Genomic DNA, 53,758 nt, shown 5'->3' with positions numbered 1-53,758 from the left:
GGCGCTGCTCAGCCATTGGTGGCGCCATCGTTTGCAGTTTTTTAGCCTGTTTACCGGGTTGTGGCTGGCCACGGCGCTGTGGACCGGGGTTCAGGCCTTGAACAGCCAGGCGCGCAATGACTATGCCCGTGCCAGTGCACTATTGACCGGCCCTGTGCAAGCGCAGCTGGTGGCGCGCGGCGCAGAGCGCTTCGAACAGTCGCTGTACCTGCAACTGCGCCAGCTTGGCTGGCCGGTATCCCCGGTAGTGGAAGGCCGTTTGCGCTTTGCCGGTGAGCGGCCGCTGACGGTGCGCCTGATCGGCATCGAACCGCTGAGCCTGCCAGCGGCAGCGAGCGTCGCCGGCACCCGTATGCAAGACTTCGATCTGCAGGCGTTCATCGGCACCCCTGGGCAAGCCTGGGTTGGCCCGGACACCCTGCAGCAACTGGGCAAGCAAGCGGCGGATCAAGCTGTCAGCAGTGACGGCCAGGTGTTGCCACCTTTCGTCCTCAAGCCACAGTTGGCGCCAGGCGTGATCATCGTGGATATCGGTCATGCCCAGACCTTGCTGCAAGTACCGGGGCAGCTGTCGCGGCTGCTGCTGGCAGATGATAAGGCGCCATTGCCCGCCACTCTTGCTGCCCGCCTCAAGCTGCAACCACCCGATGATGATGGCGGCCTGCAACGCCTGACCGACAGCTTTCACCTCAATCTCACCGCGCTCGGTCTGTTGGCCTTTGTCGTCGGGCTGTTTATCGCCCACGCCGCCATTGGCCTGGCACTGGAACAGCGCCGTGGCCTGATTCGTACCCTGCGTGCCTGCGGTATCAGCTTGAGCATGGTGTTGATCGGCCTGACGCTGGAGCTGGGCGTGTTCGCGGTGCTGGGTGGTTTGGCCGGGGTCGCCAGCGGCTATGTGTTGGCCGCCTTGTTGCTGCCCGATTTCGCCACCAGCTTGCGTGGCTTGTATGGCGCCCAGGTTGCCGGACAACTGAGTCTGCCGGCCTGGTGGTGGTTGGCCGGGGTGCTGGTGAGTGTGTGCGGTGCCCTGATCGCTGGTCTGAGCAGTGTGTTGCGCGCGGCCCGTCTGCCACTGCTGGTGTTAGCGCAACCACAGGCCTGGCGGTTGGCCCAGGGGCCGTGGTTGCGACGGCAAGCAATTGCAGCGGGGCTTTTGCTGCTGGTGGCGCTCGCCTGTTGGCGGTTCGGGGCCAGCCTGTCCAGTGCATTCATCTTGCTCGCGGTGCTGCTGCTGGCCGCAGCGCTGCTGTTGCCGACGTTGCTTGAGGGTGCGTTGGCCTGGCTGGCACGCTTTTGCCGACGGCCATTGACGCAGTGGTTCATCGCCGACAGTCGCCAGCAACTGCCGGCGTTGAGTCTGGCGCTGATGGCCTTGCTGCTGGCGCTGGCCGCCAGTGTCGGCGTGGGCAGCATGACCGAGGGCTTTCGCAAGACATTTACCGGCTGGCTCGATCAGCGTCTGGCAGCCGATCTCTATGTCACGCCTCGGGATAACGCGCAGGCTGAGCAGATCAGAGAATGGCTCGGCGAGCAGCCGGGCATCAGCGCGGTGCTGCCAAGCTGGCGTGTTGAACTACACCTGCAGGAGTGGCCAGTACAGGTCCAGGGCATCATCGATCACCCCGGCTATCGCACACGCTGGCCGTTGCTGGAACACAGCGCGCAGGCCTGGGAGCAACTGGCGCGCGGTCGTGCGCTCATGCTCAGTGAACAGTTGGCGCGGCGCCTGAACGTGCAGTTGGGCGACAGTCTTCAACTGCCGGTCGAGCCCGCGCAAACCATGACCGTGGTCGGCATCTACGCGGACTATGGCAATCCCCAAGGCCATCTGCTGGTCAACGCCGACTGGCTGCGTCGGCATCGGTCTGAGGCGAACCTGAGCAACATCAGCCTGAACCTGGGTAGCGAGCGTGTCCCGTTGCTCAAAGCCGAACTGCAACAGCGCTTTGCCCTGGACGACAGTCGTGTGGTCGAGCAAGCCACCTTGAAGCGTTGGTCGACTGAAGTCTTCAGCCGCACCTTTGCTGCAACGTCTGCGCTCAACAGCCTGACGCTCGGTGTTGCTGGCGTGGCGCTGTTCATCAGTCTGCTGAGCTTGAGCCAGAGCCGCCTAGGCCAACTGGCGCCGCTTTGGGCGCTGGGTGTGCGGCGCAGGCAACTGGTCTGGCTGTCGCTCGCTCAGACCCTGATGTTGAGCAGCCTCACCGTGCTGCTGGCGGTCCCCTTGGGTTTGCTGCTCGCCTGGTGTCTGGTGGCGGTGGTCAACGTCCAGGCGTTTGGTTGGCGTTTGCCGCTGCATGTCTTTCCCGGGCAACTGCTGCAACTGGCCTTGCTGGGGCTGTTGACCAGCCTGCTGGCCAGCGTCTGGCCGTTGTGGCAATTGGCGCGGCGACAGCCGAGTGAGTTATTGAGGCAATTTTCCGATGAAGCCTGAAGCCTGGGGATTGATGGCCTTGTTGCTGCTGAGCGGTTGTGACCAGCCTGAGCCGGCTGACAAAAGCTTTGCCGGATTAGGTCAGGACGCGAACGCCTTCAAGCAGGTGACGCGCAATCATGCACTGGCGTTTCCTCGCGACCACGGTGCGCACAATGGCTTTCGTATCGAGTGGTGGTACGTCACCGCCAATCTCAAGGACAGCCAGGGACGTGAGTGGGGCGCACAGTGGACCTTGTTCCGTTCAGCCTTGCGCACCGGCGCGGAAACCGCCGACTGGAGCAGCCCGAACCTGTGGATGGGCCATGCGGCGCTGACCGGTCCTGGCGGCCATCAGTCCAGTGAGACCCTGGCGCGCGGCGGTATCGGCCAGGCGGGTGTCGAAACCCAGCCGTTTCGAGCCTGGATCAATGACTGGTCGCTGCAGGGCAGTGATGACATCGGGCAATTGCGCATGACCGCCAGCGGCGAGGGTTTTGCTTACCGCTTGACCCTGCTGAGCACTGGCCCGCTGGTGCTGCATGGCGCACAGGGCTACAGCGAAAAATCCGGCAAGGGCCAGGCGTCCTACTATTACAGCCAGCCGTTCTACCAGGTCAGTGGCGAGGTCGAACGCGAAGATCAGCGGGTGGCGGTCACCGGCAACGCCTGGCTTGACCGCGAATGGAGCAGCCAGCCGTTGGCTGCCGGGCAATCAGGGTGGGACTGGTTTTCCCTGCACCTGGACAGCGGCGCGAAACTGATGCTGTTTCGCGTGCGCGAGAGCGCTGGTACACCCTACCGTGCCGGCACCTGGATCAGCGCACAAGGGCAGGCCCAGGCCCTGCAAGGCGAACAAATCCAGCTTCAGGCCCTGGCCTGGACAAAGCAGGACAACGGCGTTGAGATGCCCACTCGCTGGCGCGTGCAGGTGCCGAGTCAGGGTGTCGATGTGCAGCTTGATGCGCTGGAACCGAAAGCGTGGATGCACACCAGCTTCCCGTATTGGGAGGGCCCGGTGCGCATCAGCGGTAGCGTGGGCGGGAGGGGCTACCTCGAAATGACCGGGTACTAGCGCGAAACCTGTAGGCGCTGGCTTGCCTGCGATGGGCCGTGCAACGGCCCCAGAATCTCATTGCAACAGCGAAACTGCCTTGAGCAGATCGTGAAGCCCCTCAGGAACCAGCGGTGATGTATCTGTAAAGCTTGAACTGTCACACCACATGGCCTTGAACGGCGCGCCATCGCTTTCGTGGCCAATCAACCAGGGTTGTTGGTAAAGGTTCATGTCGCTGAACCTTGCGTCATAGACCTGGACAATCTCGTGCCCGGGTTTACCGGCGTAGGTGAAGATGCTCTCCAGGGTGCCGAGCAGACGAACGTCGGTGATCGACTGGTTCAGTTCTTCCTGCACTTCTCTGGCAATGGCATCAACGCTTCGTTCACCGAAATCGATGCCGCCGCCGATGGGGCGAAACAGGGTCTGATTGGATTCGGCGTCGTAAAACCGGTTAACCAGAATCTTTCCTTGATGATGAAAGACACACAGGGCGAGGGCGCGAATGCGGTGCGCTGGCACGAGTCAAATTCCTTTTGTGAGTGAATGGCGCGCGACGATACGTTCGTGGGGGCACTTAGGCAAATGCTTGTGCTGGCTCATGCGGCTTGTCGGTGGTGGGCCGCATCTGCGGCCCCGGTACGAAGGATCAGGTTTGCTTTGTCTGTGCTCGACGTTCCACCATTTCATCCTCGATACCATCGAGCAACGCATCGACCAACCCTTTGGCCATCTCGATGGAGTGCAACGTCGACCAGATCAACCCGCGGGTGTCCGGGTCGACCTTGTCGCAGGCCTGCATCCGCTTGCACACCAATGGGTGGCAGCTGTGCGCAGGTGTGCAAGACCGAGGATACAGGACCCGGCAGACCCGAAGGTCTCCCACGCACAGCCATCATAAAACGATTCCTCAGGCGTAAAGTCGCGCTGGGAAGGTCTCAAGGTACTGATTGCTCCATATCTGCCGGGCCTGCACACCCGGTCGCCGAATTGGCAGCGACCGGGGGGAGTAGCGTGCTGGGTAGGGCAAGAGGCTGTGGGCTCGCAGCGAGGTAGCCTGCATACTTGGAGGCTGAACGATTTGAAGGCATCTGTTTTGCCGATTCAGCTTTGAGGCGAAAGGAGCCACTCGCGAGAGTCTGCTTCCGACCCATAGCTGCCCGTCGTGGAGGGCCGCTATCGTTGTTTTATATGGTGCCCGGAGCCAGAGTCGAACCGGCACGGTCAAAGAACGAGGGATTTTACATCCCACGTATACTGCCATCTGGGAAAAGATACATGCCGTCCATCAAGTATGCAGGTTCACCTTCGCTAGGGCTAAGGTCTGAATATAAAGATTTCATTTCATTATCAGCCATTTCATTTGTATGGTTCTTGTACTTGTTATATGCACCTACGTCGTAGTTAAGACTCTCCAGTTCTTCGCTAGAAGTCGAACCCAAAGACGCCTTCAGCGCTTCAATGTCATGAATCCATATCAATCCATTTTTACTGTAATAGATACCTTTGTAGGCGCTCTCGTCAGGTATCCCCTCATACCCAAGAGCTACGGCCAACTCGACGCTTTTTTGGTAGTTCATTTTCAATTATTCAACCCATCGGTAGATGATTTTTTGAACACATAACTGCTATGTCACATCTCTTGCCGCGATGGACGCTATCTATTTGCCACTAGTTTGTCCACCGGTGGCTCTTAGCTAGACGAGGATGTCCAGCACTGACGAAATGTGTGCCTTGACAGGTGGTGGGCGTCGAACCGTGATTAGAAAGCGTGGAATGGCCGATTTACTGACTGCCGCGACGGGCCGTGAGCAGTCGCCGTGCGGGGGGGCGCTTCTGGCCGATTTCTGACTATGAAAGTTGCTCGCGCCGGAACAAATCCAGGCGATAACTACGTGGTAGCAGTAGCTTTAACAGTTAAAGCGTCCCACGCTTAGTCAGCTGACCTACGCCAGTGCAGCTTCGTCGACCGCAGCCATCGATTCCATCCGCTTCGCAATTAGCTTGAGCCTGTCCGAACCCGAAAGATGTTTTCCTGGTGTGGGCAAGGCGGAAGCTGTGGCCTCGCACCAACGTGAATACAGAACGCTGGTACTAGCGAAACCTGCTACTTGCGCCTTGCGCGCCAGTGCCCGCTCGATCTGTTCAGCGATAATGGGATTGACTGTGGAGTAAGCAAACTGCGAAGACGGGTGATTAACCACTGCCACAGGCACACCACCCGCTAGCGCGGTAACTCGATCTCCGTTTCGTTTGCTGAAGCAGACGATCAACTCTGGTGCCAACACCTCCAAGACTTCAGTAAACGATCGCTTACTTTTCTCCCAAACTGCGCCCGACGGCGCTTTGCGGATACTGGGTAAAAACTCTTGGATGAAATTATAGTAGGCAATGCTATGCCAAAATTCACTCCTATCTGCTTTGGAAAAGTGCTTTCTAGCATTCAGGATAGAAGCCATTATTTTGGTGAAATGTGCATGTTGCCGAAGCTTAGCTGTGGCTTGAGGGTGTTTCTGACCTAAGGCTAGGGCCTTCAATACCTCGGGTGTGACTGTCGGGCGCTCATGTTCTTTGGCCCCATAGTGAGATTCGCAGACCACGAGAATGCGTAGACCGTGAATGCCGCGCTCATAGTGGGGGCCGATCCATGGTGCAAAACGGACTGTACTTTTGTTCATTGCCATCCTTAGTTTGTTTGCTCAGGTCAACACTTTTGGCCCAACCGTAATCACACCATTATTTTTCAACACCAGCGACCGGATTTTGAAACGGGGTTGGAGTTACTGAATCGACCCTGCTTTTGTAGGCGCACCGAATGGCTGCTTCTGGCCGGTTACTGCCCTTCACGAAGGGCAGTAACCGGCCCAAAGGAATCAGTCAGCGGTGCCTTCGGAACTTGGGGCGATTCGCTGTGCCGCGATGCCTTGATTCTGGGCGCCGACAAAGCGTTGCAAGCCGTAGGGTCTTGCATGCTATTTACCGCGATTGTTGGGAGATTCCGAAATCGGCATCGAGGATTCACCCGCGACTCGCTTGACCAGCGCAGCATGACCGCTGGCGTCGTCGCTGCGGGAAATGACCTGGATGACTGCCATGCGATCGCCGGAGCCTGCGATAAAGGTGCTGTTCAAAGTTTTGCCGCCGCCCAAGGTCGCCGTACTGTCGACTTGTCGCACACCCAGGCCGTTGCGGTTAAGGCGCGACTCGCCGGTTTGTCGAAAGTCCGGCAGCCCGGCGCTTTGGCGGTCGACGAAACCACTGACGGCGCCGTCGAGGAAGGCATCGTCGTTGTCGCCGGGGCGAGAAGCTTCGGGGAGGGGTTTCTCGATCACCATGACCACGCGCTTTTCCTGCGCATTGGCATACAGGGTACCCACGGTGCCGGTGCCTTCGCTGCTCTGTTCATCGGCGCTCAGAGGGCTGGCGTTGAAGCCTGCCGGCAGGTTGAAGCTGAACTTGCCGCCAAGCACCGCGACGTTTACTTCAGGTTTCGGTTTGGTGGTGGGTTTGCTGGCGGCATGCAGACTCGACAGACCCAACAGGCCGACGACGGCCAGGGTCAGCGCCAGGGTTCTTTTGTTGAAAATCGACATACAGCCTCTCATGGGGCACGGGGCATGGCAGGGTGAATATGCTCACATAAACCTGCCTGCTCGGTAAGCCCCGGGTTTCCCGTCGGCTAGACGGTCATGGCGGATCGCTTTGAGGGGGCTATCGTTGCTTGTCTGGGCAACAACTACCGACCGAGGGCGGTGCCATGAACACCAGTGATCTACTCGAACAGTTACTTCGGGCCGGGCAGGGTTCGCAAGCGCAACAAGGGAGCGGCGGCATGTCATCGCAAGACGGCCTGGGCGGTTTGGGCGGCTTGCTGGGTGGGCTGCTTGGCGGCGGCAGTGCAACTGGTGGCGGTGATGGCCTTGGTGGTTTACTGGGCGGCCTGTTGGGTGGCGGTAGTGGCAGCAGCGCTGGCGGCTTTACCCAGGGGCGCTCCGCTGGTGGCACCAATTACGCGGCCCTGGCGTCGTTGGGCATGATGGCGTTCCAGGCCTATCAAAGCTGGCAGCGCAGCCAGGCGGCAGCCCCGCAACAGGCGGTGCGTACTGTCGATCAATTGTCCGGCCCCGAGGCCGAGGATCACAGCCATGCGATCTTGCGCGCGCTGATTGCGGCAGCCAAGGCTGACGGTCGCATCGATAAACAAGAAGAACTGTTGATCTGCGCTGAAATCAAACGTCAAACCAGCGACCCGCAACTGCAGCAATGGCTGGATGAGGAAGTCAGCAAGCCACTCGATGCTGCTGAGGTGGCTCAGTCGGCCCAGGACCCGGCCATGGCCGCGGAAATGTACCTGGCCAGCGTGATGCTAGTGGATGACCAGCAGCACGCAGAGCGGGCCTACCTTGATGAACTGGCCGGCGCACTGCAAATCGATCCGACATTGCAGGTGCACCTGGAACAGCAGGCCAAGGGAGTCGCCTGACCGGGCTGAGATCCCTGCGCTCTTCATCAATCTGAAATCAGCGCAGGCACGGCCAGGAGATTACATGCACTTTCATCTCTGACAGGTTGCACGCCAGTCGATGCCACAACCGGAAAGGGCTGCCATTTGGCAGCCCTTTCCGGTGTATCCGTTTTACGTTCGAGGACGCTAATTCAGCGTCCTCGACACTACCCAAAGCCTACAGCGACACCAGCACATCACACTGGGATTCGTTCAGCACATGCTTGGTGACGCTGCCGATCAACAGCTCTTCCAGAGCGCTTTCACCCTGCTTGCCGATTACGATCAGATCGCAGTCCAACTCCTGCTCCTTCTCAACGATCCGCCAGGCGGGGTCACCGTGCACCACAATTTGCCGAGCATTGACCAGCCCGGCGGCTTCGCTCAATGCAGCGAGTTGTTCTACTGCATCTTTCCTGATGACATTGCGGTAGTGATTGAGGGTTCCCTGGTCAGTGTGGGCGAAGCGCATGCTCCCCTCGAAGGGGGCTTCGTACGCGTGCAGGAGTATGATTTCGGCCTGCGGGGCAACAGATTTTGCCAGTTCGATGGCGCGCAGCGATGAAGGCGAAAAATCAACCGGAACCAGCAAGGTACGGTACGCGTCGCGGGGGGCGTGCTTGACCACCAGCAAAGGGCAGAGCATACGGCTCAGCATTTTTTGCACGGTAGAGCCCAGCAGCAGACGCCGGGCCAGGCTCTGTCCCTTCGCCCCACACACCAACAGGTTGCTGCGTTTGTCCTGCGCCAAACGGGTGATTTCTGTGGCAACCGAGCCGGACGCGACCTGTACGCCAGGGCTGATGTCATAGCGCTGGAACAACATGTTTGCCAGTTCGTGAGTTTTTTCTCTTGCAGTCTCCAGCGCGCGCTTCAACAAGTCTTCATCAGGTACCACTAGTTGCTTGAGGCGCTCGAAGGGGGCCGGATTTGCGACGTAGAGCAGATCCAGCGATGCATGCTGCGCCTTGCTCAATAGTGCAGCCCGCTCTGCCGCGTTGCGGGCAGCGGTGGACAGGTCGGTAGCAACCAGTACGTGGTTCAACGAGGTCATAGGGGGTTCCTTATGCAATGCTGCGCACATGAATCTTCGGCGTTGGCCTGTTATCGATCCGTTCCTTGCTGTCAGTCATCCTCTCGCGAACCACGCCCGGCGTTTTGATTTGCGTCAAATGCCGTGGCCGTACTGCCGGGTTACTTGATAAAGCGGACCTGCGCGAGTGCTTCCGGCGCAATGCTGATAAACCGGGTGACAGCCTGGCAGGAGGGCGTGTTGTTTCAGCCTAAAGCGAACAGCCGTTCGGCAGCGAGCACCAGGGCGATCACGATCATTGCGGCTCCTGAGAGTCGACTGACAAACAAGGCGGCAACCGGTCGCGTACTCAACACTGCTCGGGCACCGAACCCCACCGCGAGATAGACCAGCGCGCAACTGAACGCGTGAAGCATCCCGAGTGCGAGGATCTGCAACGGTACAGGCCAGACGGCCAGTGGGTTGGTGAACTGCGGCAGCAAGGCGAGGAACAGCAGGATGACTTTCGGGTTCAGGCCACTGACGCAGAGCCCTTTCGCGGCCCAGCCCGACCAGGTACCGGTGGCGGCGGCTGCGCCTTGTACCGGCGTCGCGGGTGACAGCAGCAGGTTCAGACCAAGCCAGAGCAGATAGCCGGCGCCGGCAAGCGTGAGCGCTGTCAGCGCGAAAGGCACTTGCATCACCAGGCCACCCACCCCGGCGGCAACGATCAATGTAGCCACAATGTGGCCTGACAGCAGGCCGGCAACTGCCGGCACCACGAATCGCCCTCTCATACCTGCCGAAATGGCGTAAGCCCAGTCAACACCGGGAGTGATGACAAACAGAAATGACACGGCCCAGAACGCCGCGAGCGCGCTTAACGTCACGAGAAACCTTCCTTCATTAATGATGCCGAGCGCCGTCGCGGCACCTCGGCTTGGCAGATAGAAGGATAAAGAAAGGGAGGTGGTAGTATCTTTCGGATGTTCCAGGGTTTGTCTGGTTTGCTAGAAGGTTTTTCAAAATGGATCGAATAGATCGAAAGATTCTTGCGCAGCTGCAGGCTGACGGCCGTCAGTCACTGACAGACCTGGCTGAGCGGGTAGGGCTGAGCTTGTCCCCCTGTCATCGCCGCGTCAGGGCGCTGGAGGACGCGGGCGTCATTGTCGGGTACCGGGCGCAGTTGTCCGCACCTGAACTTGGTTTCACCTTCTCGGCGATCGTATTTGTGACGTTGCGGGAAGGGCATCAGCAAGCCGTTGCCGACTTTGAGGCGGCGCTGCCTGGCATTGCCTATGTGACCCAGGCGCAACGGCTGTTTGGCGATCCGGACTATATGCTGATGGTCGTCACTCAAGACCTTCCAGCCTTCCAGAGGCTGTATGACGAGCAGCTGTCGAAACTGCCGAATGTTCAGCGGTTGACTTCTACCTTGGTGATGAAGCAAGTCATTGCAGACCGGCCTCTGCCCCTATAATTGCGAGCAAGTCTGAAGTGGCTGGTTTGCGTTATTAAAGGGGTAACTACTTGATCTGGGTAAAAATCGCAAACAACTAAAATATAACTAAGTTATTCGCCAAGTCAGCCCTGCCAATCGCAATCGCTCGCCAATGCGGGTATCAGCTGGCAGCTGTTGCGTTTACGCCCGGCGTACGGCTTGGGTGCGCAGGGCATTGAGCGCCCGCCGCCTGAAACCTGCAAAAAACACTGGGTTTGGTGTGCGTCTGCCGCCAGCAGCGCCGCTGGCTGCAGCGCTGCCACTTGGTACCGGCCAGCGGCCATTGCTGAAAAGCACAAGACTTTCGCCTGAAAAACCGGATAATGGCGGCCAAATCGTTTTGCACGTTATTATGGTGTTCCCGCATGGAAATCAAGGTCAACTTTCTCGACAACCTTCGGCTTGAAGCCAAGTTTGATGACTTCACCGTGGTCGCCGATCAGCCTATCCGCTATAAAGGCGATGGTTCAGCGCCGGGGCCGTTCGATTATTTTCTGGCGTCGTCGGCGCTGTGTGCGGCTTACTTTGTAAAGTTGTACTGCCAAACGCGTGATATTCCCACCGATAATATTCGCCTGTCGCAAAACAATATTGTTGATCCGGAAAACCGCTACAACCAGATCTTCAAGATTCAGGTCGAGTTGCCAGCCGATATCTCCGCCAAAGATCGCCAGGGTATTCTGCGTTCCATTGACCGTTGTACGGTAAAAAAGGTGGTGCAAACCGGGCCTGAGTTTGTGATCGAGGAAGTCGACAACCTGGATGCCAATGCCCAGGCATTGCTGATGCTGGATCCGGCTTGCGATGCCAGCACCTATATTGTCGGCAAGGATCTGCCGCTGGAGCAGACCATCGCCAATATGTCGGGCATTCTCGCCGGCCTGGGCATGAAGATCGAAATCGCGTCGTGGCGCAATATCGTGCCCAACGTCTGGTCGCTGCATATCCGCGATGCGCAGTCGCCGATGTGCTTTACCAATGGCAAGGGCGCAAGCAAAGAAAGCGCGCTGGCTTCGGCGTTGGGCGAATTCATCGAACGACTGAACTGTAATTTCTTCTACAACGACCAGTTCTGGGGCGAAGAGATCGCCAACGCGGCGTTTGTGCATTACCCCGACGAGCGCTGGTTCAAGCCTGGCCGTAGAGATGCGCTGCCGGCGGAAATCCTCGATGGCTACTGCCTGGAAATATACAACCCCGATGGCGAGCTGCGCGGCTCGCATCTGTACGACACCAACTCCGGCAATGAAGCGCGCGGCATTTGTTCGCTGCCTTTTGTGCGCCAGTCGGACGGCGAGGTGGTGTATTTCCCCTCGAACCTGATCGAGAACCTGTACCTGAGCAACGGCATGAGCGCCGGTAACACGCTGGCCGAAGCGCAGGTGCAATGCCTGTCGGAAATCTTCGAACGCGCGGTCAAGCGTGAAATTCTGGAAGGTGAACTTGCCCTGCCTGATGTGCCACAGGAAGTGCTGGCCAAGTACCCGGCGATCCTGGCCGGCATTCAGGGCCTGGAAGAGCAGGGCTTCCCGGTGCTGGTGAAAGATGCGTCGCTGGGCGGGGAGTTCCCGGTGATGTGCGTCACCTTGATGAACCCGCGTACTGGTGGCGTATTTGCCTCGTTCGGCGCGCACCCAAGCTTTGAAGTGGCGCTGGAGCGCAGCCTGACAGAGTTGCTTCAGGGTCGCAGCTTCGAAGGCCTGAACGACCTGCCGCAGCCAACTTTCGAAAGCCACGCGCTGACTGAGCCGAACAACTTCGTTGAGCACTTCATTGATTCCAGCGGTGTAGTGTCGTGGCGCTTCTTCAGTGCCAAAGCTGACTTCGAGTTTGTTGAGTGGGACTTCTCTGGCCAGGGTGAAAACTCCAACGCCGAAGAAGCCGCGAGCTTGTTCGGCATTCTCGAAAGCATGGGCAAAGAAGCGTACATGGCGGTGTACGAGCACCTCGGCGCAACGGCCTGCCGCATTCTTGTACCGGGCTATTCGGAAATTTACCCGGTCGACGATCTGATCTGGGACAACACCAACAAAGCGCTGTTTTTCCGCGAAGACATTCTCAACCTGCACCGCCTGGACGATAGCGATCTGCGCGCGCTGGTTGCGCGCCTGGAAGAGAGCGAGCTGGATGATTACACCGACATCACCACACTGATCGGCATCGAATTCGATGACAACACGGTCTGGGGGCAGTTAACTATTCTGGAGTTGAAACTGCTGATCTATCTCGCTTTGCAGCAGTTCGAAGAGGCCAAGGAGCTGGTGGAAACTTTCCTGCAGTTCAACGACAACACCGTCGAGCGCGGATTGTTCTATCAGGCCTTGAATGTGGTGCTGGAAGTGCAGCTCGACGACGACCTGGAGCTGGACGATTACGAGGTCAATTTCCGCCGGATGTTTGGCAATGAGCGGATGGACGCTGTGATCGGCTCGGTGGATGGCAGCGTGCGCTTCTACGGTTTGACGCCTACGAGCATGAAACTGGAAGGGCTCGACAGGCACCTGCGGTTGATCGAGAGCTATAAAAAGCTGCACGCAGCGCGGGCCAAAACGGTGATTTGATCCCGTTAACACAGCACTGACAAAAAGGCACCTTTGGTGCTTTTTTGTTTTTTGGCGGAGGCGAAGGGTGCCGTGGCAGGTGGTTCAAACCGTATGAGATCGCCGGGGGGCGGGCGAATAAAGTCCCCGCGTAGCAAACGAAGCGACGAAGCGTCTCAGGCTCGCACACCTATAAACATATCTAACGTCATTGGCAGCTGTTCATTTATGGCTGAAGATATTCGTCGGATTTGCTCATCGGTCAAGGGCAGCTCGCCATCGCATTCGGCAGCTAGACTTTCCCAACCAAGAATATCCATTACTGCTTTTTCAAACTCTGGTTGCACGTCCAGTTCAAATTTGATTGAGCTGTCTTCGCTGTCGCCTGCAAGAAACCCTGTGATTTCTAAGAACATGTGCTTCTCCATCTATCTTGGGGTTGTTCGGCCTGGCTTTGGAGGCTTAGTCATCTCGCCAGTGTCGGGATCGAACTCACCTAAGTGGTTACCCTGTTTGTCATATATTTCAACGGCTCCATGTTGGCTGTCCCACTCGTAAATTTTGCCTTTTCTATCTTTCCAGCGGCTACGCTTCTTGCCGCCACCTTGAACGCTAGATTTCGGGCTATCACGTACTGCATCAGGAAAAGCCGTTAATCCTTTTGGCGCTGGGTGGTAGCTGTGGTCGCCACCGAGCGGTTTCGCATACACGATATACAGCGACTTTAGGCCAGTTTTTTCCGGAAAGACCAGAATGCAGTCGTCGGTTGTAATGTCATCGCCGGGAAGGCCTTCAATCTGGCTGTCCGTGTTTTCCGGGATAGGGTGTACGAGGATGGAGTCCAGTTGCTTGCCGCTGTCGTCGGGGTAAATCAATGGAGGTATTCTTGACGAACTGTGTGGGGGCGTCCAGAGGATGGTGAACCCATTTAGTTCGGCCTCCAACGCAGTTTTCGTTGCGTTCCACTTGACCTGTACCGTGCGTACCGAGCTGTGACCAGATGTGCCAGTGTGAATGCCATAGATCTGGAGTACGCCTTCGGCATCACGGCGGAACTGAAAACGTACCCGTGTTGTTGCCTTGCTCATGCTGCGCAGTTGTTCGTCGGTATGCAGCGTGCCGTCACCCATTTTGGCGGGGAGCATGCCCATTATAAAAACGCCAGCCGGCCCCGCACTACGTATTGCCCAAGTCATACGCTGTTGCATGATGCCACCACCAGCAATACGACCTAGTCCAGCATCCGCGCCGATGGTCAGTGCTATGACATTTGAAGGTGAAGACAAAATCATGGAGCCGACCACCATGACCGCCCCGAAATTCGAAACCGGTTCTACGGCTGTTCCGGCATCTGTGCGGCACCAGTTTTCAGGGACGCAGGACTTTGCAAAAACCTGGTCCGTGCGTTCCTTGGGGGATGGCCATTCATCTTTTGGGACGTACACCGGCTCTGGAACAGAGGGTTTTGCCCAAGCTGCCCATGAGGCGCCACCGTTTGGGCGACTCTGCTGCCAGCGGGAGCCCCAAAAAGGGTCGTCCTTATCGTCCTTCTTCATACGAAGTCCCTGTATGAGTCCATGTATAACCGACAAAGTTGCCGCCCAATCTTGGCTCGGGTCAATTTGACTTGGTAACTGGGCGTTTCAGCGCGCCGGTGCGCTTCTACAGTTTGACGCCTACGAGTATGAAACTGGAAGGGCTCGACAGGCACCTACGATTGATCGAGAGCTATAAAGAGCTGCACGCGGCGCGGGCCAAAACGGTGATTTGATCCAGTAAACACAGCACTGACAAAAAGGCACCTTTGGTGCTTTTTTGTTTTTTGTGGAGGCGAAGGGTGCCGTGGCACGTAGTGCGCCAAATTAGTTTAGTCGCCAGCAATCTGAGAATCAGAAAAGCAGACTCTTACCACCTTTACTTCCATGCCACCTTACACGGCGAGCAAAGGACCATAGGAAAATTTAGTTGTTCGATGCAGAGCCATGCGCGGCATCGAATGGATCGAGACCCGGATGTCTCTCGCCTGGGAAGGCCGGTTAATCCCGGTGTCTTGAGTGATTTGCAATCACCCTTGGACAGTAGGAGATAACAATAATGATCAAAACTCTGAAATTCGCAGCCCTGGCAACCGGGTTAGTCACGGCCAGTCACGGCCTTGCCGCCGATCTCACCGTCGTCTCCTTTGGTGGCGCCAACAAAGAGGCCCAGGTAAAGGCCTTCTACAAACCCTGGCAGCAAGCCAGCGGCAGCAAGATTATTTCCGGTGAATACAACGGCGAAATGGCCAAGGTCAAAGCCATGGTCGACACCCGCAGCGTCTCCTGGGATGCGGTGGAAGTCGAATCGGCCGAGCTTGCCCGCGGTTGTGACGAAGGCATGTTCGAAACCCTCGATCCTGCGCAAATCGGCCTCGACAGCAAAGACTTCGTCCCCGGTGCCATCCAGCCGTGCGGCATCGGTTTCCTGGTGTACTCGACGGTGCTGGCCTACAACGCCAGCAAGTTGAAAGAAGCGCCCACCGGCTGGAAAGACTTCTGGGATGTCGAGCGCTTCCCGGGCAAGCGCGGCCTGCGCAAACTGGCCAAGTCGACCCTGGAGTTTGCCCTGATCGCCGACGGTGTAGCGCCTGCCCAGGTCTACACCTTACTGGCGACCGAGGCTGGCCAGGATCGTGCCTTCGCCAAACTCGACCAGATCAAGCCGCACATTCAGTGGTGGGAGGCGGGCGCACAGCCGCCGCAGTACCTCGCGGCCGGAGATGTGGTGATGACCTCGGTGTACAACGGCCGCTTGTCGGCTGAGCAACGCAAAACCTATGACCTGAAAATCGTCTGGTCGGGCGGGCTCTACGAGTTCGACTCCTGGGCCATCCCGCGCGGTGCCTCACGCCAGGAGAAAACCCGCGAGTTCATCGCCTTCTCGCTGGAACCCCAGCAACAGAAAAGCTTCGCCGAGCACATCGACTATGGCGCCGCCAACCTGCAGGCGATGGACCTGCTCGACAAGGCGCGCATCGCCGAGCTGCCCACCGCGCCAGAGAACCTTGCGCAGCAGGTGCCGGTAGACGCGCTGTTCTGGGCGGACCATGGCGAACACCTGGAGCAGCGTTTTAACGCCTGGGCTTCGCGTTAACCTGCTGAGCTGTTGTCAGCGCCAGCCATGGGGTATAAACCCATGGCTGTCACACACCACTCAGCAAGGAGCCAGGCATGAGCGTTCGAGGGAAGGATCGTCAGATCGACAACATTGAGTTCAACGTCAGCGACATCGCGCGCAGCAAAGCTTTTTACGGTACAGCGTTCGGCTGGACATTCGTTGATTACGGTCCGAGCTATACCGAGTTCAGTGATGGGCGTCTTACCGGTGGCTTCACCACAGGCGAGGTCGTTCGGCCGGGTGGGCCATTGATCATCCTTTACGCGGATGATCTTGATGCAGTGCAGCAACGTATTGAAGGCCTTGGCGCCGTTATCAGCCGCGAAACCTTTTCGTTTCCCGGAGGGCGCAGGTTTCATTTCATTGACCCGGATGGTTATGAGCTGGCGGTTTGGACCGCGCAACAGTAGGCCTCGGCGCCTGATTTTATGGATGCAACGCAACAGGGAGACGCCGAGATGGCCGAACAAATCTTGAAGACCAAACGGGTCAATTTTCTCGTGGCTGACGCCCAGATCAATCGCAGGAGCGTCAGCGCTTTTGGCAATGCGAGTTCATTGTCCGCCTTGATGGAGGTCTTCAAGAAGGTATCCGCAGGGTTGTGGGTTGGCGGCAAGCTGGTGGTTACCCAAAGTGTAATTCGCCTGAGCGCCAACGCCGTGAACCGCTTTGTTCAGCACGGCACGCTGGATATTGAAGTGCCATTGGCATTGATTCGAAAGGTCAGCGTCGAACATGGGTACATCACTAAAATCGTGTCTCTGGAGACCGATGCGGGCAGCGTTAAATTTCGGTGTTTCGGGGCGAAGGCCATCGCCAGGGAGATTGAGAGGCTGAGCTTTTCGCAGACTTGGGTGGAGGCTCTGTAGGCGGGCTTTTTGACTCATTGGCAGCAGTGACAGTGATTGCCGGTGGTGGGCCGCATCTGCGGCCTCGTTGCTATCGTCGGCAATCACTCCACCGACGGTGACCCCGCTTGCACCGTACGCCGTAACAGCGCTGCTGTTGCCGAGCGCGCTTCGACCTCATCCAGCAACGCCTCGACCAGCGCGAGGCTCATCTCCAGCGATTGCTCGGTAGCCCAGAGTAAACCACGCACTTCGGCGTTGACCATGTCACAGGCATGGGCGTTGGTCTGGTAGGCGCTTTTGAGCAGGATGGAGGTGTGGATCAGGGCATCTTCGGATGAGACACCGGTGCGGACAGCGAAGAGTGGGTCGTGGCTGCCATTGCAGGAGCCGAAGGTGGTGCTGGTTTGAGTGGTGAGGGGTGGATCGGGAACGGGTTTTGTCATTGTGGTGCTCCTTGATCAGTGGAACTGCCACACATCGCTGCTAAACGATAAGGGTGGCAGCTGTACGCGGGTTAGCAGACCAGGGATCAAGGAACCCGGCGCGCACGAAGGCGCCCCGCGCACAGCCGCCATAACACGAAGCAACCGGCACAAAAAAAGCGCCGGTTGATCGAGAAGGGGCGCTGTTTGCACCTTGATCATTGGACAGGCTGCTAAACCCGGTCGCTGAATTGGCAGCGACTGGGGGAGAGTAGCGTGGTGGGTGGGGTAGGGCAAGCCAGCGAATTTTAATGCTCTCCTTGGTTGAGGTTCAAAAAACGCTGGCTGGGGGGGTGAAGTCCGGGGCCAAACGCCCCATTACAGCAGGATCAACACCTTCAAACCCAAGTGCACCCAGGTCGAGTGCATCGAGGAAAATCCGGATTTTCCTCGGCAACATAATCGCCCAAGCACTCAGGCAGCAACGTCACTTGCGTCCGAGCCTCACCTTCAATGAATCGCTTCATGATCGTCCCCGCCACGATCTAGACGATCAGAAGGTTAGACAATCGCAGGCTTCGCAGTGTTCTTATGGTTGATGCCATGTATAAAACCGCTTGAGTAAATCTATCTGATTTACAATGCTATTCCTTTTGCCGAGGCTGTCGTTTCGTGGATGCCCTGTCGCTTGTCTATAAGCACCTGATCGAGTGGGTGATCGCGCCCGTCACCGAGCAGTTTCTTGGCATTTTCAATGTGAACGGCCGTTTCGGAGTCTTGTTCCTTTGCATCTCCTATGGCGTCGCCTATGGCCTGTTCCGCTTCAGAAAGCAGCGCGGTCTGAGCGACGCCCATTCGTTCTGGCAATTCATCGGCGGCGGCCGGGTATATCTGCATCCCTCGGCGCTGCTGGATTACCGCTACTACTTCGTGCGAGCCATCCTCAAGGTCACGTTGGTACTACCCATCGTCCATCTGATCGACCCTTACATCCTGCGCTCCGGCGATTACCTGGCCTTTTTCAGCAACCTCTGGGGCGCGCGCCCGCGCTTGGGCGAGAACCTCGCACTGTCCCTGCTCTACGGGCTGGGGGTGTTCCTGCTCAAGGACTTTATCCATTACTGGGCGCACCGGGCCTTTCACTCCCGCTGGCTCTGGGCCTTTCACAAGGTCCATCATTCGGCGCCAGTGCTGGTGCCGGTGACGGCGAGCCGGGTGCATTTCGTGGAAAAGATCGTCGAGAAACTGAGCACCAGCCTTTGCATCGGCCTCTACGCCGGTTGCTTCTGGTACGCCTGCGGCGGCGAGATCAGCCGCTACACCCTGTTCGGCGTGACCTATCTGGTGTTCATCTTCAACGGCCTGGCGGCCAACCTGCGGCATAGCCATGTCTGGCTGTCGTTCGGCCCTCAGCTCGAACATGTATTGAACAGTCCGGCCCAGCACCAGATCCATCACAGTGACGCCCCCCGCCATTTCAACCGGAACTTCGGCACCAACCTGTCCCTCTGGGACTGGATGTTCGGCACGCTCTATGTCACCACATCAAAACCTGAAAACATCCGCTTCGGCACCGGAGAACAAGACCACCAGCGTTACCTGACGGTCTATAGCTTGATCGTCACGCCCTTTATCGAAACGGCCCGTAAGCTCCTGGCGAAACGCCAGCGCAAGGCTGTGCTCGGAGCGTCCGAAGCGCCCTATCGATAGCGCTATGCAGAGGAACAATGCGCAGGCCGACGCTGGAAAGGAAACAGTCGGGATGGTGTTTGTCGTCGACAGCTGTTTGTACGTTGTTTCCAACCGTTCCGGTGCCTCGGTCGCTCGTGCCCATTGAGCGTGCATCTGGGTCTGTGAGGGAGATCTGCTGGTCTGGACTTTCGTGGAGCAGCGTCTTGATTTCCTTGAGTTTCTGCATCTGCTTTTTCAGTGTTTCTATCTTTTCTTTAAACCGCTCTGCTTTGGCCTCGGCCACTTCGGGCGTTGCCCGATTCGCCGAATCCATCGCCGCCAGATTACGATCAATGCTCTGCTCGATCTGCTGCATGCGTGCCTTCACCTTGCCCTGAGTGAGGTTGCGGTCTCGATTATTGACGGCTTTGAATTTTCTGCTGTCGATGGCGATGATCGACTGAGAGAAAAGATTGAGGTTGCGGCAAAGCACTACGAACTGGCGGCATACGCTGCGAATGACTTTGCCGTTGTCTTTGCGAAAGTCGGCAATGGTTTTGAAGTCCGGAGCCAAACGCCCCGTTAGCCACATCAACTCGACGTTGCGCTCGGCCTCACGCTCAAGCCGGCGGCTGGACTGAATCCGATTGAGATAGCCGTAGATATATATCTTCAGCAACACTGCTGGGTGATATGCCGGACGACCAGTTGCGGCAGGGTCGACGTTCTCAAAACCAAGTGCGCCCAGCTACGATATCGACGATCAGAAGATCAGACAATTGCGGGTGTTTTCACACAGCCTGGGCAGATTGCTACTTTTGGTGAACGGCCGTTGTGTGCCGATTCCGACCAATCTCAGCCAGTTGAATCCACAACCCACAGCTACCGCTAGTCGATGCGCTCAGGTATGGGGGGCGAAGACCAATAAGCCCCCCCGAGTCTTTGCTAACGCGGACTATCGATCCACCTTACTTTCGGAACCACCATCACCTTTGGCTTGGCGGGCGCTGCGGCGCAGCTCTTGTGGCGTCCGTCCAATGACTCGCACGAAGCAGCGAAGCATGTGATCGGCATCGCCAAATCCGAAGTTCCTGGCGATCTCCTCGAACGTTTGGTGCCCGTCCTCAACCAGCGGCCGCGCTGACTCGATGCGAAGGCGTTCGACAGCTTTCGCCGGCGTCACCCCGATAGCTGCCGCGAACACGCGGCCGAACTGGCGTACGCTCATATGTGCGACGTCTGCCAGGCGTTCAACTGACAGGTCATCACGCAAATGATCGCGCGCATAGCTCAGCACCGAGCGGATGCGATCCGAGCCAGGGTCGAAATCCAGCAGTGAAGAGAATTGATACTGACCACCTGGTCGCCGATAGTAGACAACCAGCATGCGTGCGACGGAGCGAGCCACCTCCTTGCCCAGGTCCTGCTCGATCATGGCCAAGGTCATGTCGATGCCAGCCGACATGCCTGCGGACGTCCAGACATTTCCGTCTTCGGTCCAGATTCGATCTCCGTCCACGCGCAGCGACGGATAGCGTGCTTGCAATTGCGGCGCGTAGTTCCAATGCGTGGTCGCGACACGACCGTCGAGCAGGCCGCTCTCGGCTAGCAGGAAGGCGCCAGTACAGACGCTGGCAGTGCGGCGAGAGCGCGGGGACATGTGCCGTATCGCAGCCGCCATCGGCATCATCCTGTTATCGATCGGAGCGGTTGGTGCGCCGACGATGATGAGCGTGTCGAGGCGGTCGACAACCTGCAATGCTTCGGTCGCGACTTGCAGCCCGCTCGAGGCGTGGACCAATCCGCCCTCTAGCGAAGCGACCGTGAATCGATAGCTCGAAGGGCGTGCACGATTGGCGTTGGCGAAGGCTTCGAGCGGGCCGCTCAGATCCAGCAATACGAAACCCGAGTAGACCAGGAAACAGATGTGACGCTGCATGACCGGAACGTCCAAAGTCTGGCTGGGAGTCATTAGACGCCCTTGCTGTCCGGAAGGTCAACGGGGCACCGAGCACACCCGCCTCACGCAAGGTGGCTGAGCCAGTCGGCCGAAATCCAAGGATAAATGTCCATTTCGTACCGTCTTCTCGCCGTACCGTAAATGCACCCCCACTTCGAGGACGTGCAAATGAACTTCAACAGAACTTACCCCAAGAGAATGATCTCCTACGCCACCTTGTTGGGGGCCATCCTGCTGGCGCCTGGCATCAGCTTCGCCGCCGAGAATCCCTATGCCGATCCGGTCAAACCCGCACTCCCGGCCTCCACTTATCAATGGGATTCCAGTCGAACCGCTCTGGTCGTGATCGACCCTCAGATCGACTTCATGAGCCCGGAGGGTGCAGGCTGGTCGGTCTTCGGTCAGAGCGTTACCGAGCAGAATCTGGTCCCGAATCTGACCCGGCTTTTCGCCGCGTTCAAGAAGGCCGGATCGACCGTAGCCATCTCGCCGCACTACTACTATCCCCACGATCATGAATGGGAGTTCGAGGCGCCAGCGGAGACCGTTCAGCACAAGCTTGGTCTCTTCGATCGCAAGGGCGCCTTGACGCTGGATGGATTCCGTAACTCGGGCGCCGACTTCATGCAGGAGTTCAAGCCCTATATCGAAGACGGCAAGACCATCGTCGCATCACCGCACAAGTTGTATGGCCCCCAAAGCAACGACCTGATGCTGCAACTGCGTAAGCAGCGGATCGACAAGATCATCCTTGCCGGCATGGCATCCAACCTGTGTGTCGAATCGCACCTTCGCGAGTTTCTGGAGCGCGGTTTCGAGGTGGTCGTCGTTCGTGACGCCGTCGCCGGCCCGAAGCTTCCTGACGGCGACGGATACGGTAGCGCACTGGTCAACTTCCGCTACATTGCCAACGGTGTGATGACGACCGACGAGGTCGTGAACAAGCTGGAAGGGCGCTGACCGTGGGTAGGACCTCTTTCTCAACCAGATACGGGAGCCCTTGTGGCTCCCGTGCTAGCCGACTATGAGGCGCTTCGGGAGGGAGGCAAGAGCGCGCAAGTCGCGCTCATTGCCTGCATGCGGATACTGCTGATCAGACTGAATGCCATGTTACGCGACGGCACTGAATGGCGGTGACGAATAGCATGCTGCAGACAGTTGCTCCCACCGGAGTGGGTACATCAGCGCTGACTAACCCAATAATCATGCAGCGCCCGCGCAGCTGGCTCGATCGCCGCCACCCGCTGGCGATGCAGCACCACATCCAAATCCACCGGCAACTCATAGTTATCCTGCTCGGCACAATCAGTGATCACCTGCAACCGACCCGCCAGCACCTCAGACAGTTCCGGCCAATTACCGACAGTAACCCCACGCACATACCCAAAGCACCACTCTTCCGCCAAAACCAGCGGCTGACCGCGGTACTCAGTCTGTTCGAAACGCCCCTTGAACGCCTGTGGCTCGCTAGCCAGCTGGCTTGCCAGGGTATTGAGGTGGCGCACACAGAGGTCGATGAAACGCCGGCATTCTTCAGGCTTTTGCCATTCCGGTGTCTGCCCGCCCCAGATCGCCGGGAACCACTCGGCAATGTCTACCTGCGCAGGGCTCGACACCAGTGCGGTGAAGTAGCCGTCGAGCTCGGACGGATTGAGTACCGAGTGGTCGTCGCCGTAGTTGAGCAGGATGTCTTCGATGAACTCGAACTCGCTGGCGCTAAGAGGTTGGGCGTGCATAAAAAGGTTCCTTGGCGAGGTGAGCGTGAAAAAAGCGGGGAGGATGGCCCTTTGCGACGAATTTTTCCAGTCGGGACAACAATATAAACCGTGCCCAAGCCCTCTGGCACTGGCCTTTGCCCGGTATCTGTGGCTTGCTGGGCACTCTTTTGACAGTACAAGGACGCGATCATGTCATTCCCTGCGAACGAGCGTGCAGCACTGCTGGCGGTCAAGGGCGTAGGCCCCACCGTGGTCGAGCGCCTCGAACAACTGGGCTATTACTCCCTGGCCCAACTGAGCCAGGCCGATGCCCTGGAGATCGTCATCCAAGCGGCGTCGCTGGTGGGCTCTAGTTGCTGGAAAAACAGCCCGCAGGCGCGCGCGGCGATTCAGGCCGCCATCGCTCGGGCGCGGCTTGGTTGAGTCCGTTCCGCGCACTAAATCCCAGCGGCGGTATTTCGTTCTCTTGGTAGCCACCGTACGCCCGCTGTGCGGCGGGCCCATTCAATCCAGGAGACAGGCAATGACATCCGTATTCGACCGCGACGACATCGTGTTCCAGGTAGTGGTCAACCACGAAGAGCAGTATTCCATCTGGCCCGACTACAAGGCCGTGCCCGCCGGCTGGCGCACTGTCGGCAAGAGCGGCCTGAAAAAGGAATGCCTGGCCTACATCGACGAAGTCTGGACCGACATGCGCCCGCTGAGCCTGCGCCAGAAGATGGCCGAAACCGCAGCGTCGCACTGAGGGTTGGCTTGTGTCGTCACTGACCCTGTTGTGCCTGCCGTATTCCGGCGCCAGCGCCATGGTCTACAGCCGCTGGCGACGCAAATTGCCGGCCTGGCTGAACCTGCGCCCGGTGGAGTTGCCCGGACGTGGCGCGCGCATGGGCGAGCCGCTGCAAACCGATATGCAGGCTTTGGCACGGCAGCTGGCCAGTGAGCAGCGCTTGGCCACCAGTCAGCCCTATGCCTTGCTGGGCCACAGCCTCGGGGCCTTGGTGGCCTTCGAGCTGGCCCACGAACTGCAAGCCCTGGGCTGCTCGTCACCGGTGGCGCTGTTTGCCTGCGGCACGGCGGCGCCGACGCGTCGCGAAGACTACAACGACGGCAACTGGCGTGAGCCGAAAAGTGATGCGGCGTTGATCGAGGAGCTGCGCAAGCTCAAGGGCACGCCGGAAGAGGTGTTGGCCAACCAGGAGCTGATGAGCCTGACCTTGCCGGTGCTACGCGCCGATTTTCTCCTGTGTGGCCGTTATAGCTACCGTCAGCGCCCGGCGCTGCATTGCCCGCTGCATGTGCTGGGCGGCGAAGATGACCGCGCCACTGAAGAACAGCTGCTGGCCTGGCGTCGCGAAACCTTGGGTGATTTTTCCCTGGAGACCTTTCCCGGCGGCCACTTCTTCATCCATGAGCATGAAGCCCGGGTGTTGGGTGCGCTCGGTGCCGCGCTGGAGCCCCATCGCTTGTCGGCCTAGCGCTGAACCATTGACGCAACGCCAGCGCTGGGCGAGCCTTGGGCTTCAACCACGACGCAGGTGCAAGGAATGTTGATCAAGCCGAACCAGGCCAGCTTGCTGGTCATCGACGTGCAGGAAAAACTCATTGGTGCCGTCAGCGACCCGGCCGGTACGCTGGCGCGCACGCGCTGGCTGATGGCGGCCACTGCCGAGCTGGGGCTGCCGACGGTGATTTCCGAACAGTACCCCAAAGGCCTCGGTGCGACCGTCTCCGCCCTCAAGCAGGCTTCGCCGGGTGCCCAGGTGGTGGAGAAACTGCACTTTTCCTGCGTTGCCGCTCAATGCCTGCCGGCGTCGTTGCTGGCCCGTGAGCAGGTGATTGTCTGCGGTATGGAAACCCATATCTGCGTGCTGCAAACCGTGCTCGGTCTGCGTGCGCTGGGCAAGCAGGTGTTCGTGGTCGAAGACGCTTGTGATTGCCGTGGTGCCCACAACCAGGCGGCGGGCATTGCTCGTATGCGTGATGCCGGGGCACAGATCGTCACCCGCGAGATGGTGGTGTTCGAACTGATGGAAAGCTCGGGCCACGAACAGTTCCGCCACATCAGCAAGACCTACATGGTCGGCGAGCAGCCCTGAAGCATGCACGGGCAGGTGGCTAGGGGGCGGTAAGTGCATTAGAGTGCGCGGCACATTCATAACGACAGGATGTTCCGATGAAAGCCCGCGCCTTGCTGCCCCTTGTTTCCTCCCTGGTTGTTGCCGCGCTGCCTGTGCTTGCCCAGGCCCAGGCCAGCGTAGCCCAGGTGTTCAACGGCGAAATGCTCGGTACCAACCTCAAGCACTTCGAATCGGTTGCCGGCGTTGCCCGCACCAGCCTGGGCGACAAGCACACCTACAAAGTACAGGGCTGCGAGATCACTGCCGACGCTACCGGAGGCACGATCAATGACCTGCGCCTGGCCCTGTCACCGACCTGCAAGGCGGATCTGCATTCCTTCATTGGTGATTTCGCACCGCCTGCCGGCCAGCCGCTGACTTTCGCTGCGTTGCACCAATCCACCGGCGGTCCGCTGGAGTTCTACGCCGATTGCCTGGAAATGTGCGGCAACGCCTACGACCCGTCGGTGTATGCGCTGTGGGAAGGCCCGCGGGCGATCGGCTTCACCCAGGTGCTGGTCGAAGCCATGCTCACCGGTGACGCGGCCATCGACGCGGCGAGCAAGTGGAGCACGGAGATGAGAAAGCACAAGGGCGAGGATTTTGTCGTCGACAACCAATACAACTGCGAGCGCAGCTTCGATCCGATTGCGCTGCAGAGCTTCAAACCGGTGGCGATCACTGCCGTGACCATCGGCACCCAGCTGAGCAAGCCGGGTTGCTGAGCAGCGGCCCGATTGCAGTCAGGCATGGCCCTCGCTACTGTGCTGCTGTTGCCGCAAGAGGCGAGGGTGCTGCATGCAAGTTCGAGGTTTAGGTTTAGCCGTTGCCGTGTTGTTGACGCTGCAAGGCTGCGTTACTCAGCGCGAAGAGCCTGAGGCGGAGCCTGCCAAGGTGCGGGCGCAGATCGTGCGCTTGCTGCCTGCCGCAACCAAGGACCGTGAAGGCTGGGCGCGCGACATCCAGACCGCCTTCACCACGCAGAAGATCAGCCCCAGTCGTTCCAATTTGTGTGCGGTGCTGGCGGTGACCGAGCAGGAATCGACCTTCCAGTCCGACCCGCAGGTGCCAGGCCTGGGCCGTATCGCCCGCCAGGAAATCGACCGCCGCGCCGCCAGCCTGCATATCCCGCAAATGCTGGTTAACGCTGCATTGCAGACCCGTTCGCCCAACGGCAAGAGCTACAGCGAACGGCTCGACGCCGTGCGCAGCGAAAAGCAGCTCAGTGCGATTTTCGATGACCTTATCGGCAGTGTGCCCCTGGGCCGCACGTTGTTGGGCGACTTGAACCCGGTGCGTACCGGTGGGCCGATGCAGGTCAGCATTGCCTTTGCCGAACGCAATGCCCGCGACTATCCCTACAGCCATACCGGGACGATTCGCCAGGAAGTCTTCAGCCGCCGTGGCGGGATGTATTTCGGCATCGCCCACCTGCTTGGCTATCCCAGCCACTATGAGCGCCAGGTGTACCGGTTTGCCGATTTCAACGCCGGTTGGTATGCCAGTCGCAATGCGGCGTTCCAGAGCGCCTTGAGTCGTGCCAGCGGGGTGAAGCTGGCACTGGATGGCGACCTGATCGCGCCGGGAGCGATCCTGCCGGGCACCACCGAGAAAGCCGCGCGGCGTTTGGGTGAGCAGCTTGGTCTGCGTAACCCGAGCATTCGCGATCAGCTGGAGAAGGGCGACAGCCTGGCGTTTGAACAGACCCGGCTGTACAGCGGGGTCTATGCTTTGGCCGAGGACAAATCCGGTAAGCCGCTGCCGCGCGCGCAACTGCCGGGGATCGAGCTGAAGAGCCCGAAGATCACCCGCAAACTGACCACGGCCTGGTTTGCCAAGCGGGTGGATGAGCGCTATCAGCGGTGCATGAAGCGCTGACCACACTGGGAGCAGGCTTGCTGTCTGTGGGCGGGTTTGGTCAGCCGGCGATCAAGGCATTCACTACTTGCTCAACACTGGCCTTCAACCCCGTCAGGGTATCTTGCGGATCCGTATCCACCACCACCAGCTTGGCGCCTGAAGCTGCAATTACCTCTGCCACTTCCTTGCTCGGTTGTTTGTGATGCAGCACCAGCTCCACATCCTGCCCCTTGAGCTCATCCCCCAGGCGCTTGAGCGCGGTTGCATCCCACTGGTCATCCGCCACGCGCGGGTGGTCGATCAGGTCCAGGTTCAGGCCACTGATCAAGTAATCCAGACGCTCCGAGAGATTGACCACACTAAGGTTGTCAGCCTCAGCCAGGCGCGCTTCGCTACCGGCGCTGAGCTCCAGTAGCTGGCGCTTGAGACTGGCCAGGTTGGCCTGGATCTTCGGTTGCTCGCCCGGGCTCAGGCGGCTCAGGTCGTTGGCCAGCACATCGGCCATGCGCCCGAGGTTGGTGGGGTTGAGCCACGGATAGGCGGCAAAGGCATTGTTGCCCTGCACGGCGATCCCCGGCAGCGCGCCGTCCACCGGGCGGGCGGCGTCGATTTCAACGATGCGGATATTGCTGCGCCGCGCCAGCGGATACAGCGGGTCATCGCTCCAGATCGAACGCAGGGCGATCACCGCATCAGCCTGGCTTGCCGCTTTCTGCAGGCTCGCGCCACCCCGGCCACTGAAGTAGGACGGCTGGCGCGACGCTGGAATGTTCGCCGGTGCGGCGCGTTGCAATTTGACCGCGGTGCCGTCGAGCAGGGCACTGGCCAGCGCGTGGGTGACTGGCAGCGAGGCGAGCACGGTGACACCCGCCGGTTGCTGGGCGGCAACCGCGGCGTTCTGCGCCAGGCTCAAGGTGGGCAGGCCGGCCAGGGCCAGCGCCAGGCACAGGTGCTTGAGATTGAAGGTCATGCCGGGTTTCCTTGCAGGCGTGGGACAAGACCGCGGGCTAGGGCGGCGAGGGCGAAGCAGCAGCCGGCGACGAGGATGATTGCCGCGCCCGAAGGCACCGGCAGGTCAAAGACGATCGGCAGCAGGATACCGACCAGGGTGCTCAGGGTGGCGATCAGCACCGAGGCCCAGAAGAAACCCTTGAGCGACTGGCTGATCAGGCGTGCGGCAGCGGCCGGAATCACCAGCAGGGCACCCACCAGGATCGCGCCGATGACTTTTACCGCCGCCACCGTGACCAGCGTCACCAGTACCACGAACAGGTAGTCCAGGCGCTTCACCGCCACCCCACGCACTGCCGCCAGCTGCGGGTTGAAGCTGGCGAGCATGATGCGGTTGTACAACGGCAGGGCCAGGGCCAGCACCAGCGTGCCGACAATGCCGAGCACCAGCAGGTCCTGGCCGCTGACAGTGAGCACCGAGCCAAACAGCACGTTCTCGAGGATATGCACGTTGATCTTGCCGGCGAGCATCAGCAGCAGGCTCGCACCCAAGGCCAAGGACACCGAGAGGAACACGCCGATCAAGGTATCCGGTGACAGCCCGGTACGGTTGCGCAAGAAGTTCAGCAAAATGCCGAACAGCAGGCAGTAGCCGAACAGGCTGCCATACGGGCCGGTGTAGGGTTCACCGAGGAGGATGCCGATGGCTACCCCGGTCAAGGCTGCGTGGCCGACCGCTTCGGAGAAGAAGGCAAAGCGTTTGACCACCACCAACGTGCCAAGCCCCCCCAGTACCGGGCCGATCATCAGGCCGGCGAGCAGGGCGTTAACCACAAAGCCATAGACCAAGGCCTCAGGCAGATAACCGGAACTGGCCCAACCCTGGATCAGCAGGCGAAATTCTTCGTAGTTCATCAGGCGGCGCTCTCGCTGCGCGGGTGGATGGAGAACAGGCTGAGCAGGCGATCCGGGGTCAGGGCCTGTTTCGGTGGGGCGTCGAACAGCACCCGGCGGCTGAGCCCGGTGACCTTGTCGGCCAGGCGTGCCACTGCTTGCAGGTCGTGCTCGATCCACAGCACCGTGGTGCCCGCGGCGCGCCAGTCCAGCAGCAGGCGTTCGAATACCTGGATACCGGCTTCGTCCAGCGCCGACATCGGTTCATCCAGCACCAGCAGTTGCGGGGCCGGAATCAGGCCCTGGGCCAGCAGCACACGCTGACGTTCGCCACCGGAGAGCGCGCCCATACGGCGCTTACGCTTGTCGAGCATGCCGACCCGCGCCAGTGCCGCGTCGATGGCCGGGGCAACCTTGCGCGACAAGCCGAGAAAAGCCGGGCGGCGCTGACACATGGCGGCCATGAAATCATCGACGGTCATCGGCAGGCCACGGTCGAACTCCAGCGCCTGCGGGACATAGCCGATCACCTGGGCATCCGTCGGCCAGGTCAGGGTCAGTTGGCCCTGATGCGGCATCTGCCCGAGCAGGGTCTTGATCAGCGAGCTCTTGCCGCCGCCGTTGGGGCCGACCAAGGCGTGGACGCTACCGGCGGCGACCTTGAAGCTGACCTGATCGAGAATCCGCGTGCGGCCCAGGGTCAGGTCGATGCCGGCGAACTCGATGTCGGGCCCGCACGGCTGGCGGATGACGGTTTCGGCGACGCTCATGCTTTCGACTCCTTGATCGCCCGCACCACGGTGTCGAGGTTGCGCTTCATCTCCACTTCGTACTTCTCCTTGCGGTAGTCACCGTAGGAGATGTGCGTCAGCGGGTAGATCTTCACTCCGGACTCGCGCTGGATGGTTTCGACATAGGCCGACGGGAAGTCCAGCTCCGAGAAGATCACTTTCACATCCAGGGCCTTGAGCTGGTCGATGGTTTTCTTCAACTGGCTCGGGCTCGGCTCGATGCCGTGGGCCGGCTCGACCACGGCGGTGACTTCCAGGCCGAATTCACGCACCAGGTAGTCATAGGCGGCGTGGATGGTGGCAACGCGGAACTCCGCGCCCGGCGCTTCAGTGACCTGGGCCAGGGCGTCGGCGCGCAGTTTGCGCAGGCGTTTGGCATAGGCGCGGGCGTTCTGGCTGTAGTATTTGGCGTTGTCCGGGTCGAGCTTGCCCAGTTCGCGGGCGATGTTGTTGACCTGGGCGATACTGGCGCTGATCGACAGGAAGGTGTGCGGGTTGATCACTTTGCCGGCACCGCGTGCGGCGACACCGGTGGCGGCCAGCAGCGGTACGTTGGTGTTGGATTCGATCACGGTGATCTGCGGCTTTTCGCTGGCGGCGATCATGCGGTCGGCAAAGTCATCGTGGCCGATGCCGTTGAGCACCACCACATCGAGGCTGCCGATGCGCTTGATGTCCTCGGCCCGTGGCTCATAGGCGTGAGGGTTGAAACCGGCCGGAATCAGCGGCACCACTTCGGCTTTGTCACCGACGATGTTGCTCACGTAGCTGTAGTACGGGTGCAGGGTGATGCCGATACGCAGCGGTTTGCCATCGATGGCGGCCTGGGCCAGACCGGGCAGGGCCACAGCAATGAACACAGTCAACAGACGACGGGCGAGGGCGGAGCGAAGCATGGGGCGTCCTTGTGTCAGTGGCGATGCTGGCGGGTGACGCCAGCGTCGTATTGGGCGGCGATCTGCTGCCAGCCGGCGGCGATCAGAGCGGCGGGGGTCAGCTCGGCAGGCGCACTGGCGTCAGCCTTGCGCTGCAGCCAGACATCTGCGGCGCCGTCGTGCTCTGCAGGCACCCGCATGAGGAAGCTGCCGGCCACGCTTGGTGACTGGCTCAGGCCGAGGTAGGCCTGTTCACCGAGCAGTTGCCATTGATGCTCGCCGCGGCTGGCGCTGCTGGCATCCTTGACGAATGGCGGGAAGCCTTCTTCGGCCAACACCGCGATCTCGACCTGGGCCGGATCTTCTTCGCGGCGCAGCTGGATTTCCTCGAAGGCCACCCGCAGGTCGGCATACACCCCTTGCTCGGCGGCGCTGAGGTCGCGCCGGGCGTCGAGTTGATGGGCTTCGATGCTGACTTCGTCATGGCGCTCGCCGCGCAGGGCGACGATGCCCGCGGCCACGGCGAGGATCAGCAGGCTGACCAGCAACACATACAGGGTTTCATGTCCGGCGCCGGCCGGGCGCACCACCTGGACCCGGCTCATTGCTCGATATCTGCGTAGTCGATTTCCACCACATGACCGGGGCCAGCGTCGAACAGCACGTAGAACTCGCCTGCGGGGCGCTTGAAGGTCAGCTTGGAGTTTTCCCCGAGCTTGCCGGGCACGAGGATTTCTTCGTTGTAGCCGATCACATCGAGGGTCACCCCCGGCGCGCCGCTGCCATCGGAAAAGCCACCCGTGCACTCGATCTGCTCGCCGTCGATCGGCTTGCACTCGCACATCGGGTTGTGGGCCAGGGCCGGGCTGGCAGCCCCTAGCAACAACAGAGGTAGGAGCAGCCTGCGGGCCGTGGACATCATGATTTGCCTCCTTGTTGTTTCAGCCAGGCGACGGTGGCCGGCGACGCTTTTGCCAACGGGATCGACACTTGCTGCAGGCTGCCGTCCCAGTCTTCGAAGGTCAGCCACAGGTCGGCGTCGGGGGATGTTTTGACCGGGATGTTGACCACGCCGGTCATGCGATAGGGGTTGCCGGAGAACAGTGCACCGGCGGCGCGCAGGCTGCGCGGCTTGCCGACGCGCAGGTAGATGGCTTTGACCTTGGCGCAGGTGCTGCACAGGGCAATGTTGAATTGTTTGAAGTAACCGGCCGGGCCGTCGGAGCGCGGCGTCTCGTCGAAGCGCTCGGCGATCTGCACGCTCCACTGCCCGGCCTTGAGCTCGCCCAGTTCGCGCTCGCCCAGGCCTATTTCGCCACGGCTCATCGAGGCTTCGTGCAGGTAACTGGGCATCAGCCCGAGTGGGATCAACAGCAGCAAAATGTTCAAGTGGAAGCGCCATTTCAGCCACAGCCGCCGCAGCGGGCTGTGTTCGATCACTGCTGCCTTGCTCATAGGCTGGCCTCCGAAGGGGACGGGCAGGTTGCCGCTTGCTGGCGTGGCAGGCGCGCTTCACGTTTGAGCGCGGCCGCTGTGGCCTGGGCGGTGCGCTTGGTCCAGATCATCAGGCCGCTGAACACCATCATGCACAGGATCAGGCCGAAGAAGGCCCAGATCAGCTTGACCCACAGGCCGCCGAAGTCGCCGGTGTGCAGGGGGCGCATGGACTCGGTGACGAACTCCAGGGGCGAGCGGTCGCCGACCATGAACGAGGCCTCGACCTTGCTGTTGTACGGGTTGACGTTGACCGTCTCGAACATCAACGGGTACCAGCCACGGCCACCCATGTAGTAGTGGGCGTAGGCATTGCCGGGCAGGGTGATGAAGGTGACCTCGAAGCCTGGAAACTGCTGCATGGCCGAGCGTGTGGCGTCATCCAGGCTGAGCCGTGCAGGGACTTCGCCGTTTGCGCTGCGTGGCACGTCTTCCCGGGAGATGGCCGGCACGATCGGTTCGCTGGAGAGGGTCACGTGGTTGTCGGCCAGGATCGCCTGGATCAGGAACCAGATGCCGGTGATGGAAATGGTCGCGACGAACCAGATTGACCAGATCCCGCTCAGGCGATGGAAATCGCCCCAGAAGATCCGCGCGCCCTGGCCCAGGCGCAGAGTCGGTTTCAGGAAACCCTTCCAGAAGCGCTTGTAGACCACCAGCCCGGTGACCAGCGAGGCCAGCATCGGCAGCCCCAGCAGCGACACCAGGTACCAGCCCCAGCTGTAGCCGTTGGTAAAGGGCACCAGCCACCAGCCATGCAGTGCACGGGTGAAACCCTCGAAGTCGAAGGTCGGGCTCTTGCCCTGGATCGCCCCGGTATAGGGGTTCACATAGAGGATCGGGGTGGTGCCGTCGGGGTAGGTGACGCTGGCGGTGAGGGCGAAATGCTCCTCGCCGGGGCGGCTGATGTAGTTCACCGCCAACGCAGGCTCGGCCTTGAGCATGGCGTCGTACACCTGCTGGTAGCTCAGCAGCGGGACATCGTCGCTGGGCTTGCTGGCGCGCACGTCCGGGTTGGCCAACCAGACGATTTCCTGGCTGAGGACGGCCAGGGTGCCAGTCACGCAGACGATCAGGACGAAGAACCAGATGGGCAGGGCCAGCCAGCTGTGCACCAGAAACCAGAGTTTTGAGCGGGACTTTTTCGACATGGAGGCAGGTCTTGTTTCGAAAAATGGGGGCAATGCTTGGCATTGCCCAGGCGTCGAGCACGGTAGGTGGTCGGTCGTTATCTCTATATAGGACGAATGAGAATCGAAAACCTGATGGCCAAAATGAAAAAAAATGTTTCGAAGCGTCTGTTCCGGGCCTTTTCAAGGGGTCTAAATCCCGTGAGTTGAGTTTTGTTCCTATCCGCATACGAGTGCGCCAGGCGCCAGGAATGATCAGGAAGGAAGAAGCCCAGCATGAAATCCGAAGACGCCGGGATGTTTGTCCGTCGCTCTCCCACCAGTGTGTTTGCAGGTACCCACAAAAAACGCCGGATCGGCAATGCCAGCTCCGGCATTTTTCTACCTCGCTATCAGTAAGTCGCGCGCAGGGTCAGGGTCAGGTTGCGCGGGTCGCCATAGAAGTTCGAACCCCAGGCACTGTCCACCCGATCGTAGTACTTGCGATCAAAGATGTTGTTGGCGGTCAGGGTCGAGCTTAGGTTGTCGTTGAACTTGTAGCCCACCTGCGCGGTGGAGACCGCGTAGCCAGGTTGTACGAAGTCGACGTTGCTGCGGGTGTAGGAGGTTTCGCTGACCACACGGGTACCACCGGCCACATGAACGCCCTTGAGCGGACCGTCGAGGAACTCGTACTTGGTCCACAGGTTGAAGTTGTGCTTCGGTGTGATGGTGCTGAACTGGCTGCCCTTGGACACGTTGTTGGTGGTGTCGTCTTCCAGTAACTTGGTCATGGTGAAGGCATAACCGGTGACGATGCTCCAGCTATCGGTCAGGTTGCCTGTCAACTCGGTTTCCCAGCCCTGGCTGCGGGCTTTGCCGCTGGCCTCGTAGCCGTTGACGCCGTTCCACTGCGCGCGGTTTTCATCGAAGATCTGGAACATCGCCAGCGAGGCATTCAGGCGACCATCAAGCAGTTCCTGCTTCAGACCCACTTCGTACTGCTTGCCCTTGTGCGGGCCGACCATCGCGTTTCCGGTGGCATCGGATTCGCTCTGCGGCTTGAACACGCTGGTGTAGCTGGCGTAGGCCGACAGGTCCGGGGTCAGCTTGTAGACCACCGCGCCATAAGGGATGAGCTTGGCATTGGTCTCGGTGGACGGCGTGCCGAAGTTGTTGAAGAAGGTGTTGTGGTTGTTCGCTTGCGCGTCGAACCAGGTCACACGCGAGCCGAGGATCACATCCAGTTCGTCGGTCACACTGAGTTTGGTACGGCCATAGACGCCGTACTGTTTGCTCTTGGAGTAGTTGAACTGGGTGTGTGGCATGTCGAGGTGAGGCAGGTCGTTGGCGCCACCGATACCGGTTGGAAAGCCGTCCGCGTAGCCGTCGCCGTTGAGATCGACGGAACCATAGGTGAACGCCTTGTCCAGGTGCTGGTATTCGCCGCCGACGGTGAATTCATGAGTGCGGCCCGCGAAGGTGAATGGCTTGGTGACGAAACTGTCCAGGCCCAGGGTCTTGATGCGGGTGTAGTAAGAGTACATCGAGGCTTCGGCCAGTTGGGTCGTCGGATCAACCACCCAGGTGGTCCAGCTGAACTGGCGGTTCGGCGTGCGGGCGTCGCGGTAGGTCAGCGAGGTCTTCCACTGGCCACCATCCTCCAGGGCGTGGTCGAGCTCGGAGAACGCTTCCCAGGTCTCCTCCGTCATCTGGTTCCATTTCGCATCGACGTAGGTGGAGCGCGACACGTCCAGGAGGGTGCCGTCGGCATAGGCGGGCAGACCGAACGCCGGAGTGGAATTGTTCCTCTGGTAGGCACCGCCGAACGACAGCGTGGTGCTTGGGTCCAGGTCGGCTTCCAGGCGGCCGTAGAACATCGGGCGCTCGTTCTCGACGTAGTCGACGAACGACTGGTTGTTCTCGTAGGCGGTGACCGCGCGGCCACGGAGGGTGCCTGCGTCGTTCAGCGGACCGGTAACGTCCACCATCGTACGGTAGTGGTCATAGGAACCGGCACCGATCTCACCGCTCAGGCCGAACGTGTCCAGTGCGCGCTTGCGCACCACGTTGATGGTACCGGCAGGCTCACCCGAGCCCGCGTACAGGCCACCCGGGCCGCGCAGTACTTCGACGCGGTCGTACATGGCCAGGTCGAAGCTGGTGGCCATGTCGCCCTGGCCGGTGACCTGCGAAACGCCGTCGACCTGCACCTGGTCGACCAGAAAGCCGCGCATGTACACGTCGTTCAGGCTGGAGCCGGTGTTGTAGGTCTTGATGGTGGCGCCGGTGACCTGACGCATCGCGTCCTGCAGGTTGTTCATGTTCTGGTCATCCAGGCGCTGGCGGGTGACCACGGTCACCGACTGCGGGATGTCCTTCAGGCGCTCGGTACCTTTGCCGATGGTGACCGCCTGGGCCGCGTAGGAGTGGGTGCCTTCGGACATGGCGCTGTTGGCCTTGCCGTCAATATTGACGTTTCCCAACTCCAGGGCATCGCCGCTCGACGGCCCCTGCAGCGTAACCTGGCTGCCTTCCAGGGTGTAGCGGATGCTGGTGCCCTGCAGCATCAGGCGCAGCGCCTGATGCGGTTCATAACGACCATTGACCATGGTGGAGCGCTTGCCGCTCACAGTGTCCGGGCTGAACAGAATCTGCAAATTGGCCTGTTGACCCAGCGCCTGCAAGGCCGAGCCCAGCGACTGCGACGCAATGTTCAGGTTGATTTCCTGGGCCTGGACGATGGCTGCGCAAGGCAGCATGAGAGTCAGGGCCAGCGGCGAAAGGGTGTGTTTGACAGACATTACGTTTCCTTTGAAGGAACTTGTTCATTAATGAATGAGAGTTGTTCGTGTTTAAGAAGACGTCTGGTCTTGCGAAAACCGGAAAACTTTTTCATTTGCCTGTGAAAACACCCGCCTGAAAGCTCAGGCGCGCTCGGTAGGGCGGACATGCGCACGGGTGGGCCAGGGGCAAAGCTTGGGTATCAGGAGGGACGAATGGCAGGGGGGGAAATTTATGCGCGGACAGACGACTCAAGTTTTGCGGCCGATGGCCGATGGCAATGTCAACCCATAGACCATCAGGATGATAGAAACATGGTTGGCATCAGTGCCGTATCAATCAATGGAAACCCGCTGAGCAGTGGGGCTCCAGGTGTTGCCAGCGTCAATCTCGGCGCTCAGGACACTGCGGCGAAAACGGAAGAGGGCACGCTCAAGGTCAATCTTTCCGGCGTCGCCGAGAGCAACAAGGCCGAATCCAGCCAAAGCAGTGAAAGTAGCGAGCCGGCGCACATCCGCCAGTTGCGTGAAATGATCAAAGAACTGCAAAAGCAGCTGGCCGAACAGCAGAAACAACTGCAGGCAATCATGGCCAGCAACCTGGAAGAGACCGCCAAGGCTTCGGCGGTCGCCGCCGCGCAGTCATCGGTGAGTTCCACCATGGGCGCGATCCAGTCGGCCACCGCGCAGTTGCTCAAAGCCCTTTTGGACAGCGGTGGCAGCAGCGCTGGCAGTATGGTCAGCACCAGCGCTTGACGGGCAACGGGCCTGGCGCCGATGGCGCACAGGCCCGACTGCTCAGTCGGCTGAAGGACGGTTCTGGCTGCGCTCGGACTTATAGCGTATGGCCACCGCCGGTGCCGGTTTGGTGCTGCCGGTTTCCAGCCACTGACGCATGCGGCTGGCATCGGCGAAGTGGGTATACTTGCCGAAGGCATCGAGAATCACCATTGCCACTGGCCGGTTGTTCATCTTTGTCAGCAGCACCAGGCAGTGTCCGGCATCGTTGGTGAAGCCGGTTTTGGTCAGGTTGATGTCCCAGTTGCTCTTTTTCACCAGATGGTTGGTGTTGCGAAAACCCAAGGTGTAATTGGGCTTGCGAAACGCTACGGTTTTCTCGCGGGTTTGGCTCAACTGGCTCAGCATTGGATAGTTGCGTGCCGCCAGCAGCAGCTTGCCCAGATCACGTGCGGTGGACACGTTACGGGTCGACAGACCGGTGGGTTCCACATAGCGGGTGTGGCTCATGCCTAACGCCTTGGCCTTGGCGTTCATTGCCTTGATAAAGGCGTTGTAGCCACCTGGATAGTTGTGGGCCAGGGTCGAGGCGGCGCGGTTTTCCGATGACATCAGGGTAATCAGCAGCGTCTCCCGGCGGCTGAGCTGGCTACCGAGGCGCACCCGCGAGTACACCCCTTTCATTTCCTTGTTCTGGGCGATGGTCATGGTCAGCATCTCGTCCATGTTCTGCTTGGCGTCGAGCACCACCATGCCGGTCATCAGCTTGGTCACCGAGGCGATAGGCAGCACGCGGTCGGCGTTGTTGGCGTAGAGCACTTTGTTGGTCTGCAGATCGATCAGCAGGGCGGCGCCGGAAGCCAGGTGCAACTTGGCAGGATCGCGTTGCACCTGGGCAGTGGGTTGCGCAGCAGTGGCCGTGGGGACAGTCGCGGTACTGGTGAGCAACAGCAGCAGGCTTAGAATCGAAAGGGAGGTTTTCACGTCGAGGCTCACTAAAAGTTGGTATGTTGTTGGCTGTGCAAGGGTTTTGCCCCCAAAAAACGCTCGCATTCTGGAGTATGGCCTAGAGTCTGTCGATTAGCCTGTGATCATTGGGCTATACATGAACAAAATTTAATCCTGTACCGATTAATTGCGTTTCGAGTGTCTTCAGTGCCCGAAAGCGCCCATGCTCTGAACTGAGCTGTCGATACCCGCTACGTTGAGGTTTCACGCAAGGAGTTCGGACATGGCTGATAAATATGTTGGGAAAATCATTGGAGTTGGCACGGATAATCTGGAATACGTGATTAACATCTATCAGGACGAGACCGTTGAGCGCTCGCCAAACGGCATGGTTCGACATGAAGGCCTCAAGCATTTCGAAATGCAGTTTGGGGGGGCGGTGAACAAGATTTCCGAAACTGAGTACGAAATTGCGGCTACAGGGATGAGGGTCACTGTGCTTGATGATCAACACTAAGCGGGTCGGCCTTTCATAACGCCCCTGCCGGCAGGAATTGCTGTCGCCCTTGAGCGGCTTGCGAGCCGCTAAAAAGCCCCGTCAAAGGCGGGGCAAAGGGCTGTGCGGAGCAACGCACGATCAAATCGGTAGTTCAGGCGCGCAGGCTGGTGTTCTGCAAGTGACAGGCCAATGCCTGGGCTGCAGGCAGCGAGGTCAAGGGGCCGGAGACCGGCTCGCCGTCGCGGACCAGATACCAGCAGGCCAGCAGGCCCGACGCCCTGAGTGAGGCGGGAACGGCGCTGCCGATAACGGACATGATGTTGATAGGGACCATGGCGACTCTCCTGCGATTCATGGACCAACCATACGTGGAGCGGCAGACCGGTTGAAATCGACCGGCTCGATAGTGTTAATCACCGTTAAGGAGTATCAAATGGCCCATATCCCCAGTAAAGACACCGTCCTGTGTATCTCTCTGGCCGGTCGTCCTGGCACCTTTGGCGTACGTTTTCACAATCACCTGTACCAGCAGTTGGGTCTGGACTTTTACTACAAGGCCATGACCACCCAGGACCTGCCGGCCGCAGTGGGCGGTATTCGCGCCCTGGGCATTCGCGGTTGCGGTGTGTCGATGCCATACAAGGAAGCCTGCATGGCGCTGGTCGACGAGATCGACCCGTCGGCGGCAGCCATCGAGTCGATCAACACCATCGTCAACCACGCCGGTCGGCTCAAGGCCTACAACACCGATTATCTGGCCGTGCGTCAGTTGCTGGAGCAGCATCGGCTGGATTCGGACACGGCCTTTGCCCTGCGCGGCAGCGGCGGTATGGCCAAGGCTGTGGCCAGCGCCTTGCGCGATGCCGGGTTCAAGCAGGGCATCATCGTTGCCCGTAATGAACAGGCGGGCCGGCAACTGGCCGACAGTTGCGGCTATCGCTGGCAGGCTGAGTTGGGCGATCTATGCCCGCCGATGCTGGTCAATGTCACACCGATTGGCATGGCCGGTGGCGTTGAGGCTGGGCAGTTGGCGTTCAGTCGCGAAGCGATTACGGCGGCGCAGGTGGTGTTCGATGTGGTGGCGATGCCGGCGCGTACGCCGCTGATCATCGAGGCCGAGAAGCACGGCAAGGCGGTGATAACCGGGCTGGAGGTGATTGCCCTGCAGGCGCTGGAGCAGTTTGTGTTGTACACCGGTGTGCGGCCGACGGCCGAGCAGGTGGCGCAGGCGGTGGACTACGCCCGGGGGTAGTCCACCGCATCGGGGTAAACAACTGGGCCTGAGGTGGCGAGCCTATTCCAGCGCCGCCAAGCGTTCTTCCAGCGCTGCAATCCGCGCTTCCAGCGCCTCGAAGCGCTCCACCGATACCGCACCACCCGCGCTGCGCTCCGGCCCTTGCTGGCGCGCCGCAAGAATCGCTTCGATCTCTGCCGGATCACCCAGCGCATGGGTATAGCGGTCTTCACGCTGCCCGGCCTGGCGCGGCAGGTGCAGGGCAAAACCTCTGGCGATCAGTCGTTCCAGCTGATGCAGCACTTGCTCGGCATCTTCGAACTCATGCATGCGGCTGCTGCGGGTCAGCAGTTCATTGACCGTCTGCGGACCGCGCAGGAACATCAGACCCAGCAGGGTGACCTGCGCCGGCACCAGCTCCAGGGCCTTGTCCACGCGCTGCTCCCAGCGGTCGGCGCGGCTGCCCATCTGCAGACGGGTCAGGCCTTGCCCCTCAAGAGCGCGCAGGGCCTGGCCAACCTGGCCCTGGCTCAAGTTCATCACCGGCTCGCGGCTGGTCTTCTGGTTACAGGCCAGAACCAGGGCGTTCAAGGTCAGCGGGTAGGTTTCCGGGCTGGTGGCCTGTTTTTCGATCAGCGCACCGAGAACGCGGATTTCGCTGCTGTTGAAGCGGGCTTCGGAAGGGGATTGGTGATCGTCGGACATGACCCTGTCTCTATGCGAAGAAAGGCCTCTAGCCTAGGTGCGCGGCAGGGTAAAACACAAGCAGCCGGTGCAGGAAGCACCGGCTGCGGGTCAAGCTCAGGCGCTCTGGCGCTCTTTGGCCATGCACGCTGCGGCAGTGAACAGCACGTCGGTGGAGGAGTTCAGCGCGGTTTCCGCCGAGTCCTGCAGTACGCCGATGATGAAACCTACGGCTACCACCTGCATGGCGATCTCACTCGGAATACCGAACAGACTGCACGCTAGCGGGATCAGCAGCAGCGAACCGCCGGCCACACCCGAGGCGCCACAGGCGCACACCGCGGCGACGACGCTCAGCAGAATGGCGGTAGGGATGTCGACGGTGATGCCCAGAGTGTGCACGGCTGCCAGCGTCAGCACGGTGATGGTGATTGCAGCACCGGCCATGTTGATGGTCGCCCCCAGGGGGATCGATACCGAGTAGGTGTCTTCGTGCAGGCCAAGCCGCTCACTGAGGGCCAGGTTGACCGGAATGTTGGCCGCCGAGCTGCGGGTGAAGAACGCAGTAATGCCGCTTTCGCGCAGGCACAGGAACACCAGCGGGAATGGGTTGCGGCGAATTTTCCAGAATACGATAAGCGGGTTGACCACCAGCGCAACGAACAGCATGCAGCCGATCAGCACCGCCAGCAGCTGCAGGTAGCCGAGCAGGGCGTCCAGGCCCGACTGCGCCAGGGTCGAGGCAACCAGACCGAAAATACCCAGCGGCGCGAAGCGAATCACCACGCGCACGATCAGGGTGACGCCGTTGGACAGGTCTTCGACCACGGTACGGGTGGTTTGCCCGGCGTGACGAATAGCCACGCCCAGGCCGATGGCCCAGGCCAGAATGCCGATGAAATTGGCGTTCATCAGCGCGCTGACCGGGTTGTCGACCACGCTCAGCAGCAGGCTCTGCAGCACTTCGGCAATGCCGCCCGGGGCGCTGAGGGCAACGTCCGAGGTGCTCAGGGCCAGCGAAGAGGGGAACAGCATGCTGGCCATGACTGCCACCGCCGCCGCAGAGAACGTGCCGAACAGGTACAGCACCAGGATCGGCCGGATATGGGTTTCGGTCCCGTGTTTATGGTTGGCGATGGAAGCCATGACCAGAATGAACACCAGGATCGGTGCTACAGCCTTGAGGGCGGAGACGAACACCTTGCCGACAAAGCCCAGGCTCAAGGCGGCTTCGGGGGCGATCAGGGCCAGAGCGATACCGGCCACCAGGCCGATCATGATCTGTAGTACCAGACTGGTACGGTTCAACAGCTTTAGAACAGGTGTCATGTCGGGTGTTTCTCTGTCTTGTAGAAGGGCTGCAGGCCCGTTGCGGTGCCGGACAATACTGTGGGTACCAGGCGCTCAGGGCATGAAAGGGGCGCGACTTTAGCACAGCGGGGCACAATGGGTGATTGCCCTGTGTCAGTCGCCAGGGCGGGCGTGTAGTATGCGCGCCCCTCTGAAACGGCTGCGGGCCGTGGATGTTTAGAGTTCTGGAGCGTAGATGTTACTGCCGATTCTGTTGCTGGCTGCGGCCGGCTTCACTGTGTTGACCACCGAGTTTGTGATCGTCGGCCTGTTGCCGGGAATCGCTCGTGATCTGGCCGTCAGCGTGCCTCAGGCCGGGCTGCTGGTAACGCTGTTTGCCTTTACCGTGGCCTGCTTCGGCCCCTTCCTCACCGCCTGGTGCGCACGGTTCGAGCGCAAACGCCTGTTCGTCGGCATCTTGTTGCTGTTCGCGGCCTGCAACGCCTTGGCGGCGCTGGCACCGAACATTTATGTCATGGGCCTGGCGCGGCTGTTGCCGGCCCTGGGCTTGCCGGTGTTCTGGTCGCTGGCCAGTGAAACGGCGGTGGACATCGTCGGGCCTGCGTACGCCGGGCGGGCCATTTCCAAGATCAGCTTTGGCGTGGTCTGTGCCACGGTGTTTGGTATCCCGGTTGGCACCCTGATAGGCGATGCCCTGGGCTGGCGTGCGGCGTTTGCCTTGCTGGCCGTGCTGGCGCTGGCCAAGGCGTTGCTGCTCCACCTTTACCTGCCGCGTACGCCCCGGCATAGCCAGGCCACCTCGTTGCGCGGGCAGTTCGGCATCCTGCGTAGCCGTTTGCTGCAAGGCCACGTGCTGCTTTCAGTGCTGGTGTTCAGCGGCATGTTCACCGTGTATACCTACCTGGCCGATATCCTCGAGCGCCTGGCCGGGTTCGATGGTGCGCGGGTTGGCTGGTACCTGATGGGTTTTGGGGCGGTAGGCCTGGTTGGTAATAGCCTGGGTGGGCGCGCGGTGGATCGCCATCCGTTGCTGGCCTCGGCGGGTTTTTGTGCGTTGATGCTGGTCGGCCTGATTGCCCTGGTGCCGAGCATCCATTCCAGCTACGGCCTGATCGGCGCGCTGGCGATCTGGGGCGCGACCCAGGCGGCACTGTTTCTGGTCAGTCACGTCCGGCTGATCAAGGCTGCACCGCAGGCCCCGGCCTTTGCCGCTTCGTTGAACATCGCCGGGGGCAATCTGGGGATCGGCCTTGGGGCAATCATCGGCGGTCGGGTGATCGACACTGTCGGCCTGGCCGGCCTCGGTTATGCCGCCGCCGTACTGATTGGCGCTTCAGTGCTGCTGGCATTGGGCTTGATGCGTATGCGCAATTCCAGCGCTACCAATTGAACAATTGGCGGCGAGCCCCTTCGGTGATGGCGATAATGCCCGGGTGCTTGACCTTGCGCTCCACCGAAATGGCGTAGAACGACTCGATCACCGCGTCGGTTTGGCCGATCAGTTCGACCCCGTATTGGCGGCAGACCTCATCGGCAATCACGCTGGGGCCGATGAAAATCCCGCTGCCGGACTGGCCGAACGCCTGCATCAACGCGCTGTCATCGAACTCACCGACAATCCGTGGCTGGATCTGTTGCTCGGCAAACCAGCGCAGTAAGCGGCTGCGCACCACGGTTTCCTGACCGGGGATCAGCAGCGGAGCGCGTTGCAGGCAGGCCGGAAAATCCTCACTCAACTCAGCGGCCAGGGCAGGGGTGGCGAAGAAACTGATGCCACATTCACCCAGGCGCTGGCTGTAGCCCTTGATGTCCAGGTGGCTGGGCATGGGGCTGTCGGAGATCACCAGGTCCAGGCGCTGGATCGCCAGGTCAGCCAGCAGGCGTTCGAGTTTATCCTCGCGGCAGCTCAGGCGCAGGGCGTCTTCCATGTCCATGGTCGGTGCCAGCAGGCGGTAGACGATGGATTTGGGCACTACGTCGGCAACTCCGACCCGAAACAGGATCTGCTGCTCATCCGGACGGGCACGCAACATGGCCTCCAGCTCCCCTCCGATCTGAAACATCTGCTCGGCATAGGTCAGCGCCTGGCGACCCGTTTCAGTCAGTTCCAACTGCCGCCCGACCCGGCGAAACAGCTCGATACCGTAGGTGTGTTCGAGCAGGCTGATTTGCCCGCTGATCGTCTGCGGCGTCAGATTCAGCTGCTCACCCGCGCGCACGATGCTGCCGGTGCGGGCCACCACCCAGAAGTAATGCAGCTGACGGTAGTTGAGCATGCAGATTCCCGATTCGTAAAAACCGAAGTATAAGCGCTGAAAATACGAATTTTCCTGATGTGTCGAGATATTTACAATCCCCAGCCATCACGGTGCCACTGACTGGGCACTGATCATCGACACGGAGAACCACAGATGTTGCAGCTCAAATCCATCGGAACACCCCTGGTGCTGCTGGTGGCCCTGTTTGCCATGAGCGGTTGCGAGCAGGCGGAAAAATCCGCCCAGCAGATGCTCAACCAGGCCGCAGAGTCCGCCAAGGAAGCCATCGACAAAACCAACGAAGCCGCCCAACAGGCCCTCAGCGAAGCCACGGGCTCCGAGGGCGAGAAGGTCGCCAAGCCTGAGCGCGACGACAGCGCTAAAGAAATCTGACCCACCCTTACCTTGATGCAGGAATGATTCATGGAATACTTGTTGGAACTCGCCGCAAGCCCGACCGCCTGGGTAGCCCTGGCCACCCTGGTGGCCATGGAGATCGTGCTTGGCATCGATAACCTGATCTTCATCTCCATCCTGACCAACAAGTTGCCCGAGGAATATCGCTCCAAGGCGCGCCGTATCGGGATCAGCATGGCGCTGGTGATGCGCTTGGGTCTGCTCAGCACCATTGCCTGGATCGTGCAGCTGACCGAGCCGGTCATCGATGTGTTCGGCCATGCGTTCTCCTGGAAAGACATGATCCTGGTTGCCGGTGGCCTGTTCCTGCTGTGGAAGGCGACTACTGAAATCCATGAGAGCGTCGACCCGCGAGCCAAGGAAGAAAGCAAAGCGTCCTCGACCATCACCCTGGGCTTTGCTGCCGCTATTGGTCAGATCCTGCTGTTGGACATCGTTTTCTCGATCGACAGCATCATTACCGCTGTGGGCATGACCGAGCACTTGCCGATCATGATCATTGCCGTGATCAGTGCGGTAATCGTGATGTTGGTGGCGGCTGACCCGCTGGCCAAGTTCATCAACGACAACCCGACCGTGGTGATGCTGGCCCTGGGCTTCCTGATCATGATCGGTATGACCCTGATCGCTGAAGGCTTTGGCGCCCATGTACCGAAAGGTTATGTGTATGCAGCGATGGCGTTCTCTACCGCGATCGAAGCGCTGAACATTCTGTCGCGCCGGGCACGGCTCAAGCGCGAAGCGGTTGAGGGTTGATGTAAATCGCGGGGCAAGCCCGCTCCCACAGTGGGAGCGGGCTTGCCCCGCGATGCTTTTCAGGAATCAATGCGCACTGGCATGCCGACGACTACGTCGCGTCGGCACCGCCTCGCTGGTTTGCTTCGGCAAGCTATGGTGCGAGTGATGGCGGCGGGCAATCCGCAGCACGCCCCAGAGCATGGCGGCGGCGACGCTCAACCAGGCGCCCACTAGCATGAAAATGGCCATTGTCAGGCTCATGTCTGCCTCCTCAGGTCCCTGGCCAGCCCATGATGCTGGCCACGCGGACATCCCTAGAGTCTAGCCGAAGCCGTGGTGCAGGCCATTGACCGATGGTCTAGGCCCTTGGGCCGCTTTGTTCTAAGCCGCCTTGACACTATACCCACGCGGCCTGCCGGCCTATGATCGCACCCCAGGGCCGGGCGCTGTCTGCCGGGCATCAGCACAAGCGAGTGTTCATGCTGCCACTGTTTATCACATTCTCCGCTATTGCCCCGCGCCGCCTGCTGGCCGCCTGTGCGATGGCCCTGGCTCTGGCCGGTTGCGCCAGCCAGCCTGCTGCGCCCAAGGGTTTGCCACAGCGGGTGGAAATCGGTTCGGTGCCGTTCTACCGCGGCAATGCCAACCAGAGCGCGCCGATGGCCCTGGCAGCGATCCTTTCGCAACAGGGCGTGCGTATCACTCCGGGTCTGCTTGAGCGGCCATTGGGCCTGCCCCAGGGCGTCGACAAACTGCAGGGTTCGATGCAGAACGTCGCCCGCCAGTACGGCATGGTGGTCTATCCGCTGGAGCCGAAGCTGAATGCGCTGCTGACCCAGGTGGCTGCAGGCAATCCGGTGCTGCTGCGTTTCGAACAGGGCGCTGCGTTCTGGGGGGAGCCGCGCTATGCCTTGCTGGTCGGTTACGACAGCTACAAGCAACGGGTGCTGCTGCGGGCGGGGATGAATCGACGCCTGCTGATGGATTTCGACGACTTCACGTCGGCGTGGGACAAGCAGGGGAGTTGGGCCGTGCTGGTGCAGCCGCCGAGCCAGTTGCCGGCTCAGGTTGACCGTCAGCGTTGGCTGAAGGCAGCCAACGACCTGGCCCAGACGGGCCAGGAGCAAGCGGCGCGCCAGGCCGTCAGCGCCCTGGGGCAATGACGGCGCAGGCCGGGCCCGGGCTTAGAAGCCCAGACGGTCGCGCAGGCTGTAGTACCAGGCACCGATGGCGCTGAACGGCACACGCAGCATCTGGCCACCCGGAAACGGGTAGTGCGGCAGTTCGGCGAATGCGTCGAAACGCTCGGCCTGACCACGCAGGGCCTCGGCCAGTACCTTGCCCGCCAGGTGGGTGTAGGTGACGCCGTGGCCACTGCAACCCTGGGAGTAGTAGATGTTGTTGCCCAGACGGCCGACCTGTGGCAGGCGCGACAGGGTCAGCAGGAAGTTGCCGGTCCAGGCGTAGTCGATCTTCACGTCCTTGAGCTGTGGGAAGGCCTTGAGCATTTTCGGCCGGATAATGGCTTCGATGTTAGCCGGATCACGCGCGCCGTAGACCACGCCACCGCCGAAGATCAGGCGCTTGTCGCCGGTCAGCCGGTAGTAGTCGAGCAGGTAGTTGCAGTCTTCGACGCAGTAGTCTTGCGGCAGCAGTTGGCGCGCCAGATCGTCGCCCAGTGGCTCGGTGGTGATCACCTGAGTACCGCATGGCATGGACTTGGCCGCCAGCTCCGGCACCAGGTTGCCCAGGTAGGCGTTACCGGCAACGATGACGAACTTGGCGCGTACTTTACCTTGCGGGGTGTGCACCACCGGGTTGGCGCCACGCTCGATGCGTACTGCCGGGGATTGTTCGTAGATCTTGCCGCCCAGCGACTCGACTGCCGCGGCTTCGCCCAGCGCCAGGTTCAGTGGATGGATATGGCCGCCGCTCATGTCGAGCATGCCGCCCAGGTACTGATCGCAATCGACCACTTCACGAATGCGTTTCTGGTCCATCAGCTCCAGCTGGGTGTGGCCGAAGCGTTCCCACAGGCGCTTTTGCGATTCCAGGTGGCCCATCTGCTTGGCGGTCAGGGCGGCGAACACGCCACCGTCCTTGAGGTCGCACTGGATATTGTACTTGGCCACGCGCTCACGGATGATGCGCCCGCCTTCGAAGGCCATTTGGCCGAGCAGTTGCGCCTGCTTGGGGCCGACGGTGCGTTCGATGACATCGATGTCGCGGCTATAACTGTTGACGATCTGGCCACCGTTGCGGCCCGAGGCGCCGAAACCGACTTTCGCGGCTTCCAGCACAGTCACGCTGAAGCCCGCTTCCAGCAGGAACAAGGCGCTGGACAGACCGGTGTAGCCGGCGCCGATCACGCAGACATCGGTCTGTACCTCTTCCTGCAGCGCCGGGCGCGGCGGAACCGGATTGGCCGATGCGGCGTAGTAGGACTGAGGGTAGGGGGTATTGGCCATGCTGCGAAACCTCTGTTTTATATTTTTTACGACTGTACCGATGCTATCAATAATAATAAACACCCGCTAGTCGTGTGTTGAAAATCCTTTACCCCGGGTTTTCACAAATACTTTTGATATTCAGTGGCTTAGCTTGAAAAAAAGAGTTGACACGCTCAGCCGATTCCGTAGAATGCCGCCTCACAGCAGGCACATAGCTCAGTTGGTTAGAGCACCACCTTGACATGGTGGGGGTCGTTGGTTCGAGTCCAATTGTGCCTACCAAATCAAATCCGCCCCTGCTGGCGGTGCTGAAAAGGCGATCCGAGAGGGTCGCCTTTTTTGTTTTCCGGTATTTAAGGCGGAAGACTAAAGCTGCTGATTTTTTTGATTTTTTTATAGATTTCGCTTTACGACAGGTAGGGATCTGCGTATTATGCGCCCCACAGCAGGCACATAGCTCAGTTGGTTAGAGCACCACCTTGACATGGTGGGGGTCGTTGGTTCGAGTCCAGTTGTGCCTACCAAATCTCGACAGAAAGGGCGATCCGAAAGGGTCGCCCTTTTTGCATTTCTGGTGCGCACGGGATAGTCCTGCGGTGCCATGGGGCTTACAAAAGGCAGTCGTGGGTCAAGCCCGCTTCTCCAGCGTGCTAAAATCCGCCGCTTGTATTCAGGAGATTGACGCGTGCGCAAAGTGGCGATGGTAATGGCAGTACTGGCTCTGGCCGGCTGCGAAAATGCAGTCGAAGGCGTGCACAAGCAGATAGCCGAGCAGCTGCCCAATCCCAAGACGGCCAAGTTTGGCAACGTGCGAATCGACAAGCAGGGCACGATCTGCGGTCAGGTGCGCAGTAAAGATGACGCCGGCACCTTCTTGCCTTACCGCAGCTATGTAGCTTTCAAGCAGGCCGACGGTTACGAAATCGTGCTCGCCGACAAGGGCAGCAACCTGCGCATTCGCGAGGCCTGTGGCGGCGCCGAACTGCAGCGCAGCGCCGAAGCCATGGCGGATAAACCCGCCCCTGAGGGTTGGGATGTCGAAATCGTGCAAGGCCCGAACATGGGCGCCCTGAGCGACATGACTGCACGCCTGATCGAAAAACAGATCCCTTCGTCAGTGGTGTACCGCGACGGTAAGCCAGTGGTGTTGCTCGGTCCGTTCCCGAGTAAAGCTGAAGCCGAAGCGAAACAGGCTGATGTGATGGCGCGCCTGGGCACTGACTCGATCGTTATCCAGCACGACGCGCCGCGCTAGCCGGTACCTTTCCCTGCCCCGTACACTCACGGCTCAACGCAAGGAGAGCCGTGATGAAGGACACATCCCCGCCATTACCCTGCAGCGCGCCACCGAACAGCATATCGAATCGAAGGGCTGGTCGAGCTGACCGTGTTCACCGACAATCAACCGGCGCTGGCCCTGTATAACCGCCATGGCTTTGAAGTCAAAGGACAATTGCGTGACTATGCTATGCATAACGGTGGGTTGACCGATGCCTACAGTATGGCGCGTCTGCAACACCGCGAACGTTGAGTGGGAGGGCCTATGTCTACGCTGGAGCGAGCCATTGCGGTGGCGGCCAGGGCACACGAAGGGCAGCGGGACAAGGGCGGCGCAGCCTATATCCTGCACCCGTTGCGGGTGATGCTGCGGGTCTCGACCGCTGAGCAGCGCATCGTTGCGGTGCTGCACGATGTGCTTGAAGACTCCCCGATGACCTTGTCGGACCTGGCGCGTGAGGGTTTTGCCCTGAAGATCCTGGCGGCGGTGCAGGCGCTGAGTCGCCGCGATCAGGAGAGCTATGAGGCGTTTGTCATTCGCCTGGGCGGCGACCCGTTGGCGCGGGTGGTGAAACTGGCCGACCTTGCCGACAACAGCGACCTCTCGCGTATCGCCATTCCCGGCCCTGAAGACATGGCGCGCCTGGCCCGTTACCAGCAAGCCAGCGCCTACCTGCAGGCGCTGGCCTGACGCTTAGCCGCAGGCGCTGAGGTTGACCGGGCCGACAAACTCGTTGCCGTGCCCCATCACACAGGCCACCCGCTGGTTGCGCTGGCGTTCCCAGGGCTGCGGCGGGTAGGTCTTGTTCCAGGCCTCATAGAGCTGGCGGTCCTGTTTCGACAGCTTGAGGCTGTACTGCTTGCTCATATAAAAGTAGGTGCGCGCGATCATGCCGCGGATCGACGGCCGCGGCATGACTTTCTTGGCCTTGAAATCAACCTGGGTCAGGCATGACCCGTACTGCCCTCGCTGCTCGGGCAACCAGCCGAAGCTGAAGTTGCTGCGATCACCATTGACCTCGCCAATGCTCGGCACCAGGTTGTGCAGGTCGGCTTCGGCACGCTGGTAAACCTTGTCGTTGCGCGTGCAGTTCTTACGCCCGCCGTCTTGCCAGCACTGGCGCTGATGGCCGATCTGCCAGGCTGGAACGATATGCTCCCATTCGATGCGCGAAGCGCGGTTGGCGTTTTTGCGTGGGATGTAGCCGCATGCGGCGAGGTCGACCTTGTTGCCGTTGTACTTGCAGCCACAGTAGAACTCGGTGGATTGCGGTGCATACAGGCGCCAGGCAACCTTCTTGGCCTCGTTGAAAGTGCGCGGTGCATCGGCGTGGGCGGTGGTGGTGACGCTGAACAGCAGGCAAGCGACTGCAAAAAACGAAACTCTCATGCGGGGTTAATCTTCCTTTGGCACAACCCAGAAAATCTGCACACCACCGTCATCGCGATAGGCGAGGGTGACGTTGTCGTTCTCGGCGATTTCCTCGAGCAGGGTGGCCCAGTCATCAGGCGATTCGTGCTCCAGGCGGAAGATCAGTGCGGCGCGGGACTTTTGCGCAGTCGGTGAATTGATGATTTTCTGGATGCGGATGCCCAGTTGCTCGTAACTGCTGGCAGGGGCGGAAGTGGTGGCCACGAAACGTTCCTTATTTAGCTGTATGCGCATACAGTATTTTACTGTAAGCAATTTCGCAACAGCTCGTCAGTGAAAGAGCGCATGTGACCGCAAACCGCGCAGTTTGCTGCGGTCTGTTTAAAGTTTTTTTGCTGAGGGTCGGGGAGGTACGCCTGCCCGTCCTACAGGGCGGGCAAGCGTGGGCGGGGCACTGGACTCAGTATTCCCAGAAGATCCGCTGCAGCTCTTTGCTGTCCTGAGTCTTGGTCAGGGCGACCATGGCCAGGATCCGGGCTTTTTGCGGGTTCAGGTCGTGGGCCACGACCCAGTCGTTCTTGTCGTCAGGCTGCTCGGCGTTGCGCAGCACGAAACCGCCCTGGTTGACGTGGGAGGAACGAATGATCTGCACACCGTCCTTGCGCAGTTCCTGCAGGGCAGGCACGACGCGCGACGACACCGAACCGTTGCCAGTGCCGGCATGGATGATCGCCTTGGCGCCACCTTGGGCCAGAGCTTTGTAGGCGGTGTCAGTCACGTTGCCGTAGCCGTAGGCGATGTCCACGGCAGGCAGGCTGCTGATGTTCTTGATGTCGAATTCCGAATCCACGGTGTGGCGCTTGGCTGGCAGGCGGAACCAGTAGGATTTGCCTTCGACCACCATGCCCAGCGGGCCCCATGGGCTCTTGAAGGCTTCGGTCTTGATGTTGACGGTCTTGCTGACGTCGCGACCCGACAGAACTTCGTCGTTCATGGTCACCAGTACGCCTTTACCGCGCGATTCCTTGTTGCTGGCAACCGCCACGGCGTTGTACAGGTTGAGCATGCCGTCAGCGGACATCGCCGTGCCCGGACGCATTGAGCCGACCACCACGATTGGCTTGTCGGTCTTCTCAACCAGGTTGAGGAAGTAGGCGGTCTCTTCCAGGGTGTCGGTACCGTGGGTGATGACAATGCCGTCAACGTCCTTACTGTCGGCAAGTTCGGCCACGCGCTTGCCCAGTTGCAGCAGGTTGTCGTTGCTGATGCTTTCGGAGGCGATCTGCATCACCTGTTCGCCGCGCACATTGGCAATGTTTGCCAGTTCCGGAACGCCGGCGATCAGCTTGTCCACACCCAGCTTGGCGGCCTGGTAGGTCGCGCTGTTGGCGGCACTGGCGCCAGCGCCGGCGATGGTGCCGCCAGTGGCGAGGATCACCACGTTGGCCAGTTTCTGTTGGTTCTCGGCTTCCTTGGCGTTGACGCCTGTAGGCAGTAACAGCAGCAGGGCCAAAGCGCCCGGAACGAAGGAGTTAAACGCAGCTTTCATTGTTGATCTCTCTTATGGCTGGAGTTCGCTGTGTAACCCGCAGGAAAAAGCAGAAATCGAGCCAGCTCTATCATTCGTTGTATTACATATTCAATCTATTGATTTATATAAACTTTTAGTAAGTGTGCCGAGAAAATCCGACTGCGAATAGTTCGGAAATCCGAATATAATCTACAAAGGGGGGTTCGGTTTTCCGAGTATTTTGGCGATAATTCCGACATGCAACTTCCAGCGTATTTGCGGCGGCTAATTTGACAAAGTCGGGTTGCGTTCGCATAGTTAGCTAACGCAAACGTTTGCGATCCGATAAAAATCATAAGATCCGGAGTAATCACATGAAGCTGCCGTTCGCAGGACGCCTTTTGGCGGTCGCCGTACTGTCCTCGCTCTCCCTCGCCATGCCCCTGTCCCAAGCCCAGGCCGATGACGCCAAGCCCAAAGTTGCGCTGGTGATGAAGTCCCTCGCCAACGAGTTCTTCCTGACCATGGAAGACGGCGCCAAGGCCTACCAGAAGGACCACGCGGGCGAATTCGAGCTGGTTTCCAACGGCATCAAGGACGAGACCGATTCCGGTAATCAGATTCGCATTGTCGAGCAGATGATCGTTTCCGGGGTCAACGCCCTGGTCATTGCCCCGGCCGACTCCAAGGCCCTGGTGCCGGTGGTGAAAAAGGCCATGGACGCCGGCATCACCGTGGTCAATATCGACAACCGCCTGGACCCAGAAGTGCTCAAGAGCAAGAACCTCAGCGTGCCGTTCGTAGGCCCGGACAACCGCAAGGGCGCGCGTCTGGTGGGTGAGTACCTGGCCAAGGAAAAACTCAAGGCCGGTGATCAGGTCGGCATTATCGAAGGTGTCTCGACCACCACCAACGCCCAGCAGCGCACCGCCGGCTTCAAGGATGCGATGGACGCGGCGCAGGTCAAGATCGTCTCGGTGCAATCGGGTGACTGGGAAATTGCCAAAGGCAATGCGGTCGCCGCCTCCATGCTCAATGCCCATCCCGAGCTCAAGGCGCTGCTGGCCGGTAACGACAGCATGGCCCTGGGCGCGGTCTCGGCGGTGCGTGCAGCGGGCAAGTCTGGCCAGGTGCAGGTGGTCGGCTACGACAACATCAACGCCATCAAACCGATGCTCAAGGACGGTCGCGTGCTCGCCACCGCCGACCAGTACGCCGCCAGGCAGGCGGTGTTCGGCATTGAGGCGGCGCTGAAGATGCTCAAAGGCGAAAAGCCTGAAGTGGACGCCGACAACGTCATCCAGACCCCGGTCGAATTGGTCACCCAGTAGCTGCACTGCGTGCGCCTGCCCGACGGCAGGCGCCAGGAGATCAGGCAATGTCAGCGACTGCGGATGTCGTGCTTTCAGTCAGTGCAATCGGCAAAACCTACGCCCAGCCGGTGCTCGGCGATATCGAGCTGAGTCTGTATCGCGGCGAGGTACTGGCCCTTACCGGCGAGAACGGCGCGGGCAAGAGTACCCTGTCGAAAATCATCGGCGGCCTCGAGCTGCCGACCACCGGGCAAATGCACTACCAGGGGCAGCTTTACCAGCCCGGCAGCCGTGCCGCCGCCGAGCGCCTTGGCGTGCGCATGGTCATGCAGGAGCTCAACCTGCTGCCGACCCTGACCGTGGCCGAGAACCTGTTTCTCGACAACCTGCCCGGCCGTGGCGGCTGGATCAGCCGCCAGCGCTTGCGTGAGCAGGCCCGGGCCGCCATGGCCCAGGTCGGCCTCGACGCGATCGACCCGGACACCCCGGTCGGCGAACTGGGTATCGGCCATCAACAGATGGTGGAAATCGCCCGTAACCTGATCGGCGACTGCCATGTGCTGATTTTCGATGAGCCCACGGCCATGCTCACCGCGCGTGAGGTCGAGTTGCTGTTTACTCAGATTGAACGCCTGCAGCAGCGCGGTGTGGCCATCGTCTATATCTCTCACCGCCTGGAAGAACTCAAACGCATCGCTCAGCGCATCGCCGTGCTGCGCGATGGCAAGCTGGTGTGTGTCGAGTCCATGGCGCGTTACAGCAGTGCAGAGCTGGTCAACCTGATGGTCGGCCGCGAACTGGCCGAGCACATCGACCTGGGCCAGCGCCAGATCGGCGCGCCGATTCTCAAGGTCAATAGTCTGAGCCGTGCCGACAAGGTGCGTGACGTATCTTTCGAAGTGCGTAGCGGCGAAATCTTCGGCATCTCCGGGCTGATCGGTGCCGGTCGTACCGAGCTGCTGCGCTTGATCTATGGCGCCGACCGCGCCGACAGCGGCACTATTGAGCTTGGCAGCCCATTGCGCCCGGTGCAGATCGATTCACCTGTAGCCGCGGTGCGCGCAGGCATCGCCCTGATCACCGAAGACCGCAAAGGCGAAGGCCTACTATTGTCGCAGTCGATCAGCGCCAACATCGCCCTGGGTAATCTGCCGGCGATTTCCCGCGCAGGCGTGCTCGACAGTCAAGCCGAGCGTGAGTTGGCCCAACGCCAGATCAGCGCCATGCGTATTCGCAGTTCCAGCCCTGATCAGGTGGTCGGCGAGCTGTCCGGTGGCAACCAGCAGAAGGTCGTCATCGGCCGCTGGCTGGAGCGCGATTGCA

60 protein-coding genes, 2 tRNA genes and 4 pseudogenes (2 of these 66 cut by a window edge) are annotated in these 53,758 nt (G+C 60.2%); 33 read left to right on the top strand and 33 right to left on the bottom strand.

Annotated features, from left to right (window positions below):
- Together C6382_RS01310 and C6382_RS01305 are read left to right on the top strand one after the other, a co-directional pair.
- Window positions 1-2,437, top strand: the 3' portion of a protein-coding gene (locus C6382_RS01310) for an ABC transporter permease (protein WP_107022748.1). The gene continues 26 nt to the left of window position 1, outside the view; the window shows 2,437 of its 2,463 coding nt (coding positions 27-2,463); its start codon lies beyond the left edge, outside the window; the stop codon is at window positions 2,435-2,437.
- Window positions 2,427-3,491: a lipocalin-like domain-containing protein gene (locus tag C6382_RS01305; RefSeq protein WP_107022747.1), complete on the top strand. Its 1,065-nt coding sequence runs from the start codon at window positions 2,427-2,429 to the stop codon at window positions 3,489-3,491. The genes C6382_RS01310 and C6382_RS01305 overlap by 11 nt, the downstream gene beginning before the upstream one ends.
- 57 nt (window positions 3,492-3,548) lie before the next feature.
- On the opposite strand, the gene C6382_RS01300 is transcribed toward C6382_RS01305, so the two are convergent.
- The 5 genes from C6382_RS01300 to C6382_RS01285 form a co-directional block, all read right to left on the bottom strand.
- Complete coding sequence (locus tag C6382_RS01300; RefSeq protein ID WP_107022746.1) at window positions 3,549-3,995, bottom strand: NUDIX hydrolase; 447 nt, start codon at window positions 3,993-3,995, stop codon at window positions 3,549-3,551.
- A 127-nt stretch (window positions 3,996-4,122) separates the two neighbouring features.
- A complete protein-coding gene (locus C6382_RS23990) occupies window positions 4,123-4,275 on the bottom strand; it encodes a hypothetical protein (protein WP_158262094.1) in 153 nt (50 codons plus the stop codon).
- A gap of 439 nt (window positions 4,276-4,714) precedes the next feature.
- Entirely contained in the window at window positions 4,715-5,053 is a 339-nt protein-coding gene (locus tag C6382_RS01295; protein ID WP_107022745.1) for a hypothetical protein, read from the bottom strand.
- 366 nt (window positions 5,054-5,419) lie between these two features.
- Window positions 5,420-6,151 carry a hypothetical protein gene (locus tag C6382_RS01290; RefSeq protein WP_256588890.1) on the bottom strand — a complete coding sequence of 244 codons (732 nt, stop codon included), beginning with the start codon at window positions 6,149-6,151 and terminating at the stop codon, window positions 5,420-5,422.
- Between the two features lie 294 nt (window positions 6,152-6,445).
- Window positions 6,446-7,066, bottom strand: coding sequence for a hypothetical protein (locus C6382_RS01285; protein WP_107022743.1), 621 nt, complete (start codon window positions 7,064-7,066; stop codon window positions 6,446-6,448).
- A 164-nt stretch (window positions 7,067-7,230) separates the two neighbouring features.
- Here C6382_RS01285 and C6382_RS01280 point away from each other — a divergent pair, with 164 nt between their 5' ends.
- A complete protein-coding gene (locus C6382_RS01280; protein ID WP_107022742.1) occupies window positions 7,231-7,956 on the top strand; it encodes a tellurite resistance TerB family protein in 726 nt (241 codons plus the stop codon).
- Window positions 7,957-8,155: 199 nt separating this feature from the next.
- On the opposite strand, the gene C6382_RS01275 is transcribed toward C6382_RS01280, so the two are convergent.
- On the bottom strand, window positions 8,156-9,031 hold the full coding sequence (locus C6382_RS01275) for a universal stress protein (RefSeq protein WP_107022741.1): 876 nt from the start codon (window positions 9,029-9,031) through the stop codon (window positions 8,156-8,158).
- A 224-nt stretch (window positions 9,032-9,255) separates the two neighbouring features.
- Window positions 9,256-9,879: a LysE family translocator gene (locus tag C6382_RS01270; RefSeq protein WP_107022740.1), complete on the bottom strand. Its 624-nt coding sequence runs from the start codon at window positions 9,877-9,879 to the stop codon at window positions 9,256-9,258.
- Window positions 9,880-10,016: 137 nt separating this feature from the next.
- Here C6382_RS01270 and C6382_RS01265 point away from each other — a divergent pair, with 137 nt between their 5' ends.
- Complete coding sequence (locus C6382_RS01265; RefSeq protein WP_107022739.1) at window positions 10,017-10,469, top strand: Lrp/AsnC family transcriptional regulator; 453 nt, start codon at window positions 10,017-10,019, stop codon at window positions 10,467-10,469.
- 386 nt (window positions 10,470-10,855) lie between these two features.
- Window positions 10,856-13,051, top strand: coding sequence for an OsmC domain/YcaO domain-containing protein (locus C6382_RS01260; protein ID WP_107022738.1), 2,196 nt, complete (start codon window positions 10,856-10,858; stop codon window positions 13,049-13,051).
- 155 nt (window positions 13,052-13,206) lie between these two features.
- Here the strand turns inward: C6382_RS01260 and C6382_RS01255 are convergent, their stop codons facing one another.
- Both C6382_RS01255 and C6382_RS01250 read right to left on the bottom strand, forming a co-directional pair.
- Window positions 13,207-13,446 carry a pyocin S6 family toxin immunity protein gene (locus tag C6382_RS01255; protein WP_107022737.1) on the bottom strand — a complete coding sequence of 80 codons (240 nt, stop codon included), beginning with the start codon at window positions 13,444-13,446 and terminating at the stop codon, window positions 13,207-13,209.
- A gap of 12 nt (window positions 13,447-13,458) precedes the next feature.
- Window positions 13,459-14,586: a colicin E3/pyocin S6 family cytotoxin gene (locus C6382_RS01250; RefSeq protein ID WP_107022736.1), complete on the bottom strand. Its 1,128-nt coding sequence runs from the start codon at window positions 14,584-14,586 to the stop codon at window positions 13,459-13,461.
- Window positions 14,587-14,624: 38 nt separating this feature from the next.
- Here C6382_RS01250 and C6382_RS23985 point away from each other — a divergent pair, with 38 nt between their 5' ends.
- From C6382_RS23985 to C6382_RS01235, 4 genes are all read left to right on the top strand, one after another.
- Window positions 14,625-14,801 (top strand): hypothetical protein, encoded by a 177-nt coding sequence (locus C6382_RS23985; RefSeq protein WP_256588888.1) that lies wholly within the window; start codon window positions 14,625-14,627, stop codon window positions 14,799-14,801.
- Window positions 14,802-15,124: 323 nt separating this feature from the next.
- On the top strand, window positions 15,125-16,162 hold the full coding sequence (locus tag C6382_RS01245; protein WP_107022735.1) for an ABC transporter substrate-binding protein: 1,038 nt from the start codon (window positions 15,125-15,127) through the stop codon (window positions 16,160-16,162).
- 77 nt (window positions 16,163-16,239) lie between these two features.
- Window positions 16,240-16,596, top strand: a complete 357-nt coding sequence (locus tag C6382_RS01240; RefSeq protein WP_107022734.1) for a VOC family protein — start codon at window positions 16,240-16,242, stop codon at window positions 16,594-16,596.
- A gap of 48 nt (window positions 16,597-16,644) precedes the next feature.
- Window positions 16,645-17,055, top strand: a complete 411-nt coding sequence (locus C6382_RS01235) for a hypothetical protein (RefSeq protein WP_107023011.1) — start codon at window positions 16,645-16,647, stop codon at window positions 17,053-17,055.
- An 83-nt stretch (window positions 17,056-17,138) separates the two neighbouring features.
- Here the strand turns inward: C6382_RS01235 and C6382_RS01230 are convergent, their stop codons facing one another.
- The gene (locus C6382_RS01230) at window positions 17,139-17,480 is read right to left on the bottom strand and encodes a DUF6124 family protein (protein ID WP_107022733.1); all 342 of its coding nucleotides are present in this window, start codon (window positions 17,478-17,480) and stop codon (window positions 17,139-17,141) included.
- A gap of 343 nt (window positions 17,481-17,823) precedes the next feature.
- A pseudogene (locus C6382_RS01225) lies at window positions 17,824-17,986 on the bottom strand (IS5/IS1182 family transposase); the annotation flags it as partial.
- A 145-nt stretch (window positions 17,987-18,131) separates the two neighbouring features.
- On the opposite strand from C6382_RS01225, the gene C6382_RS01220 reads away from it, so the two are divergent.
- Entirely contained in the window at window positions 18,132-19,169 is a 1,038-nt protein-coding gene (locus C6382_RS01220) for a sterol desaturase family protein (RefSeq protein ID WP_107022732.1), read from the top strand.
- Window positions 19,170-19,221: 52 nt separating this feature from the next.
- Here the strand turns inward: C6382_RS01220 and C6382_RS01215 are convergent.
- Window positions 19,222-19,878 (bottom strand): annotated as a pseudogene (locus C6382_RS01215) (transposase); the annotation flags it as partial.
- 207 nt (window positions 19,879-20,085) lie between these two features.
- The gene (locus C6382_RS01210) at window positions 20,086-21,069 is read right to left on the bottom strand and encodes a GlxA family transcriptional regulator (protein ID WP_107023010.1); all 984 of its coding nucleotides are present in this window, start codon (window positions 21,067-21,069) and stop codon (window positions 20,086-20,088) included.
- 189 nt (window positions 21,070-21,258) lie between these two features.
- On the opposite strand from C6382_RS01210, the gene C6382_RS01205 reads away from it, so the two are divergent.
- Together C6382_RS01205 and C6382_RS24255 are read left to right on the top strand one after the other, a co-directional pair.
- The gene (locus C6382_RS01205; protein ID WP_178082726.1) at window positions 21,259-22,050 is read left to right on the top strand and encodes a cysteine hydrolase; all 792 of its coding nucleotides are present in this window, start codon (window positions 21,259-21,261) and stop codon (window positions 22,048-22,050) included.
- A 57-nt stretch (window positions 22,051-22,107) separates the two neighbouring features.
- A pseudogene (locus tag C6382_RS24255) lies at window positions 22,108-22,227 on the top strand (IS110 family transposase); the annotation flags it as partial.
- A 44-nt stretch (window positions 22,228-22,271) separates the two neighbouring features.
- Here the strand turns inward: C6382_RS24255 and C6382_RS01195 are convergent.
- Window positions 22,272-22,826 (bottom strand): UPF0149 family protein, encoded by a 555-nt coding sequence (locus tag C6382_RS01195; RefSeq protein WP_107022731.1) that lies wholly within the window; start codon window positions 22,824-22,826, stop codon window positions 22,272-22,274.
- Window positions 22,827-22,997: 171 nt separating this feature from the next.
- On the opposite strand from C6382_RS01195, the gene C6382_RS01190 reads away from it, so the two are divergent.
- From C6382_RS01190 to C6382_RS01165, 6 genes are all read left to right on the top strand, one after another.
- Window positions 22,998-23,231, top strand: coding sequence for a Pathogenicity locus (locus C6382_RS01190; protein ID WP_107022730.1), 234 nt, complete (start codon window positions 22,998-23,000; stop codon window positions 23,229-23,231).
- A gap of 100 nt (window positions 23,232-23,331) precedes the next feature.
- Window positions 23,332-23,556, top strand: coding sequence for an MbtH family protein (locus C6382_RS01185; protein ID WP_038609386.1), 225 nt, complete (start codon window positions 23,332-23,334; stop codon window positions 23,554-23,556).
- A gap of 10 nt (window positions 23,557-23,566) precedes the next feature.
- Complete coding sequence (locus tag C6382_RS01180) at window positions 23,567-24,286, top strand: thioesterase II family protein (RefSeq protein ID WP_107022729.1); 720 nt, start codon at window positions 23,567-23,569, stop codon at window positions 24,284-24,286.
- 69 nt (window positions 24,287-24,355) lie between these two features.
- Complete coding sequence (locus tag C6382_RS01175; RefSeq protein ID WP_107022728.1) at window positions 24,356-24,907, top strand: hydrolase; 552 nt, start codon at window positions 24,356-24,358, stop codon at window positions 24,905-24,907.
- Window positions 24,908-24,984: 77 nt separating this feature from the next.
- Window positions 24,985-25,653, top strand: a complete 669-nt coding sequence (locus C6382_RS01170; RefSeq protein ID WP_107022727.1) for a hypothetical protein — start codon at window positions 24,985-24,987, stop codon at window positions 25,651-25,653.
- 73 nt (window positions 25,654-25,726) lie between these two features.
- Window positions 25,727-26,806: a DUF1615 domain-containing protein gene (locus C6382_RS01165; RefSeq protein ID WP_107022726.1), complete on the top strand. Its 1,080-nt coding sequence runs from the start codon at window positions 25,727-25,729 to the stop codon at window positions 26,804-26,806.
- Window positions 26,807-26,846: 40 nt separating this feature from the next.
- Here C6382_RS01165 and C6382_RS01160 read toward each other — a convergent pair whose 3' ends face one another.
- From C6382_RS01160 to C6382_RS01125, 8 genes are read right to left on the bottom strand one after another with little or no spacing between them, the layout of a single operon-like run.
- The gene (locus tag C6382_RS01160; protein WP_107022725.1) at window positions 26,847-27,758 is read right to left on the bottom strand and encodes a metal ABC transporter solute-binding protein, Zn/Mn family; all 912 of its coding nucleotides are present in this window, start codon (window positions 27,756-27,758) and stop codon (window positions 26,847-26,849) included.
- Entirely contained in the window at window positions 27,755-28,654 is a 900-nt protein-coding gene (locus C6382_RS01155; protein ID WP_107022724.1) for a metal ABC transporter permease, read from the bottom strand. The genes C6382_RS01160 and C6382_RS01155 overlap by 4 nt, the downstream gene beginning before the upstream one ends.
- Window positions 28,654-29,403, bottom strand: a complete 750-nt coding sequence (locus C6382_RS01150) for a metal ABC transporter ATP-binding protein (protein WP_107022723.1) — start codon at window positions 29,401-29,403, stop codon at window positions 28,654-28,656. The genes C6382_RS01155 and C6382_RS01150 overlap by 1 nt, the downstream gene beginning before the upstream one ends.
- Complete coding sequence (locus C6382_RS01145; protein WP_107022722.1) at window positions 29,400-30,320, bottom strand: metal ABC transporter substrate-binding protein; 921 nt, start codon at window positions 30,318-30,320, stop codon at window positions 29,400-29,402. The genes C6382_RS01150 and C6382_RS01145 overlap by 4 nt, the downstream gene beginning before the upstream one ends.
- A 14-nt stretch (window positions 30,321-30,334) precedes the next feature.
- Window positions 30,335-30,904 carry a DUF6162 family protein gene (locus C6382_RS01140; RefSeq protein WP_107022721.1) on the bottom strand — a complete coding sequence of 190 codons (570 nt, stop codon included), beginning with the start codon at window positions 30,902-30,904 and terminating at the stop codon, window positions 30,335-30,337.
- Window positions 30,901-31,221, bottom strand: a complete 321-nt coding sequence (locus tag C6382_RS01135) for a hypothetical protein (protein WP_107022720.1) — start codon at window positions 31,219-31,221, stop codon at window positions 30,901-30,903. The genes C6382_RS01140 and C6382_RS01135 overlap by 4 nt, the downstream gene beginning before the upstream one ends.
- A complete protein-coding gene (locus C6382_RS01130) occupies window positions 31,218-31,754 on the bottom strand; it encodes a thiamine pyrophosphate-binding protein (RefSeq protein WP_107022719.1) in 537 nt (178 codons plus the stop codon). The genes C6382_RS01135 and C6382_RS01130 overlap by 4 nt, the downstream gene beginning before the upstream one ends.
- A complete protein-coding gene (locus tag C6382_RS01125; RefSeq protein WP_107022718.1) occupies window positions 31,751-32,944 on the bottom strand; it encodes a PepSY domain-containing protein in 1,194 nt (397 codons plus the stop codon). The genes C6382_RS01130 and C6382_RS01125 overlap by 4 nt, the downstream gene beginning before the upstream one ends.
- A gap of 255 nt (window positions 32,945-33,199) precedes the next feature.
- Here C6382_RS01125 and C6382_RS24250 point away from each other — a divergent pair, with 255 nt between their 5' ends.
- Window positions 33,200-33,322: a hypothetical protein gene (locus C6382_RS24250; RefSeq protein WP_256588883.1), complete on the top strand. Its 123-nt coding sequence runs from the start codon at window positions 33,200-33,202 to the stop codon at window positions 33,320-33,322.
- Here C6382_RS24250 and C6382_RS01120 read toward each other — a convergent pair.
- The gene (locus C6382_RS01120) at window positions 33,316-35,706 is read right to left on the bottom strand and encodes a TonB-dependent siderophore receptor (protein ID WP_107022717.1); all 2,391 of its coding nucleotides are present in this window, start codon (window positions 35,704-35,706) and stop codon (window positions 33,316-33,318) included. The genes C6382_RS24250 and C6382_RS01120 overlap by 7 nt on opposite strands.
- A gap of 294 nt (window positions 35,707-36,000) precedes the next feature.
- Here C6382_RS01120 and C6382_RS01115 point away from each other — a divergent pair, with 294 nt between their 5' ends.
- A complete protein-coding gene (locus C6382_RS01115; RefSeq protein WP_107022716.1) occupies window positions 36,001-36,441 on the top strand; it encodes a hypothetical protein in 441 nt (146 codons plus the stop codon).
- 42 nt (window positions 36,442-36,483) lie between these two features.
- On the opposite strand, the gene pbpG is transcribed toward C6382_RS01115, so the two are convergent.
- A complete protein-coding gene (gene pbpG / locus C6382_RS01110; RefSeq protein ID WP_107022715.1) occupies window positions 36,484-37,407 on the bottom strand; it encodes a D-alanyl-D-alanine endopeptidase in 924 nt (307 codons plus the stop codon).
- Window positions 37,408-37,654: 247 nt separating this feature from the next.
- Between pbpG and C6382_RS01105 the strand changes: the two genes are divergently transcribed.
- The gene (locus C6382_RS01105; RefSeq protein WP_107022714.1) at window positions 37,655-37,888 is read left to right on the top strand and encodes a hypothetical protein; all 234 of its coding nucleotides are present in this window, start codon (window positions 37,655-37,657) and stop codon (window positions 37,886-37,888) included.
- A 133-nt stretch (window positions 37,889-38,021) separates the two neighbouring features.
- On the opposite strand, the gene C6382_RS01100 is transcribed toward C6382_RS01105, so the two are convergent.
- A complete protein-coding gene (locus C6382_RS01100; protein ID WP_107022713.1) occupies window positions 38,022-38,204 on the bottom strand; it encodes a hypothetical protein in 183 nt (60 codons plus the stop codon).
- 99 nt (window positions 38,205-38,303) lie between these two features.
- Here C6382_RS01100 and C6382_RS01095 point away from each other — a divergent pair, with 99 nt between their 5' ends.
- A complete protein-coding gene (locus C6382_RS01095) occupies window positions 38,304-39,122 on the top strand; it encodes a shikimate 5-dehydrogenase (RefSeq protein ID WP_107022712.1) in 819 nt (272 codons plus the stop codon).
- A 42-nt stretch (window positions 39,123-39,164) separates the two neighbouring features.
- On the opposite strand, the gene C6382_RS01090 is transcribed toward C6382_RS01095, so the two are convergent.
- Window positions 39,165-39,809: a YceH family protein gene (locus tag C6382_RS01090; RefSeq protein ID WP_107022711.1), complete on the bottom strand. Its 645-nt coding sequence runs from the start codon at window positions 39,807-39,809 to the stop codon at window positions 39,165-39,167.
- Between the two features lie 96 nt (window positions 39,810-39,905).
- A complete protein-coding gene (sstT, locus tag C6382_RS01085) occupies window positions 39,906-41,117 on the bottom strand; it encodes a serine/threonine transporter SstT (RefSeq protein ID WP_107022710.1) in 1,212 nt (403 codons plus the stop codon).
- Between the two features lie 217 nt (window positions 41,118-41,334).
- Between sstT and C6382_RS01080 the strand changes: the two genes are divergently transcribed.
- Window positions 41,335-42,489: an MFS transporter gene (locus tag C6382_RS01080; protein WP_107022709.1), complete on the top strand. Its 1,155-nt coding sequence runs from the start codon at window positions 41,335-41,337 to the stop codon at window positions 42,487-42,489.
- On the opposite strand, the gene nhaR is transcribed toward C6382_RS01080, so the two are convergent.
- Window positions 42,479-43,375 carry a transcriptional activator NhaR gene (gene nhaR, locus C6382_RS01075; protein ID WP_107022708.1) on the bottom strand — a complete coding sequence of 299 codons (897 nt, stop codon included), beginning with the start codon at window positions 43,373-43,375 and terminating at the stop codon, window positions 42,479-42,481. The two genes, C6382_RS01080 and nhaR, sit on opposite strands and share 11 nt — an antisense overlap.
- A gap of 135 nt (window positions 43,376-43,510) precedes the next feature.
- On the opposite strand from nhaR, the gene C6382_RS01070 reads away from it, so the two are divergent.
- The gene (locus C6382_RS01070) at window positions 43,511-43,750 is read left to right on the top strand and encodes a hypothetical protein (protein ID WP_107022707.1); all 240 of its coding nucleotides are present in this window, start codon (window positions 43,511-43,513) and stop codon (window positions 43,748-43,750) included.
- 30 nt (window positions 43,751-43,780) lie between these two features.
- The gene (locus C6382_RS01065) at window positions 43,781-44,530 is read left to right on the top strand and encodes a TerC family protein (RefSeq protein WP_107022706.1); all 750 of its coding nucleotides are present in this window, start codon (window positions 43,781-43,783) and stop codon (window positions 44,528-44,530) included.
- Between the two features lie 66 nt (window positions 44,531-44,596).
- Here C6382_RS01065 and C6382_RS24105 read toward each other — a convergent pair whose 3' ends face one another.
- Window positions 44,597-44,773 carry a hypothetical protein gene (locus tag C6382_RS24105; RefSeq protein WP_178082725.1) on the bottom strand — a complete coding sequence of 59 codons (177 nt, stop codon included), beginning with the start codon at window positions 44,771-44,773 and terminating at the stop codon, window positions 44,597-44,599.
- Window positions 44,774-44,934: 161 nt separating this feature from the next.
- On the opposite strand from C6382_RS24105, the gene C6382_RS01060 reads away from it, so the two are divergent.
- Window positions 44,935-45,675, top strand: a complete 741-nt coding sequence (locus tag C6382_RS01060) for a peptidase C39 family protein (protein WP_107022705.1) — start codon at window positions 44,935-44,937, stop codon at window positions 45,673-45,675.
- 21 nt (window positions 45,676-45,696) lie between these two features.
- Here C6382_RS01060 and C6382_RS01055 read toward each other — a convergent pair whose 3' ends face one another.
- Window positions 45,697-46,980, bottom strand: a complete 1,284-nt coding sequence (locus C6382_RS01055; protein ID WP_107022704.1) for an FAD-binding oxidoreductase — start codon at window positions 46,978-46,980, stop codon at window positions 45,697-45,699.
- Window positions 46,981-47,167: 187 nt separating this feature from the next.
- Between C6382_RS01055 and C6382_RS01050 the strand changes: the two genes are divergently transcribed.
- From C6382_RS01050 to C6382_RS01030, 5 genes and pseudogenes are all read left to right on the top strand, one after another.
- Window positions 47,168-47,244 (top strand) — tRNA-Val (locus tag C6382_RS01050).
- 165 nt (window positions 47,245-47,409) lie between these two features.
- Window positions 47,410-47,486, top strand: a tRNA-Val gene (locus C6382_RS01045).
- Between the two features lie 161 nt (window positions 47,487-47,647).
- Window positions 47,648-48,217, top strand: a complete 570-nt coding sequence (locus tag C6382_RS01040) for an SPOR domain-containing protein (protein WP_038609573.1) — start codon at window positions 47,648-47,650, stop codon at window positions 48,215-48,217.
- A gap of 120 nt (window positions 48,218-48,337) precedes the next feature.
- Window positions 48,338-48,493, top strand: a pseudogene (locus C6382_RS01035) (GNAT family N-acetyltransferase); the annotation flags it as partial.
- A 12-nt stretch (window positions 48,494-48,505) separates the two neighbouring features.
- Window positions 48,506-48,931 carry a bifunctional (p)ppGpp synthetase/guanosine-3',5'-bis(diphosphate) 3'-pyrophosphohydrolase gene (locus C6382_RS01030; protein WP_107022703.1) on the top strand — a complete coding sequence of 142 codons (426 nt, stop codon included), beginning with the start codon at window positions 48,506-48,508 and terminating at the stop codon, window positions 48,929-48,931.
- A 3-nt stretch (window positions 48,932-48,934) separates the two neighbouring features.
- On the opposite strand, the gene C6382_RS01025 is transcribed toward C6382_RS01030, so the two are convergent.
- The 3 genes from C6382_RS01025 to C6382_RS01015 form a co-directional block, all read right to left on the bottom strand.
- Window positions 48,935-49,630 (bottom strand): endonuclease, encoded by a 696-nt coding sequence (locus C6382_RS01025; protein WP_107022702.1) that lies wholly within the window; start codon window positions 49,628-49,630, stop codon window positions 48,935-48,937.
- A 6-nt stretch (window positions 49,631-49,636) separates the two neighbouring features.
- Window positions 49,637-49,906, bottom strand: coding sequence for a DUF1654 domain-containing protein (locus tag C6382_RS01020; protein ID WP_107022701.1), 270 nt, complete (start codon window positions 49,904-49,906; stop codon window positions 49,637-49,639).
- A 166-nt stretch (window positions 49,907-50,072) separates the two neighbouring features.
- The gene (locus tag C6382_RS01015; RefSeq protein WP_107022700.1) at window positions 50,073-51,161 is read right to left on the bottom strand and encodes an asparaginase; all 1,089 of its coding nucleotides are present in this window, start codon (window positions 51,159-51,161) and stop codon (window positions 50,073-50,075) included.
- Window positions 51,162-51,496: 335 nt separating this feature from the next.
- Between C6382_RS01015 and C6382_RS01010 the strand changes: the two genes are divergently transcribed.
- Both C6382_RS01010 and C6382_RS01005 read left to right on the top strand, forming a co-directional pair.
- A complete protein-coding gene (locus tag C6382_RS01010) occupies window positions 51,497-52,453 on the top strand; it encodes a sugar ABC transporter substrate-binding protein (RefSeq protein ID WP_107022699.1) in 957 nt (318 codons plus the stop codon).
- A 47-nt stretch (window positions 52,454-52,500) separates the two neighbouring features.
- On the top strand, window positions 52,501-53,758 hold the 5' portion of the coding sequence (locus tag C6382_RS01005) for a sugar ABC transporter ATP-binding protein (RefSeq protein ID WP_107022698.1). The gene runs 293 nt beyond the window's last position; only the first 1,258 of its 1,551 coding nucleotides appear in the window; its start codon is at window positions 52,501-52,503; the stop codon falls past the right edge of the window.

The organism is Pseudomonas sp. BBP2017, from assembly GCF_003024385.1.
Taxonomy (GTDB): Bacteria; Pseudomonadota; Gammaproteobacteria; order Pseudomonadales; family Pseudomonadaceae; genus Aquipseudomonas.
Note: the sequence above shows the minus strand (reverse complement) of the source record. Positions and strands in the feature narration are given on the sequence as shown.

Coding starts and splice junctions, on each gene's coding strand:
- C6382_RS01305 (WP_107022747.1), top strand. CDS start 2,427: ATGAAGCCTGAAGCCTGGGGATTGATGGCCTTGTTGCTGCTGAGCGGT.
- C6382_RS23990 (WP_158262094.1), bottom strand. CDS start 4,275: ATGCAGGCCTGCGACAAGGTCGACCCGGACACCCGCGGGTTGATCTGG.
- C6382_RS01295 (WP_107022745.1), bottom strand. CDS start 5,053: ATGAACTACCAAAAAAGCGTCGAGTTGGCCGTAGCTCTTGGGTATGAG.
- C6382_RS01290 (WP_256588890.1), bottom strand. CDS start 6,151: ATGAACAAAAGTACAGTCCGTTTTGCACCATGGATCGGCCCCCACTAT.
- C6382_RS01285 (WP_107022743.1), bottom strand. CDS start 7,066: ATGTCGATTTTCAACAAAAGAACCCTGGCGCTGACCCTGGCCGTCGTC.
- C6382_RS01280 (WP_107022742.1), top strand. CDS start 7,231: ATGAACACCAGTGATCTACTCGAACAGTTACTTCGGGCCGGGCAGGGT.
- C6382_RS01275 (WP_107022741.1), bottom strand. CDS start 9,031: ATGACCTCGTTGAACCACGTACTGGTTGCTACCGACCTGTCCACCGCT.
- C6382_RS01265 (WP_107022739.1), top strand. CDS start 10,017: ATGGATCGAATAGATCGAAAGATTCTTGCGCAGCTGCAGGCTGACGGC.
- C6382_RS01260 (WP_107022738.1), top strand. CDS start 10,856: ATGGAAATCAAGGTCAACTTTCTCGACAACCTTCGGCTTGAAGCCAAG.
- C6382_RS01255 (WP_107022737.1), bottom strand. CDS start 13,446: ATGTTCTTAGAAATCACAGGGTTTCTTGCAGGCGACAGCGAAGACAGC.
- C6382_RS01250 (WP_107022736.1), bottom strand. CDS start 14,586: ATGAAGAAGGACGATAAGGACGACCCTTTTTGGGGCTCCCGCTGGCAG.
- C6382_RS01245 (WP_107022735.1), top strand. CDS start 15,125: ATGATCAAAACTCTGAAATTCGCAGCCCTGGCAACCGGGTTAGTCACG.
- C6382_RS01240 (WP_107022734.1), top strand. CDS start 16,240: ATGAGCGTTCGAGGGAAGGATCGTCAGATCGACAACATTGAGTTCAAC.
- C6382_RS01235 (WP_107023011.1), top strand. CDS start 16,645: ATGGCCGAACAAATCTTGAAGACCAAACGGGTCAATTTTCTCGTGGCT.
- C6382_RS01230 (WP_107022733.1), bottom strand. CDS start 17,480: ATGACAAAACCCGTTCCCGATCCACCCCTCACCACTCAAACCAGCACC.
- C6382_RS01210 (WP_107023010.1), bottom strand. CDS start 21,069: ATGCAGCGTCACATCTGTTTCCTGGTCTACTCGGGTTTCGTATTGCTG.
- C6382_RS01205 (WP_178082726.1), top strand. CDS start 21,259: ATGAACTTCAACAGAACTTACCCCAAGAGAATGATCTCCTACGCCACC.
- C6382_RS01195 (WP_107022731.1), bottom strand. CDS start 22,826: ATGCACGCCCAACCTCTTAGCGCCAGCGAGTTCGAGTTCATCGAAGAC.
- C6382_RS01190 (WP_107022730.1), top strand. CDS start 22,998: ATGTCATTCCCTGCGAACGAGCGTGCAGCACTGCTGGCGGTCAAGGGC.
- C6382_RS01185 (WP_038609386.1), top strand. CDS start 23,332: ATGACATCCGTATTCGACCGCGACGACATCGTGTTCCAGGTAGTGGTC.
- C6382_RS01175 (WP_107022728.1), top strand. CDS start 24,356: ATGTTGATCAAGCCGAACCAGGCCAGCTTGCTGGTCATCGACGTGCAG.
- C6382_RS01170 (WP_107022727.1), top strand. CDS start 24,985: ATGAAAGCCCGCGCCTTGCTGCCCCTTGTTTCCTCCCTGGTTGTTGCC.
- C6382_RS01165 (WP_107022726.1), top strand. CDS start 25,727: ATGCAAGTTCGAGGTTTAGGTTTAGCCGTTGCCGTGTTGTTGACGCTG.
- C6382_RS01160 (WP_107022725.1), bottom strand. CDS start 27,758: ATGACCTTCAATCTCAAGCACCTGTGCCTGGCGCTGGCCCTGGCCGGC.
- C6382_RS01155 (WP_107022724.1), bottom strand. CDS start 28,654: ATGAACTACGAAGAATTTCGCCTGCTGATCCAGGGTTGGGCCAGTTCC.
- C6382_RS01150 (WP_107022723.1), bottom strand. CDS start 29,403: ATGAGCGTCGCCGAAACCGTCATCCGCCAGCCGTGCGGGCCCGACATC.
- C6382_RS01145 (WP_107022722.1), bottom strand. CDS start 30,320: ATGCTTCGCTCCGCCCTCGCCCGTCGTCTGTTGACTGTGTTCATTGCT.
- C6382_RS01140 (WP_107022721.1), bottom strand. CDS start 30,904: ATGAGCCGGGTCCAGGTGGTGCGCCCGGCCGGCGCCGGACATGAAACC.
- C6382_RS01135 (WP_107022720.1), bottom strand. CDS start 31,221: ATGATGTCCACGGCCCGCAGGCTGCTCCTACCTCTGTTGTTGCTAGGG.
- C6382_RS01130 (WP_107022719.1), bottom strand. CDS start 31,754: ATGAGCAAGGCAGCAGTGATCGAACACAGCCCGCTGCGGCGGCTGTGG.
- C6382_RS01125 (WP_107022718.1), bottom strand. CDS start 32,944: ATGTCGAAAAAGTCCCGCTCAAAACTCTGGTTTCTGGTGCACAGCTGG.
- C6382_RS24250 (WP_256588883.1), top strand. CDS start 33,200: ATGAAATCCGAAGACGCCGGGATGTTTGTCCGTCGCTCTCCCACCAGT.
- C6382_RS01120 (WP_107022717.1), bottom strand. CDS start 35,706: ATGTCTGTCAAACACACCCTTTCGCCGCTGGCCCTGACTCTCATGCTG.
- C6382_RS01115 (WP_107022716.1), top strand. CDS start 36,001: ATGGTTGGCATCAGTGCCGTATCAATCAATGGAAACCCGCTGAGCAGT.
- C6382_RS01105 (WP_107022714.1), top strand. CDS start 37,655: ATGGCTGATAAATATGTTGGGAAAATCATTGGAGTTGGCACGGATAAT.
- C6382_RS01100 (WP_107022713.1), bottom strand. CDS start 38,204: ATGGTCCCTATCAACATCATGTCCGTTATCGGCAGCGCCGTTCCCGCC.
- C6382_RS01095 (WP_107022712.1), top strand. CDS start 38,304: ATGGCCCATATCCCCAGTAAAGACACCGTCCTGTGTATCTCTCTGGCC.
- C6382_RS01090 (WP_107022711.1), bottom strand. CDS start 39,809: ATGTCCGACGATCACCAATCCCCTTCCGAAGCCCGCTTCAACAGCAGC.
- sstT (WP_107022710.1), bottom strand. CDS start 41,117: ATGACACCTGTTCTAAAGCTGTTGAACCGTACCAGTCTGGTACTACAG.
- C6382_RS01080 (WP_107022709.1), top strand. CDS start 41,335: ATGTTACTGCCGATTCTGTTGCTGGCTGCGGCCGGCTTCACTGTGTTG.
- nhaR (WP_107022708.1), bottom strand. CDS start 43,375: ATGCTCAACTACCGTCAGCTGCATTACTTCTGGGTGGTGGCCCGCACC.
- C6382_RS01070 (WP_107022707.1), top strand. CDS start 43,511: ATGTTGCAGCTCAAATCCATCGGAACACCCCTGGTGCTGCTGGTGGCC.
- C6382_RS01065 (WP_107022706.1), top strand. CDS start 43,781: ATGGAATACTTGTTGGAACTCGCCGCAAGCCCGACCGCCTGGGTAGCC.
- C6382_RS24105 (WP_178082725.1), bottom strand. CDS start 44,773: ATGAGCCTGACAATGGCCATTTTCATGCTAGTGGGCGCCTGGTTGAGC.
- C6382_RS01060 (WP_107022705.1), top strand. CDS start 44,935: ATGATCGCACCCCAGGGCCGGGCGCTGTCTGCCGGGCATCAGCACAAG.
- C6382_RS01055 (WP_107022704.1), bottom strand. CDS start 46,980: ATGGCCAATACCCCCTACCCTCAGTCCTACTACGCCGCATCGGCCAAT.
- C6382_RS01030 (WP_107022703.1), top strand. CDS start 48,506: ATGTCTACGCTGGAGCGAGCCATTGCGGTGGCGGCCAGGGCACACGAA.
- C6382_RS01025 (WP_107022702.1), bottom strand. CDS start 49,630: ATGAGAGTTTCGTTTTTTGCAGTCGCTTGCCTGCTGTTCAGCGTCACC.
- C6382_RS01020 (WP_107022701.1), bottom strand. CDS start 49,906: ATGCGCATACAGCTAAATAAGGAACGTTTCGTGGCCACCACTTCCGCC.
- C6382_RS01015 (WP_107022700.1), bottom strand. CDS start 51,161: ATGAAAGCTGCGTTTAACTCCTTCGTTCCGGGCGCTTTGGCCCTGCTG.
- C6382_RS01010 (WP_107022699.1), top strand. CDS start 51,497: ATGAAGCTGCCGTTCGCAGGACGCCTTTTGGCGGTCGCCGTACTGTCC.